This window comes from Streptomyces sp. NPDC052236, assembly GCF_044548015.1.
Classification (GTDB): domain Bacteria; phylum Actinomycetota; class Actinomycetes; order Streptomycetales; family Streptomycetaceae; genus Streptomyces.
Genome location: NZ_JBIUBL010000001.1, coordinates 57,672 through 115,342 on the forward strand (window position 1 = coordinate 57,672; position 57,671 = coordinate 115,342).

At 69.5% G+C, this 57,671-nt stretch carries 47 protein-coding genes and 3 pseudogenes (2 of these 50 cut by a window edge); 18 read left to right on the forward strand and 32 right to left on the reverse strand.

All coding sequences use genetic code 11. The annotated features are described in order from the left end of the window. From ACIHCQ_RS00245 to ACIHCQ_RS00270, 6 genes are all read right to left on the reverse strand, one after another. Positions 1-296: the beginning of a pentapeptide repeat-containing protein gene (locus ACIHCQ_RS00245; RefSeq protein WP_399656216.1), read on the reverse strand. 565 nt of this gene lie to the left of the window's left edge; 296 of the gene's 861 nt are visible here — the first part of the coding sequence; it begins with the start codon at positions 294-296; its stop codon lies beyond the left edge, outside the window. Continuing rightward, complete coding sequence (locus ACIHCQ_RS00250) at positions 220-924, reverse strand: VCBS repeat-containing protein (protein ID WP_399656218.1); 705 nt, start codon at positions 922-924, stop codon at positions 220-222. Before ACIHCQ_RS00250 ends, ACIHCQ_RS00245 begins: the two co-directional genes overlap by 77 nt. A gap of 264 nt (positions 925-1,188) precedes the next feature. Next, on the reverse strand, positions 1,189-2,223 hold the full coding sequence (locus tag ACIHCQ_RS00255) for a ParA family protein (RefSeq protein ID WP_399656220.1): 1,035 nt from the start codon (positions 2,221-2,223) through the stop codon (positions 1,189-1,191). After that, a complete protein-coding gene (locus ACIHCQ_RS00260; RefSeq protein ID WP_399656222.1) occupies positions 2,220-2,963 on the reverse strand; it encodes an ATP-binding protein in 744 nt (247 codons plus the stop codon). Before ACIHCQ_RS00260 ends, ACIHCQ_RS00255 begins: the two co-directional genes overlap by 4 nt. Before the next feature lie 131 nt (positions 2,964-3,094). Further along, positions 3,095-3,208: a hypothetical protein gene (locus ACIHCQ_RS00265; protein WP_399656224.1), complete on the reverse strand. Its 114-nt coding sequence runs from the start codon at positions 3,206-3,208 to the stop codon at positions 3,095-3,097. A 188-nt stretch (positions 3,209-3,396) separates the two neighbouring features. Further along, a complete protein-coding gene (locus ACIHCQ_RS00270) occupies positions 3,397-3,786 on the reverse strand; it encodes an ATP-binding protein (protein ID WP_399656226.1) in 390 nt (129 codons plus the stop codon). A gap of 519 nt (positions 3,787-4,305) precedes the next feature. Here ACIHCQ_RS00270 and ACIHCQ_RS00275 point away from each other — a divergent pair. Next, complete coding sequence (locus ACIHCQ_RS00275; RefSeq protein WP_399656228.1) at positions 4,306-5,157, forward strand: helix-turn-helix domain-containing protein; 852 nt, start codon at positions 4,306-4,308, stop codon at positions 5,155-5,157. 10 nt (positions 5,158-5,167) lie between these two features. Further along, the gene (locus tag ACIHCQ_RS00280) at positions 5,168-5,359 is read left to right on the forward strand and encodes a hypothetical protein (RefSeq protein WP_399656230.1); all 192 of its coding nucleotides are present in this window, start codon (positions 5,168-5,170) and stop codon (positions 5,357-5,359) included. A 112-nt stretch (positions 5,360-5,471) separates the two neighbouring features. Here the strand turns inward: ACIHCQ_RS00280 and ACIHCQ_RS00285 are convergent, their stop codons facing one another. The 7 genes from ACIHCQ_RS00285 to ACIHCQ_RS00315 all read right to left on the reverse strand — a co-directional run bounded on the left by ACIHCQ_RS00285 (position 5,472) and on the right by ACIHCQ_RS00315 (position 14,747). Next, positions 5,472-6,530, reverse strand: coding sequence for a hypothetical protein (locus tag ACIHCQ_RS00285; protein ID WP_399656232.1), 1,059 nt, complete (start codon positions 6,528-6,530; stop codon positions 5,472-5,474). A gap of 215 nt (positions 6,531-6,745) precedes the next feature. Continuing rightward, complete coding sequence (locus tag ACIHCQ_RS00290) at positions 6,746-7,006, reverse strand: hypothetical protein (protein ID WP_399656234.1); 261 nt, start codon at positions 7,004-7,006, stop codon at positions 6,746-6,748. Next, positions 7,003-7,827 (reverse strand): formylglycine-generating enzyme family protein, encoded by an 825-nt coding sequence (locus ACIHCQ_RS00295; protein WP_399656236.1) that lies wholly within the window; start codon positions 7,825-7,827, stop codon positions 7,003-7,005. Before ACIHCQ_RS00295 ends, ACIHCQ_RS00290 begins: the two co-directional genes overlap by 4 nt. Then, a complete protein-coding gene (locus tag ACIHCQ_RS00300) occupies positions 7,794-9,653 on the reverse strand; it encodes a hypothetical protein (RefSeq protein WP_399656238.1) in 1,860 nt (619 codons plus the stop codon). The genes ACIHCQ_RS00295 and ACIHCQ_RS00300 overlap by 34 nt, the downstream gene beginning before the upstream one ends. After that, the gene (locus ACIHCQ_RS00305) at positions 9,650-10,426 is read right to left on the reverse strand and encodes a class I SAM-dependent methyltransferase (RefSeq protein ID WP_399656240.1); all 777 of its coding nucleotides are present in this window, start codon (positions 10,424-10,426) and stop codon (positions 9,650-9,652) included. Before ACIHCQ_RS00305 ends, ACIHCQ_RS00300 begins: the two co-directional genes overlap by 4 nt. Before the next feature lie 155 nt (positions 10,427-10,581). Beyond that, a complete protein-coding gene (locus ACIHCQ_RS00310) occupies positions 10,582-11,853 on the reverse strand; it encodes an SWIM zinc finger family protein (RefSeq protein ID WP_399656242.1) in 1,272 nt (423 codons plus the stop codon). Continuing rightward, entirely contained in the window at positions 11,853-14,747 is a 2,895-nt protein-coding gene (locus tag ACIHCQ_RS00315) for an SNF2-related protein (protein WP_399656245.1), read from the reverse strand. The genes ACIHCQ_RS00310 and ACIHCQ_RS00315 overlap by 1 nt, the downstream gene beginning before the upstream one ends. Before the next feature lie 685 nt (positions 14,748-15,432). Between ACIHCQ_RS00315 and ACIHCQ_RS00320 the strand changes: the two genes are divergently transcribed. The 4 genes from ACIHCQ_RS00320 to ACIHCQ_RS00335 are packed head-to-tail and all read left to right on the forward strand — an operon-like array spanning position 15,433 to position 23,925. Continuing rightward, positions 15,433-17,031: a TIGR02677 family protein gene (locus ACIHCQ_RS00320; RefSeq protein WP_399656247.1), complete on the forward strand. Its 1,599-nt coding sequence runs from the start codon at positions 15,433-15,435 to the stop codon at positions 17,029-17,031. Beyond that, entirely contained in the window at positions 17,028-18,380 is a 1,353-nt protein-coding gene (locus tag ACIHCQ_RS00325) for a TIGR02678 family protein (protein ID WP_399656249.1), read from the forward strand. Before ACIHCQ_RS00320 ends, ACIHCQ_RS00325 begins: the two co-directional genes overlap by 4 nt. Next, positions 18,377-22,609 (forward strand): TIGR02680 family protein, encoded by a 4,233-nt coding sequence (locus ACIHCQ_RS00330; protein ID WP_399656251.1) that lies wholly within the window; start codon positions 18,377-18,379, stop codon positions 22,607-22,609. The genes ACIHCQ_RS00325 and ACIHCQ_RS00330 overlap by 4 nt, the downstream gene beginning before the upstream one ends. After that, entirely contained in the window at positions 22,606-23,925 is a 1,320-nt protein-coding gene (locus tag ACIHCQ_RS00335; RefSeq protein WP_399656253.1) for a TIGR02679 family protein, read from the forward strand. The genes ACIHCQ_RS00330 and ACIHCQ_RS00335 overlap by 4 nt, the downstream gene beginning before the upstream one ends. Positions 23,926-24,009: 84 nt before the next feature. Here ACIHCQ_RS00335 and ACIHCQ_RS00340 read toward each other — a convergent pair whose 3' ends face one another. The 6 genes and pseudogenes from ACIHCQ_RS00340 to ACIHCQ_RS00365 all read right to left on the reverse strand — a co-directional run bounded on the left by ACIHCQ_RS00340 (position 24,010) and on the right by ACIHCQ_RS00365 (position 30,193). Further along, positions 24,010-25,800: a flavin-containing monooxygenase gene (locus ACIHCQ_RS00340; RefSeq protein WP_399656255.1), complete on the reverse strand. Its 1,791-nt coding sequence runs from the start codon at positions 25,798-25,800 to the stop codon at positions 24,010-24,012. Between the two features lie 65 nt (positions 25,801-25,865). Then, positions 25,866-26,705: an SDR family oxidoreductase gene (locus tag ACIHCQ_RS00345; protein WP_399656257.1), complete on the reverse strand. Its 840-nt coding sequence runs from the start codon at positions 26,703-26,705 to the stop codon at positions 25,866-25,868. A gap of 78 nt (positions 26,706-26,783) precedes the next feature. Further along, a pseudogene (locus ACIHCQ_RS00350) lies at positions 26,784-27,948 on the reverse strand (NAD(P)/FAD-dependent oxidoreductase). Beyond that, positions 27,945-28,142, reverse strand: coding sequence for a ferredoxin (locus tag ACIHCQ_RS00355; protein ID WP_399656259.1), 198 nt, complete (start codon positions 28,140-28,142; stop codon positions 27,945-27,947). The pseudogene ACIHCQ_RS00350 and the gene ACIHCQ_RS00355 overlap by 4 nt, the downstream one beginning before the upstream one ends. Positions 28,143-28,178: 36 nt before the next feature. After that, positions 28,179-29,422: pseudogene (locus tag ACIHCQ_RS00360) on the reverse strand (cytochrome P450). Positions 29,423-29,683: 261 nt separating this feature from the next. Then, the gene (locus ACIHCQ_RS00365; protein WP_399656261.1) at positions 29,684-30,193 is read right to left on the reverse strand and encodes a MarR family winged helix-turn-helix transcriptional regulator; all 510 of its coding nucleotides are present in this window, start codon (positions 30,191-30,193) and stop codon (positions 29,684-29,686) included. A 133-nt stretch (positions 30,194-30,326) separates the two neighbouring features. Between ACIHCQ_RS00365 and ACIHCQ_RS00370 the strand changes: the two are divergent. The 3 genes and pseudogenes from ACIHCQ_RS00370 (at position 30,327) to ACIHCQ_RS00380 (ending at position 32,905) form a co-directional block, all read left to right on the forward strand. Further along, positions 30,327-31,123, forward strand: a pseudogene (locus tag ACIHCQ_RS00370) (SDR family NAD(P)-dependent oxidoreductase). A 104-nt stretch (positions 31,124-31,227) separates the two neighbouring features. Continuing rightward, positions 31,228-31,713, forward strand: a complete 486-nt coding sequence (locus ACIHCQ_RS00375) for a protein kinase (RefSeq protein WP_399656263.1) — start codon at positions 31,228-31,230, stop codon at positions 31,711-31,713. 25 nt (positions 31,714-31,738) lie between these two features. Continuing rightward, on the forward strand, positions 31,739-32,905 hold the full coding sequence (locus tag ACIHCQ_RS00380) for a protein kinase (protein ID WP_399656265.1): 1,167 nt from the start codon (positions 31,739-31,741) through the stop codon (positions 32,903-32,905). Between the two features lie 39 nt (positions 32,906-32,944). Here the strand turns inward: ACIHCQ_RS00380 and ACIHCQ_RS00385 are convergent, their stop codons facing one another. Both ACIHCQ_RS00385 and ACIHCQ_RS00390 read right to left on the reverse strand, forming a co-directional pair. After that, the gene (locus tag ACIHCQ_RS00385) at positions 32,945-33,439 is read right to left on the reverse strand and encodes a hypothetical protein (RefSeq protein ID WP_399656267.1); all 495 of its coding nucleotides are present in this window, start codon (positions 33,437-33,439) and stop codon (positions 32,945-32,947) included. Between the two features lie 149 nt (positions 33,440-33,588). Beyond that, positions 33,589-34,041, reverse strand: a complete 453-nt coding sequence (locus tag ACIHCQ_RS00390) for a phospholipase (protein WP_399656269.1) — start codon at positions 34,039-34,041, stop codon at positions 33,589-33,591. 598 nt (positions 34,042-34,639) lie between these two features. Between ACIHCQ_RS00390 and ACIHCQ_RS00395 the strand changes: the two genes are divergently transcribed. The 3 genes from ACIHCQ_RS00395 to ACIHCQ_RS00405 all read left to right on the forward strand — a co-directional run bounded on the left by ACIHCQ_RS00395 (position 34,640) and on the right by ACIHCQ_RS00405 (position 38,034). Further along, positions 34,640-35,215: a TerD family protein gene (locus tag ACIHCQ_RS00395; RefSeq protein WP_399656271.1), complete on the forward strand. Its 576-nt coding sequence runs from the start codon at positions 34,640-34,642 to the stop codon at positions 35,213-35,215. Positions 35,216-35,374: 159 nt separating this feature from the next. Beyond that, positions 35,375-37,162, forward strand: a complete 1,788-nt coding sequence (locus ACIHCQ_RS00400; RefSeq protein WP_399656273.1) for a S9 family peptidase — start codon at positions 35,375-35,377, stop codon at positions 37,160-37,162. Between the two features lie 116 nt (positions 37,163-37,278). Continuing rightward, on the forward strand, positions 37,279-38,034 hold the full coding sequence (locus ACIHCQ_RS00405; protein WP_399656275.1) for an SURF1 family protein: 756 nt from the start codon (positions 37,279-37,281) through the stop codon (positions 38,032-38,034). A gap of 160 nt (positions 38,035-38,194) precedes the next feature. On the opposite strand, the gene ACIHCQ_RS00410 is transcribed toward ACIHCQ_RS00405, so the two are convergent. The 7 genes from ACIHCQ_RS00410 to ACIHCQ_RS00440 all read right to left on the reverse strand — a co-directional run bounded on the left by ACIHCQ_RS00410 (position 38,195) and on the right by ACIHCQ_RS00440 (position 44,810). Further along, positions 38,195-39,283 (reverse strand): hypothetical protein, encoded by a 1,089-nt coding sequence (locus ACIHCQ_RS00410; protein WP_399656277.1) that lies wholly within the window; start codon positions 39,281-39,283, stop codon positions 38,195-38,197. Positions 39,284-39,507: 224 nt separating this feature from the next. Next, a complete protein-coding gene (locus tag ACIHCQ_RS00415) occupies positions 39,508-40,083 on the reverse strand; it encodes a SigE family RNA polymerase sigma factor (RefSeq protein WP_399656279.1) in 576 nt (191 codons plus the stop codon). A 430-nt stretch (positions 40,084-40,513) separates the two neighbouring features. Then, positions 40,514-41,620 (reverse strand): aspartate-semialdehyde dehydrogenase, encoded by a 1,107-nt coding sequence (locus ACIHCQ_RS00420; protein ID WP_399656281.1) that lies wholly within the window; start codon positions 41,618-41,620, stop codon positions 40,514-40,516. Continuing rightward, positions 41,617-42,888, reverse strand: a complete 1,272-nt coding sequence (locus ACIHCQ_RS00425) for an aspartate kinase (protein ID WP_399656283.1) — start codon at positions 42,886-42,888, stop codon at positions 41,617-41,619. The genes ACIHCQ_RS00420 and ACIHCQ_RS00425 overlap by 4 nt, the downstream gene beginning before the upstream one ends. A gap of 264 nt (positions 42,889-43,152) precedes the next feature. Further along, entirely contained in the window at positions 43,153-43,812 is a 660-nt protein-coding gene (locus tag ACIHCQ_RS00430; protein ID WP_399656285.1) for a DUF5063 domain-containing protein, read from the reverse strand. Beyond that, complete coding sequence (gene recR, locus ACIHCQ_RS00435; RefSeq protein WP_399656287.1) at positions 43,805-44,404, reverse strand: recombination mediator RecR; 600 nt, start codon at positions 44,402-44,404, stop codon at positions 43,805-43,807. Before recR ends, ACIHCQ_RS00430 begins: the two co-directional genes overlap by 8 nt. A 70-nt stretch (positions 44,405-44,474) precedes the next feature. Continuing rightward, positions 44,475-44,810, reverse strand: a complete 336-nt coding sequence (locus tag ACIHCQ_RS00440) for a YbaB/EbfC family nucleoid-associated protein (RefSeq protein WP_399657521.1) — start codon at positions 44,808-44,810, stop codon at positions 44,475-44,477. A 338-nt stretch (positions 44,811-45,148) separates the two neighbouring features. Here ACIHCQ_RS00440 and ACIHCQ_RS00445 point away from each other — a divergent pair, with 338 nt between their 5' ends. Beyond that, the gene (locus tag ACIHCQ_RS00445) at positions 45,149-45,922 is read left to right on the forward strand and encodes an SLATT domain-containing protein (RefSeq protein WP_399656289.1); all 774 of its coding nucleotides are present in this window, start codon (positions 45,149-45,151) and stop codon (positions 45,920-45,922) included. A gap of 26 nt (positions 45,923-45,948) precedes the next feature. Here ACIHCQ_RS00445 and ACIHCQ_RS00450 read toward each other — a convergent pair whose 3' ends face one another. The 3 genes from ACIHCQ_RS00450 to ACIHCQ_RS00460 form a co-directional block, all read right to left on the reverse strand. Continuing rightward, positions 45,949-46,599: a hypothetical protein gene (locus ACIHCQ_RS00450; RefSeq protein WP_399656291.1), complete on the reverse strand. Its 651-nt coding sequence runs from the start codon at positions 46,597-46,599 to the stop codon at positions 45,949-45,951. 165 nt (positions 46,600-46,764) lie between these two features. Further along, positions 46,765-49,227 (reverse strand): dolichyl-phosphate beta-glucosyltransferase, encoded by a 2,463-nt coding sequence (locus ACIHCQ_RS00455; RefSeq protein ID WP_399656293.1) that lies wholly within the window; start codon positions 49,225-49,227, stop codon positions 46,765-46,767. Between the two features lie 20 nt (positions 49,228-49,247). Then, the gene (locus ACIHCQ_RS00460) at positions 49,248-49,928 is read right to left on the reverse strand and encodes a GntR family transcriptional regulator (protein WP_399656295.1); all 681 of its coding nucleotides are present in this window, start codon (positions 49,926-49,928) and stop codon (positions 49,248-49,250) included. A gap of 110 nt (positions 49,929-50,038) precedes the next feature. Here ACIHCQ_RS00460 and ACIHCQ_RS00465 point away from each other — a divergent pair, with 110 nt between their 5' ends. Next, positions 50,039-50,485, forward strand: a complete 447-nt coding sequence (locus ACIHCQ_RS00465) for a hypothetical protein (RefSeq protein ID WP_399656297.1) — start codon at positions 50,039-50,041, stop codon at positions 50,483-50,485. 15 nt (positions 50,486-50,500) lie between these two features. Here ACIHCQ_RS00465 and ACIHCQ_RS00470 read toward each other — a convergent pair whose 3' ends face one another. Further along, positions 50,501-51,949, reverse strand: coding sequence for a hypothetical protein (locus ACIHCQ_RS00470; protein ID WP_399656299.1), 1,449 nt, complete (start codon positions 51,947-51,949; stop codon positions 50,501-50,503). Positions 51,950-52,041: 92 nt separating this feature from the next. Here ACIHCQ_RS00470 and ACIHCQ_RS00475 point away from each other — a divergent pair, with 92 nt between their 5' ends. The 4 genes from ACIHCQ_RS00475 to ACIHCQ_RS00490 form a co-directional block, all read left to right on the forward strand. Continuing rightward, complete coding sequence (locus tag ACIHCQ_RS00475) at positions 52,042-55,752, forward strand: hypothetical protein (RefSeq protein ID WP_399656301.1); 3,711 nt, start codon at positions 52,042-52,044, stop codon at positions 55,750-55,752. A gap of 63 nt (positions 55,753-55,815) precedes the next feature. Then, positions 55,816-56,409, forward strand: coding sequence for a type 1 glutamine amidotransferase family protein (locus tag ACIHCQ_RS00480; RefSeq protein ID WP_399656303.1), 594 nt, complete (start codon positions 55,816-55,818; stop codon positions 56,407-56,409). Further along, complete coding sequence (locus ACIHCQ_RS00485; protein ID WP_399656305.1) at positions 56,406-56,915, forward strand: MarR family winged helix-turn-helix transcriptional regulator; 510 nt, start codon at positions 56,406-56,408, stop codon at positions 56,913-56,915. Before ACIHCQ_RS00480 ends, ACIHCQ_RS00485 begins: the two co-directional genes overlap by 4 nt. Before the next feature lie 236 nt (positions 56,916-57,151). Next, positions 57,152-57,671, forward strand: the 5' portion of a protein-coding gene (locus ACIHCQ_RS00490) for a protein kinase (protein ID WP_399657524.1). It continues 1,190 nt past the right edge of the window; 520 of the gene's 1,710 nt are visible here — the first part of the coding sequence; the start codon lies at positions 57,152-57,154; its stop codon lies beyond the right edge, outside the window.

Here is a 57,671-nt window from a genome sequence, read left to right on the forward strand (position 1 = left end):
TTAGGGAGGCGGTTGGCCAACACGTTCATCACCGCCTGGACATCGGCGGGCAGCGCGGTCTGTGCCTTCCTGGTGCCACTGGCCGGAAGGCGGGCATGCTGACGTACGTACGCGGACAGAACCGCGACGACCGTGGGATGGTCGCGGGAGGAGTCCTGCATGATGCGCTGCAGGGCGTAGATTCCCCCCAGACGCACATCCATTGACTGCGATCCCAGATTAGTGATCGCGGCGTTGAAGCGGTTGGTGATCTGCCCCTGCTCGCTGATCCGCAGTTCCTTGCTGGTCTGCCCCACCTGCATCCAGGTGAACAGCAGCGCGGCCAGCGCAGCCAGCCCAGGCAAGCTGACTGCTGCCCTGGCCGGCGAGCTGGGTGTATTGGCCCCAGCCTGCGCCGATGCGCGTGCGCGAGGTGAGCGTGCCGTCCGGGTGGGCGAGATACCCCCACAGAACACCGGCTTTGTCGAGGCCGATGAGGTCGGCCTCCTTGGCCCCGCCGAGGTTTCCGGGGGAGAGGACCGTGGTGTAGATGTTCCAGCCCTTGCCGACCTGCTTGCTGTGGTACTCGAAACTGCTGTCGAACCAGCTGTAGTCCAGCTTCCCGTTCTTGTGCAAGTACCAGGTGCCGTCGCTCCACCCGTCCTTGTCGTTGTCTACGTTGATGGAGTCGGCGAAGGCGTCGAAGCTGACCGCCAAGTGGTCCGCAGGCTGGAAGCCACCCTTGCGGTCCGTGACGTACAGGTACAGCTCGGTGGTCTGCTTGTGAACGCCCTTCATCGCGAAGCTGGGTGTTTCCACCGGAGTGGCCGCGCGGGCGCGGGGTCCCGCGCTCTGGGCGGCCTGGGCCTGCTGCTCGCCCCCGGCCGCGGCACGCATTTGGTCGGCCCCGGCCGGGTCGCCGGAGGCTAAGGCCGTACCGGCCATGGCGGCCATCGCGGCCGTGACGGCAGTGGCGGCGAGCGCGCCCCGAAGCGCACGCCGACACCGGGTGATGATCACGAAGGTTCCCCCTGCGATTTACTCAACGGCACATGTCGAGTGCCACAGTTGATCAGAAGCTTCTCACGAGGGCCTCACACAACTCATCAGAGTTCATCGTCTCTTCAACAACCACCATGGCAATACACGCCCGCGCTATACAGACCCTGATGAGACCGCGTGGGGCAGGTGGGTCGCCTCGCCGTCCGCCTACCGGTCCGACGCGCGCTGGAGGATGTTCTGCGCCAGCCCCCTGAACTCCCTGTAGCAGATCTGCACGTACTTCTGTGTGCTGCCGAGCGCGCCGTCGGCGGTCTTGAGTTCGAACATCGGCTTACGGGCGTCATGCGCGAGCTGCATCAGGCTGCGGTAATCGCGCAGGGTCGCGATGTGATGGCGGTCGTCGTCCGGCGCGGGGCTCTGTTCACCGAGTACGGCGGCGGAGTAGACCCACGGGATGCGCTCCAGCCAGCGCTCGTACGCCTCGACGGGCCGGTCGAGGCGCATCTCCGGCTGCATGATGACATAACCCATCGGCGTCATCTCGGCAGGTGGAGCCGAAATCCCGTGCGGCACCTGGGGCAGGACGACCTGTTGCCAGTTGTGCTGCCATTCCCGGAGCGTCGGGCCGAGGTTGCTGAGTCCCTTGAGCGAGAACAGATCTGCGGCGAGCGGCATCAGCACACTGTCGGCGGCGAGCAGCGCGGACCGGTTGATGGCTCCGAGGTTGGGGCCGACATCAATGAGGACAATGTCGGCGTCGACGGATGCGGCGGCGTGTTCGACCATACGGTGGAATGCGGTGGTGGTACGGATCCCGGCTTCGTCCCCCGCGAGCGACTTGAGCCAGTCGTTCGAGAGCTTGTCCTCGAAGCGGCTGAGATCGAGGCTTCCCGGAAGCAGCCACAGCCCTGGTTTCAGCGATACGGGCTCCACGAGCGCTACATCGCCCGTCCCCTCCAGGATGGGCCGTACGGCGTCGGCGACGGTACGGTCGTCACGGACCCGTCCCGCGCCCGGCGTCACCGCGAACTCCCCTTGGGCAATCAACTCGGAGGGGTTGAGCCACAGGTCCTCGATCTCGCTCTCGTCCAGGCACATCGACGTGAGGCTGGCCTGGGGATCCAGGTCCACCGCGAGGACGTTGTGATCGAGGCGGACCATCATGTGCGCCAAGTGGTAGACGAGGGTGGTGTTACCCGCCCTGTCGTTGTTGTTGAAGAGTGCGATCGATGGCGCGGTCATGTGGCTCTCCGGAGGGTTACGGCCCAGGACGAGTGGTCCACCTTGAACTCGGCGGGCGGATTGCCGTTACGTTCCAGCGCTGCCCGCACCCGACCGATTCCCCGGCCGAAGCGGTTGACGTAGCCGAGCCCTTTCAGCGCCGCAGCGAGAGACGGGTTGCGGTAGTCCGTGACCAGGTCGAAATTGTCGTCCCGCACCTGGCCGAAGGGCCCGCCAGGATTCGTCACCTCGATGCGGTCGTCGAACCAAACGATACGGGTGGGCGCATACGAGGTCTCGTAATTCCGGTGCATCAGGGCGTTCATGCAGATCTCGCGGAGGGCCTCCAGCGGATAATCCGGGCGCGAGGTCTCGCGGAAACCGTCACCGACGATCCGGGTCCGCACATTGCTCCGCAGCAAGGGCTCCAGCCGGGCCGCGGTGCCGATGAGGTTCTGCCGCAGCTCCTGTTCGTCAGCGATGGGAGCGTCGAGATCGACCCCTCCGTACCGCACGAACTGAACATACGCCCCGGGGATACAACGGGCGGGGGCGAGTCCGACGGCCAGCAGGCCGAGCGCGGTGGGGACACCGTCCGGCGTGGCCAGATGGCAGGAGGACAGCTGCACGTCGAGCGGGCGGCCGTTCTCCTCAATCACTTCCGGGTCGACCATGGCCGGCAGGTACGAACGCTGGAACAGAACGCGTTCGTCCTCGCGGCCCGCCCGTCGCGTGGTGGGGCCGGGCCTGACCCAGATCACACCGTCGCACCGCACGGGCGGAGCGGCGGACGCCTCGACCCGCAAATGTACGACAGGCTTCCCCTTGTAGAGGGCCGCGCGCACGGTGGGCGACGGCCGGTCAAGAACGCGGCCATCGTCGCGGAGATCCGTCAAGGGCCAGCAGAGCTGCGATCGCTCGTGTCGACCCCATCCACAGGTTCGCCCTGGTCATCCACCCCAACGAGAATGTCCCCGCCTCCTCTGCCGCAGAGATCATTAGCCATGGCGCACACGGCACTGGCGATGGCGTCCCCGCGCTCTATCAGTTCGTGGTTGGCCGAACAGCCGGAGCCCGCGCGATACCCACCGGCTGGGCGAGGTCCCCGCGCTCGGACCGGGTACGGCCGGATTCGTCACGGTCAGCAGGGCCGCCGCTCCCGGTTCGGTACGGCGGCCCCGACTCAGTTATCCGTCAGGTGGCCCGGCTTCCCGGGCTGTGCGGGAGGGTGGCCCAGGTGCACGTTCCGGTGCTGGGCGGGTACGCGGCGCCGAAGCCCCAGGTCCCGAGATGCGCCTGCACCAGGTCGAGGACCCCTGCGAGCGCGGTCTCGCGGCGTTCGTCGCACGCGGCGGCGAGGCCGGCGTGGGTATGGGCGGCATGGGTGTCGAACACCGTGACCTGAAGGGCGTCCTCCGCCTGGCACAGCCCGAGATGGATCCGCTCCCCCGAACCGGTGAACCGGCACGCGTAGACGACGAGTTCATCGACGAGGACAAGGGCCGGGTCGATCATCTTCTCCTCCCAGCAGTGAGCATCCAGGACGATCCAGGCGGCCTCCTGGGCGATGGCCGGCGTCGCCACGGCCGAGGGGCAGCGTCAGCCCGTACGAGAGGTTCCGCGGGCCCGGCTCGCCCAGGTCCTGGGATGGAGGCGGGCACTGCGTGATCCTCGGGACCGCGTGCAACGCGAACGGTGCGGCGGCAACCGGCGGTACGGGGCCGAGACAGCTGCCACGGGCGGGCACGGTCCTGTCGGGGATTGAACCGGTGAGGCCGCTCTTAGCCGGTACGGGTGTGGATTCGTTCTCGGGCATGTCAACTCCGCTCGCTGGTGGGGTGATGGTCGGCGTGTACGTGGACGCCTGCGGCTCACAACGGGCAGTGGCTCGTCTCCCTGACGCGGGCACGCCCCTCCCAGGGCAGGAGGACGTGGGCAGGCTCGCGTGATGCTCTTCGTTCTCGCTATGCGTGAGCGTCGCGTCACTTAAGGTAGAGCAGCCGCCGCATCGTGCGCCACCTTTAAGGTGGGAAATTAACCACCTTTGGTCTGGTGTCGCGATGTCCGGCAGACTGAGCGACAGATCGGACAGGAAGGCATTCGATGCCCCCACGCGCCACACCCACACAGCGTCAGAGGCGACTCGGTACCGAGATCCGCAAGATGCGGACCGAAGCGGGTCTGTCCGCCGAGTACGTGGCAGGCCTGCTCGGTGTCGACCGGGGCAAGGTGTCGAACATCGAGTCGGGGATCCGTAACATCAGCGCCGATCGCCTGCGCACCCTGGCCACCCACTGCGAGTGCACCGACGAGCAATACCTGTCCGCGCTCGCAGAACTCACCGAGGCTCCACAACGCAACTGGTGGGACGAGTACCGGGGAAGGCTGTCATCGGGCCTCTTGGACATCGTCGAGCTGGAGTGGCACGCGGCTCGGATTCAGACCATCCAGACAATCCACGTGCCGGGTCTTCTGCAGACCGAGGACTACGCCCGCAGCGTCTTCACGGCGGTCCTCCCCTCACTCCCCCGCCTCGAAGTCGAACTACGCGTGGCCCACCGGATGGACCGGCAGCGTGTGCTGAACCGCGAACGCCCGGTCGCCTACGTGGGATACGTGCACGAGGCCGCCCTACGCATGCTCTTCGGCGGTCGCGACGCAACGAAGAACCAGCTCAACGCGTTGATCAAGGCGAGCGAACGGGACAACGTCACCATTCGCGTAGTGCCCGTCGAACGAGGCAGCTTTCCCGGCGCCGGACACGCCCTGCTTTACGCGGAAGGACCCGTGCCGCAGCTGGACACAGTGCAACTCGATTCCGCACATGGCCCGGAGTTCATGCATGCCGAGCTGCAACTCGCCAAATACCGAGCCCACCTGCAATGGATGGACACGTCATGTCTGTCACCCCGAGCCTCACGCGACTTCATCCACAGCGTCATTCGCGAACTATGAGGAGCTGACCGTGGCCGAGATCAACTGGGAAGAACCCTTTTGCGGAGAAGGCAACAACTGCTTCCGCATCGGAACCGACGCGTACGGCAAGGCGTACATAGCGCTCGCAGGCCAAGAGGAGACGTACCTCACCGACTCCCGTGAAGCTCTCAGCACCCTCATCCGGGACATCAAGGCCGGTAAGGCTGACCACCTGCTGTAGCTCCGGTTCGAAGGCGCTCAGAAGCGGCATACACATCCGGGTCGGGGCTGCGGGGACTCCGCCGTCCCATCCGGACGACGCCTGCCAGGCCCCCTGCCCCCACGCGAATTGTTCAGGCAGGCGGGTCGTGCCTGGTGCCGCCGCGCAGAGACGAGAGCACCAAGCGGCCGTACCGGGTGGTCAGCACAGCGGCGGTTGCGGCAACGGAGAGGCCCAAAGCAACGAGGAGATGGGCCACCGATTCGTCACCCAGGACTTGCAGGATGCCGAGCGCGGAGCCCAGAGGAAGTCCGAGGATGGTGAGGACTCCGAGGGCTCCGCTGATTTGCTGGCTCTCTTGCGTCTGGACAAGTCGGCTGTTGTCTGCGGCTTCTGCCAGGATCTCGGCGAAGCGGACAGGCAATCGGTGCTGTGCCTGAAAGGCGAGGAGCAGTTCGTTGGCCGGACCATGAGCGGTCAGGTGCTGGCGCCAGTAAGTGCTGCGGAAGCGGGCGATGTTCCGCTCCAAAGCAGCTACCTTGCGGGCCAGCCGCGCTCCGTCGAACACCTCGGACAGTTCCTCGGTGAGTTCGTCGATGTGATCGCGCTGGAGCGAACCGAGCAGCAAGGCATCGAGGTAGACGGTACGGGCGTGCAAGGCCCCGAAGTCGTAGAAGTCGCCGTCGCCGCTGTCGGCGCGATGCCCGAGGAAGGCGGCACCGTGTCGCAGTACCAGGGCGCTCCAGTCAGCTGAAATGCGTACGGCCTGACCGAACTGGTCCGCTGCGATCTCAGGGGCGAGGGGAAAATCTGCCGCCGTCGATCGAGAGGCCAGGTGCCACAGCCATTGGTCGGCCGACGGCGGAAGAACGGCTGTGGGCTCGGACCGGAGTGCCGGGGTGTGCTGAGCCTTGGGAGTCAGGAAGGCGATGGTGTACGGGCGGGCAATCGCGAACGTACCGGTGCCGTCCCTGACTTCGGCGATGTCGGCCAGGAGCGACTCCGGCGCAAACGGACCCGTGAAAGGATCCGGTTCGGCATCGGGACGGCGGCCGATGGCTCGCAGCAGGGGAAGCAGCGGCCTGGTGGCAGTGAAGTGCAGGACCGCAAGGGCGTGGTCCTGATAGCGGGCGGTAGCTGTCCGCAGCAGTTCCATACCGTGCAGATGCAGTCCGTCGTGGTCGACTGACATGGGCCGGTACCAGCGGCGGGGGCGCCCGGGTGCACCGTAGAGAACGCGTGCCGAAGCAGGTGCGAAGTACGTCGCACGGGTGGCCGCGTCGGTTCGCCTGCTGCCGAGTTCGAAAGGGAAGGGGCCCTCTGCCCAGCCCGGAGTACATACCAGCCGCACGGGAAGTACGACGGTGAGGGCCTGGCGCGCTCCCGTGACGGTCTCCAGGTCACCAGTCACCGGTAGTACTCGGACGGGTCGGGTTGATCGAGCCGGATAACGAACTCCGCACGACCGGGACGGTCGGCGGCTACGTTGAAGCGGACGCGTTCACCGGTCCGGATCGTGCGGAAACCCTCAGTCACGATGTGAGTGTAGTCAAAGGTGTAGTAGCCGCCATCCGCCTCGTCCTGGACGATGAACGCGCCGACCGCGCCCGTCAGTCCACCGCCAGTGGGCCTGCGGTCGACGATGATGCCGTGTCGTGCATCGTTCATGAGGCTTCTACCTCCGATTGGTCGATGTCCTGCACGCACCGGAAGCCAACGGCGTTACTGCCGCCGCGTTTACGGTAGATCCCCTTGCTGCTCGTCTGCACGGCGCGCATCGGATTGTCGTAGCTGCCTCCGCAGAGAACCGCCTCACCGGGATCGTCGAGGCTGGTGGAGGTCCACTCCCAGATATTGCCGGCCATGTCCTCAACGCCGTACGGGGAACGGTTTGCCGGTCGCTCGTCCACTGGTGTCACCCATGCTGTGCGGAGTGCTTGCTGGGCGAATTCCTGCTGCCAGGCATGGAAAGTGACCACCGGGCGACCGACCCACGTGTCCGCGCAGTTGATCGGCGCGCCATCAGAGTCGTCTCCCCAGGGGAAGAGACGGCCGTCCGTCCCACGGGCAGCGGCTTCCCACTCCAGCGCGCTGGGCAGCCGCTTGCCCTCGAAAGCGGCGAAGGCGTAGGCACTCCACCAGCTGACGCAGGTGGCCGGAAAGGCACCGTACCGCTGGTTGACGTAGTAATCCGCTTCGCGCAGCCGGTCCGTCCAGGGCAGGTGCGTCACGTTGGCCGGCTGATCGGGGTGATCCCAGCGGGAGGTACCGTCGGGCAGGATTGCGTCGAGGAAGCGGCGATAGCGGCTGACCGTAACGGCGTGGCGGTCGAACCGGACCGGGCGTTGTACGCGGCGCAGCAAAAGCCGTTCCGCGGGCCCTACGAGGTAGACACCGGCGGGTACCACGCAGTCGTCGGTGGAGGCGTCCATTGGTAGGTGCGCGAGGAAGGCTCTCACCTGTTCGGTGATGAAGGCACCACCGGGCATGTCCGCCGCCTCTTCGAGTCCCCTCCGCGTGGCAAGGTGCCGGGCGGCAAGCAATCTTGGTATGCCGTGTGCGCGAATGCCGCCCGGTCCGGCCCTGCGGGTCTCAGCAGCGGCGCGAGTACTGACGCGGTGAGGTCCAGGCGACCGTCCGTGAAAGCGCTGGTGCCCAGATACCGGTGCAGGTCCAGAACGGAGAAAGTAGTCCGATCGGTGAGGAAATCCCGTCCGAAGGTTTCGGAGAGACGACCTTCGATGGCCGTCTGGCCCTGGTCCGCGAGAGTTTTCGTGATGTGTGCCGCCAGCAAGGCGTCGAGGGACTGCGCGGACGGCAGCTGGAGGGATGCAGTCAGCCGTTTCTCCAGCAGAGTCGCGTCGGGCTCTGTGAGCCGTACGAGGTGAAAGTGCGGCACTCGGGTCGGGTCGACGCCATTGGCGTACATCTGCTCGACCAGTTGTTCAGAGCGTGCCGCGCCACTGTCCAAAAGCTGACGGATTTGGGGCGAGTCGGCAAGGAACGACACCCGGGAACTCATCACCACAGCGGACTCGGCTGAGAGCACCGGCGCCAGGTCGGCGAAGAGCCGCAAGAAACCGTGAGGGCTGGCCTCATCCACGCCCTCGTCGATCGCGTCCAGGACACACAGTGCGGTGCCGGACCGAATCAAGTAGAGGAACAGGTCGTATGCGCGGGAGCGATCCGCCACCATGCAGGGCGACAATAGGCGCGCCACGTATTCCGAGAAGAGCTCTTCCTTCGGTTTCAGGCCCAGGTCGAAGTAGAAGCGGAACCGTCGGGTGTCAGGGTCTGCAGCAAGCTTGCGCAGAAGAGTGCTTTTTCCACTGCCCACTCGGCCGGTGACAAGGACATTGGCGTGGCCACGCGTCACGCGGGCGAGTAGGGAGGCGGCATCCTCGGCGGCTTCGATACGGGCTTCCCCGGTACGGGGATCGATCGAGAGAACGCTCGCCGTGATGGATGCCCGGGCATCGAGAGTGTCCGTGAAGGCGCTGGCGTCGAGGTGGGCGCTGAGGTCGATGAGGGTGTCGATGAACCGCTCATAGCGGACCGTTCGGCAGTCCTGACCGAGCAGCTGACGGAGAAGGTCCGGCAGCTGGTTACCGTTGCGGTCCTCTTCCAGGATGACGAACCTGGTCAGTTTCGGCAGGCGCGTGCGGAGCAGTTCACCATCGCTGGAAGTGAGAACGGTACGCAAGTCATCGGCGGCCCGGGAGAGCATCAACTCGACGTACTCCAGACGCATGCCCGACTCGCGGCAGAAGAGCAGATAACCCGTGTCCGGGGTGAGCACGAAGCGTTTCGCCTGGCGGTAACCGAGGGTCACATACAACCCCGAGAGGAATTCGCAACGGCCCGCGACTTCTGGGGCCATATGGGGCTCTCCGCCGAGAAGAGCTGAACTGCCGGTGTCGGTGAACCAGACCAGTACATCCACGAGACGGCGTACCGCCAGCAGGCCGTCTTCGTCGGAGATGTCGTAACCGTCGTGCGTGGATCGGTTACGCAGGCGTCGGATATCGTCCAGCGCGTTCAGCACTGTGCTGCTCCGGATGTGCGGACGGCAGCCTTTGACCAGGTCGTTGAGGGCTTTGCTCGACGGATCACCGTCGACGCTGTGATGCCGCCACAGCTCCTTGAGCAGCTTTTCCGTCAGCTTGCCGACGAGAGCGACTGCGTTCTCCGGGTAGCCGTCATTGAGGCTACGTAAGGGACGTTCGAGATCCAGGCCAAGACGGTCGGCGATGCGCGAGTGATCGTCGAGTTCGCTGCGAAGCCGCTGCAACCGTGCGTCCACTACCATGCTCAACGCTTCTCTCCGTGTTTCACGCCGAGCACGAAGGCAAAGCGGTCAGGGAATAGCAGGAGCGGCTCGGGGTGAGCGGCGCGCATCTCGTCGATTCCCTTCTCTATCTCGCTGTCGCTGAAAGTGGAGAGCAACGACATATAGCGGGCCCGCACCATTGAGATGTACTTGTCGCGGTCAAGACGCAGCTCGTGCTCCACGTGGAAGAGTCGAGCTTCGAGACCCGCGCGTTCCATGTGTCCGGCGATGCCTGCGGGATCGGGCTGCAGCTCTTCGAAGCGCTCAAGCGCTGCCCGGAACAATGGGTACTGGATGGTGGCCGGCAGCATCACCACAAGCAAACGCCCAGCGGGGGCGAGTCTTTGAGTCAGGCCCCGCAGAGTGGCACCAGGGTCCGCCACGTGGTGAACGGACTCCTTGAGCCACACGGCATCCAGCTCGTCGTATGGCAACGTCGTACGCGCGTCGGCGATGTCTTCAGCGGAAGCCAGAATCGGTGTCAGGCCCGGCAACGACTGCCTGTCGATCTGTCGCAGCATCGCTTCCGACGGGTCCACACAGAGGATGGGCTGCTCCGGGTGGACGATGCGCGACACCTCCCGCGCGAACAACCCGGTGCCGCTCCCGATGTCGGCGATGCGGTCCGCGGAAGAGATGGACAGCGCCTCGGTAATGCAGGCGGACATCCAGGGGATGTAGTTCGGCCCGTACACCCAATGCTCGTCATACTCGGAGGCGATCTCCTCGTAATGCCCCGCAACGTCCCGCTGGTCCACGGTCCCCCCGCCCCCGAGCTGACAGTCTCCTTCGGCCCGACAGCAGACTACCGTCCGCCAGTCCTGCATGACATGGCGTGATCCCTGATCGGCGGTACAGCCACCACGCGCGACAGGCTGCGGGGGCAGACCGGTGGCGCCCACGGACGGACCGATCACGCGATGGGCGAGCGTTTCTCCCACGCTGCGGCGAGCGCGGCGACCGGATCGGAGTCGGCGGGGGCGCAGGGCCACCACTCGCCGTCCTCCCGTGCGTACGGGTACCAGCGGCTGTCCGGACCGTAACGCAGTTGGAGGCCGGTGTCGCCCAGAGTGAGACGGCCTCGCCACGCTTTGAGGGTCACGATGTCCCCGGTCATGTCGGCGAGGGCCCCGGTCAGGGCCGTGCGGGCGGAGGCCAGCGCGGCCGGGGCGGGGACCACGGTCTCCTCGGCGACGGTGACCCCTATCGCGCCGCCGTGCCGCCAGGCGCGGGTGAGCCTGGCGAGTTCCAGAGGGCGAAGGCCCGTACCGGACTGCAGTCCGTGGAACCATTCGAGGTTGTTGTGGGAGGCCGCGAGGCGCACCGCGTCCTGGCGCTGAGTGAGGGTGAGCGAGGTGTGGTCCCCGGCGAGCAGCTGCTGGGCGCGGGTGGCGGCGTCCCCGGCGAGGCGCTGAAGCCCGTCGAGATCGAGGCCGGAGGAGGCCGGCGGCTCCACGGGCAGGGTGGAGGCCCGTGTTCCGGCGGGTTGAGGCGGGTCGGGAAGCGGGAGCGGCAGTGAGGCGTCCCTCCAGCGGGAGTACGCGGCCGTGGCCGGGACGCCGGCCGGGGCCTGTACGGCGGCCGGGCGGTCCGCGGTGCGCCGCTCGCGCAGGGCGGCGAAGACCTGCTCGCGGGTGCGACCACGCAGGGCGAAGAGGAGGAAGGGATTGTCGTCGACGCGAGTGGCGATCGCGTAACACAGGGCAGCCGCGTGCTTGCAGGGGTACCCCCAGTCCGGGCAGGAGCATTCGGGGTCGAGCTCGGAGGGCCTCGGAAGCAGCGGTACGTCGGCGACTCGGGCGTCGTCGACGAGGTTCTCGGGCATCTCGCCGTCGAGGAGGGCCGCGACATGGCCCGAGCGAGCGGCGACCGCGTCCAGGAGCGTGTCCCATTGACGGTCCGTCAGTACGGGTATCCGGACGCCGGCACGGTAGGGGCTGGGGCGGCTGCCCTGGACCGGGGCCTTGATCCGGCCCGGCGCGACGGCGATGTCGCCGACCATTCCCTTGCGGGCGTACGTGCGCCCGCGCGAGAGCCGCCCGGCATCGAGGGTGGAGTCCTCCAGCGCGGCCACCCATGCCTGGCCCCACCAGGTGGCGGCAAAGGCGCGCTTGCCGCGGACGGCGGCGGGGCGTTGTCCGGAACCGGCGGAACGGGCGGAACGGGCGGAACCGGCGGGGCTCATCACTGCCTCCTCAGGGCGACCAGCTCAGCCAGATCGTCGTCGCCGAGCTCGGTAAGGGCTGCCTCTCCGGAGCCGACCACCGACTCGGCCAGCGCGCGTTTGGACTCCAGCAGGTGTGCCACCTTGTCCTCCACGGTGCCCTCGGTGACGAGTTTGTGGACCTGGACGGGGTGGTCCTGGCCGATGCGGTACGCCCGGTCGGTGGCCTGGTCCTCGACGGCCGGGTTCCACCAGCGGTCGTAGTGCACGACATGCGTGGCGCGAGTGAGGTTGAGTCCGGTACCGGCCGCCTTCAGGGACAGCAGGAAGACCGGGACGTCACCGTTCTGGAAGGCGGCGACCATCTCCTCGCGGCGGGGCACGGGCGTACCGCCGTGCAGGTACAGCGATGTCACCCCGCGCTCGGTCAGATGGCGTTCGATCAGCTTGGCCATCTGCGTGTACTGGGTGAAGACCAGGGCCGATTCGCCTTCGGCGGTGATGGTGTCCAGGAGTTCGTCGAGGACTTCGAGCTTCCCGGAGCGGCCGGTCAACGGGCCCCCCTGACGCAGATACTGGGCGGGGTGGTTGCAGATCTGCTTCAGCGCGGTCAGCAGCTTCAGGACGAGGCCGCGGCGGGCGATGCCGTCGCTCTCTCGGATGCGGTCCATGGTCTCGCGCACGACCGCCTCGTACAGGGAGGCCTGTTCCGTGCTGAGCGACACGATCCGGTCGGTCTCGGTCTTCGGCGGCAACTCGGGAGCGATGCCCGGGTCGGACTTCTTGCGGCGCAGCAGAAACGGTCGTACGAGACGGGACAGCCGCTGCGCGGCCTCGGGATCCTCGCCGGACTCGACCACGCGCGCGTGCCGCTCGCGGAAGGCGGTGAGGGTGCCCAGCAGGCCGGGGGTGGTCCAGTCGAGCAGGGCCCACAGTTCGGAGAGGTTGTTCTCGACGGGGGTGCCGGTGAGTGCGACGCGGGCCCGCGCGGGCAGGGAGCGCAGCTGACGGGCGGTGGTGCTGTGGGGGTTCTTGACGTGCTGGGCCTCGTCGGCGGCGATCAGCGACCACTTGACGCCGGCGAGTTCGTCCCGGTCGCGGCGCAGCACCCCGTAGGTGACCAGGACCAGTTCGTCGCCGGCGAGGTCGTCGAGGTGGCGCTCGCCGCCGTGGTAGCGGCGCACCGGGACCGCGGGGGCAAACCGTGCTGCCTCACGTTGCCAGTTGCCCAGCAGTGACGCGGGGCAGACGACCAGGGTGGGCCCGGCGCTCGCCGGGTCGGTCTGCCGGTGCAGGTGGAGGGCGAGCAGGGTGATCGTCTTGCCCAGGCCCATGTCGTCGGCGAGGCAGCCGCCGAGGCCGAGGTCGCACATCTCGGCGAGCCAGGCCAGGCCTCGCTTCTGATAGTCGCGCAGGGTGGCGGCGAGTGCGGCGGGCTGCTCGACGGGGGTGCGCGATTCGGGTTCCCGTATGCGGGCGACGAGCTCGGCCAGCGCCCCGACCGCCTCGCAGGCGACCGCTTCCCCGTCGATCTCGGCCTCGCCGGTGAGGGCCGCGGTGAGCGCCTCCATGGGCGTGAGCGGTTGCATGCGGCGGCGCTTGGCGCGAGCCACCAGCTTCGGGTCGGCGATCACCCACTGGTCGCGCAGCCGGATGAGCGGGCGGCGGGTCTCGGCGAGAGCGTCCATCTCGGCTTCGGTGAGGGGCTCGCCGCCCATGGACAGCTGCCAGCGGAAGTCCAGTAGCCGGTCGGTGTCCAGCAGTCCGCCGACGGTGGAGCCGGGCGCGGAGGACTGCTCGATGACGGCCTGGGCGCTGAGGGCTTTGACGAGTTCACGTGGCCAGTGCACGGCGATTCCCGTGGCAGTCAGCGCGTCGGTGGCGTCGCCGAGCAGGTCGAGCGCCTCGTCGTCGGTGAGCCGCAGCTCGTCGGGGGCGGAGTCCTGGAGGAAGCGGCTGAACGGCGGCCAAGCGCGCGCTCCACGGCGCAGGGCCAGGAGCATCTCGGTCTCGGCGCGCGGGCCGAGGAGACGTTCGACGGCGGCCGGTTCGGACCAGACCTGGGCGGCCTCGACGACCAGGGCCGGGTCCTGGGCGGTGTGCAACTGCAGCACGGCGCGGAACTGCGAGCGCCGCCCCGTCGGCGGATCGACCCGCACGGAGACAGTGACATCCGCGGCGAGCGTCGCGTCGGTCTCCTCCGCCCACTCACGCAGGACCGGGACTGGCCGCACCTCTCGCCAGGCGTACGGCAGTTCACCGGCAGCCAGCGGGGCGGCCGGGGTGCGGGTCAGGGTGTCGGCGACGGCGTCGCAGAACCGGCGTATCAGCGCGGCGGGTTCGGTGATCCTGACCGGGGCGGGGCCGGGCTCGGGCAGGCAGTGGGCGTACGGCGGGAAGGCAGCGGCGAGCGCGTCGAGCGCCTGACGGTGGGAGGCTGCGTAGGGCCCCGCGCGCCAGGTGTCGTACGCCTCGGGGGTGAGCGCGGGATACAGGCGGCCGTCGGCGAGCAGCCGCAGGGCGAGCCGGACGGCCGCTGCCCATGCCGCGGCGGACGGGTGCACCGCGGACGAGGGATACGCCGGGGAGGCGGTCAGCAGGGCGGGCACGGCCACTCCGGCCGGCACCGCCCATCCCTCGACCGTACGGCGGCGCGTACCGCGGCCGTACGGGAGCACCAGCTCGGCCGGGCCGGCCTCCACACCGGCCGGTGGCTCGCCCCTCGGCGCGGCGCGCACTTCCGCGGGGCGCCACAGCAGCAGCCGACCGTGCCGCGCGGGTTCCTGGGGTAGGAACACCGCCGCCCAGCCGTCCGCGAGCAGCCCTGCCGTCCACCGCACGGCCTCGGGGGTGGCGAGCGGCTGCGATTGCCCGACTCGCCCCGGTCCCGGTTGCCTGATCGTCACGCGGGCCATCGTGGGCGTGCCCCTTCCTGGGCGGCCGTTCACCGCTCCGGCTCTGTTGATACCGGTCCCTGCAGCACGGTCCGCTCGGACGCGACACCTTTCGGCCAGTTTCTCAGTGGTGGGAGCGGGCCTTCAACCTGGATCCCACGGCCTCCGAATGAAGCCCGGCATCCGGTCCAGACGGCCGGTCAGGTCGTACATCGTCGCGCGCTCCTTGAGCGGGCGCCCGTACCGCAGCACCTCCCACTGAGTTGCCCCACCACGGCCTTCGCCGGCGCGTGCAGGGCGGGCGCGACCGCGCCGCCGAGCCGTCCGGCGATCGCGGCTGCCTCCGCGTCGTGTGAGCCGGGTCGCAGAGCCCGTTGAACAGCATCTTGCCCACCACATGGCCTGCCCGATGGACGGTTGACTTACTGGACCTCATCAATGCGCTGGCCCTTCTGATCGCGCTCGAACCCGACCAGGCCCGGCTCCTGGACGCTGTGAGCGCAGGCCCACTGATCACCACGGACGATCTCCGGGACCACGGCGTCCTGCCGGTCCCGCCCTACGCGGCGAAGGAGCCGAAGGCGCCGCGAGCGCCCGCCCCACTCCGGGGACCGTCCAAGGCACCTTCGATTTTCCCCAGCTGAGCCGACGCGTACTCAGCGCGAAACACAGGTCGCTGTCAGTCCCGCTGCGTAGCCTCGTACTCATGGAGGCAAATCCCGACGAAGCGTGGCAACGGCTGTCCGCTTACACGTACCTCAGTGCGCCTGAGCGCCTGGAGCATGTCGCGATCATGCGGGTGTTCTGCGGGACATTGCTGGCAGATCTGGCGGTGCCCGATGTACTGGCGAAGCTCGCCGACTCCGGTGGACCGGCAGCGGGGCTCGATGCCGAGACGCTGGCCGTTCGGCTGGAGCAGCTGGTGCGGTGGGGCAACTTGTTGCGCAGCAGTCACTCGGTGAAGGCATCGAGCATCACTGAATACCAGCGGGCCCGGTCCCGCTACCAGCTGTCCAAGCTGGGCGAACGGATCCAGCGAGAGGCGGACGAAGTCCTGGCGGGGGCGGACACCGCGCGCGAGGTCAGCAGCGAGTTGCTGGCACTGGTCGAGCGTGGGCTTCGCGAGCTGGCCGACCTGGCCCGGGGGCCGGGCGGAGTGGGGGCACAGGACGCGCTGGAGCGAGTCAGTACGATCTTCGTCCAGTTCACCGAATTCGCCGATTCTGTCCGGGATTTCTACGCCTACCTGGGCCAAGTGCTGGCGCGGTACGACCTGGACAGCGCGGAGTACCAGGGCTTCAAGGAGCTGTTGCTCGATTACGTCGAGGCCATCACGGAGGATGTGTCCTTCCGAGCCCCCCGGATCGCCACAGTTCTCAACGTCCTCTGGCCGCGGCTTCCTGATCTCCTGGATCGTCTCGACGCACATGCCCGTGGCCTTGCTGGGGTCTCGCTCAGCCCGGAGGGAGAGTCGGGGATCCGAGTGCAGCGCAGCCGAGGCCGCGAGATGGCCGACTGGGAGGGGTTGCGCGGCTGGTTCGCCGATGTCGAAGGACAGGGCAGCCAGGTCGATCAACTTCGTGATGCCACCTTGCGCGCACTGCAGTCGCTGCTCGCCAATGCCAAGCGGATGCTCCGCTCGGCTTCCGGCGAGATGTCGCGGCGCAAGGACCTGTTGCGCCTCGCCCGGTGGTTCGACGAGGCGGCCCCGGAGGAAGCGCATGACATCGCGGTCGCGGCCTTCGGTCTGTACAGCGCCCGGCATCTGGGCGTCCCGCCGGCCATGGACGAGGTGGTGCCCGCGTACACGAGCTGGTGGACCGGTCCAGTGGTCGAGGTCCCGGTCGCGCTCCGCGAGCGGGGCAGCCGCGCCCAGCGTGGCCGAGCATCGGCCGTGGAGGATCATTCCCAGCAGAAGCGACGGCTCCAGCAGGCCGCACGCGATCGGGCGGCGGCCAGACAGGCAGCCGCCGACGAACTGCGCAGCGCTTCCGGGCATTTCGCGCGGGTTCGGCTCACCTCGGCCGCCCTTGCCTTGTTGCTGGAGCTGTTGGCGACGGCGTTGGGTAACGCCCAGTTGCGACGGGTCGAGGGCCCGGGTATGGGGCAGACCGATGGCTTCGCCCTGGACGCCGCACAGAGCGAGGACGCGGAACTTGGCATCCGTCTCACAGTTCGGCGCATAGCCGGCGCGCACACGGTGCTGGACTCGGTCGACGGAGAACTGCTGCTGGATGATCTGGAGCTGATCGTCGAGAGCTCTGCTGTCCCGGAAGGACGAGAGATTGGAGCAAGCGCGTCGTGACACTTCCCTCCGCCCACGATGTCGCCCTCGCGGCAGAGCGCCGAAGCGCCGGCCGACTGCTGCTTGTGCACCCGCTGGTGACGGCGAACGGACCGCACTCCGATCTGTTTCCCTTGATCCGCAGGCATGCCGAATGGCTGGGGAAGCGATTCCAGCAGGTGCTTGGCTACCGACTCCTTGTCGACACCTCCTACGCCCGGCTGTTCAAGGCCGGACTGGGCGCCGGCGCGGGGCATCGGCTGGAGCGCTCCACCGGCACACCTTTCACTCCACGCACCTACGCCTGCCTGGCCTTGGCCCTTTCCGTCCTGGTGACAGCTCCCGAGCAGTTGCTGCTGTCGCGGCTGGTCGCCGACATCAAAGCCGCGGCAGCCGACGCCGGCATTGAGCTGGAGGGCACAGGCCGGGCGGCGGAGAAGCGGACTCTGGCCGCGGCACTGCGCCAGCTGGTCGACTGGGGGGTGCTCACGGAAACCGAAGGCAGTGTGGGCGCGGTCATGCAGGAGGACGGCGGCGAAGCGTTGGTCACGATCGACCGGGAGATCGCCCGTGCTGTCGTCGCCGGGCCCCTCGCGCCGAGCCGGGACGGTGCTGACCTGGTGCGGCGGGCCGCGGACCCCGGCTTCGGCGGTCCTCGTACGTACGTCCGTCGGATGCTGGTGGAGACACCCGCCGTCTACCTCGACGACCTGACCGATGCCGAGCGGGACTGGCTGCGTACCCGGCAGCGCCGGGAAGCCCAGGCGTTCTCCGAGCTTCTGGGTCTGGAGGCCGAGATCCGGGCCGAGGGCGTGGTGCTGGTGGACGCCGAAGAAGAAGTGACCGATCTGCACCTGCCCGGTACAGGAACCGTCGCGCAGGCCGCCCTCCTCCTGGTGGAACAGTTGGTGGAGCGGCTGCGGCCTGCCGGTCCGGGGCACCCGGCGACCGGCGGCCGGCTGCTGATCGGTGTCGCCGTTCCGGACGGGCTGGTGGAGGAGCTGCTGGCTGAACTCGTTGGGGAGTACGGACGGCGGAGCAACTGGCAGCGCGGATATCTGGAGGACCTGCCCGCACTGCGGGAGGCGGTGCTGGACGTGCTCTTCCGCATGCGGCTGGTGGCCCGCGCCGGCCCACTCCGTTCCCAGGGAAAGGGCCTGCCCGAGGGATACGACGAGGCAGTCCCGGAAGACCGTCCTGTCACCGACGTCACGGGGGCGCGCCCGCAGGTGAGCGGCCTCGTGCTGCTCGCCGCTGCCGCCCGCTACGCCACTCGTGTCACCGTCCGCAAGGCTGCTGCCGGGGCGCTACCCGACGCCGACGTACAGCACGACGTACAACCCGACGTACAGCAGGAGCTGCCGCTATGAGCCCCGGTACGAGTGTCCCCATCCCCTTGCAGCGTTCCGCGCCACCCTCCCGTCACCGCTTTCGGTTGCACCGCGCGGGCATTCGCAATGTCTGGCAGTACGACGAGCAGGAGTTCTCGTTCGGCGACGGGCGGCTACTCCTGCGCGGCAAGAACGGCGCGGGCAAGTCCAAGGCCCTGGAGATGCTGCTGCCGTATCTGCTGGATGGCGATTCCCGGGCCTTGGACGCCACCGGTACCGGTCGGACCACACTCGTCTGGCTGATGCTGGACGGCTTCGAGCAGACGAACCGCCTGGGGTACCTCTGGGTCGAGTTCCGCATGACAACGGACGACGGTGGCGACCGCTACCTCACCCTTGGTGCCGCGATCCGTGCATCGAAGTCGACCAAGAAGGCTGTCCCGGCCTTCTTCGTCACCCCACTCCGCATCGGTGAGGACCTTCACCTCGTAGAGGGAGGGAAGCCCTTGCCGGTCGAGAAACTCAAAGAGAAGATCGGTGCCGGAAATGTGATGGAAAGGGCCGTCCAGTACCGGTCCCGTGTCGCCCGCGAGCTTTTCGGTATCACCGACACCACGCGTTACCGCAATCTGACTCAGCTCCTCCACCGGCTGCGACGCCCCACTGTCGGCGACCGCATCGAGTCCGGCGGACTCGTCTCTCTCCTCAGTGAGACCCTGCCAGGGCTGGACGAAGAGGTCGTGGAGAAGGTGGCGCGCAACCTCCACGATCTGGATGCCGTACGGGATGAGCTCGGCCGGCTGGAACGAACCGACGCCGCGCTTCGCACCTTCCTCACCAGTTATCGCGGCTACCTGGTGGGCGTTCTGCGCCGGGCATCCGACGGGGTCAGTCAGGAACTGGACACGCTTGCCCGGCGGCGCCGGGAAGCCGGTGACGCCGCGAAGGCAACGCACGACCTGAGAATCCAGGAGGAAGAGGCTGACACCCGACTACGGACCCTGCGAGAGGAGCGTGAGACCGCGCAGACCGAGCTCGACGCTCTTCAGGCGAGTGACGGATACCGCAGCCTGGCCGAACTGTCCGAGCGGCGCAACACAGTGGCCGCGTTGGGTACTGCCGCCGACACGGCTTTCGCCTCGGTACTGAGCGCACATCGTGCGGAGGAGGGCGCGGCAGACCGGCTGGCCGAAGGCACCCAGCGGCTGGGAAACCGGATTCAGGAGCTCGCCGCAGAACACCGGGAACTGCTGACCGCGGCGGAGAAGGCAGGGTTGCCCCCGGGCCACCTCGGCGACGCGGTCCCCCTGCACCACACACATCTCGGCGGGCCGACCGAGCTGGAAGTCTTCAGTCCTGCCGGTGAGACACAGATCGTGCGGCACCGACGCGTGACAGTTCCGGACACGACAGCCACCCAGGCGGCGTTGGACGCATGGCATGAGCAACTGGAGGGTTCACAGTCGGTGGTGAAGCATCGGCTGCGGATGGTCCAGGAAGTGGACAGCCTCGCCTCCCAAGCCCGCAAAGCTCAAGCAGACGCGGCCACGGCGGATGCCGAACGGGAGCGGCTGGAGGCGGATGGCGAACAGGCGGCCGACCGCCTCGCAAGGAACCGTGCGGGGGCTGTCGAAGAGAGCGGCGCATACGCCCGGGAGGTGGCCGAGTGGGCAGAGCGCATGACCGGCGCGATCGGGCCGGACTGCCCCTCGTTGGCTCCTGTCGGGGTAACCGTCGACCATGAGGCGTCACCGGAAGCGCCGTTCGCCGAGCGAGTGCTCCACGCGGGGATCGATATCGAAGCGCAGCAGGTCGCTCATGCCGTGCTGGACCCGTACGGCGAGGATCTGGCCGGGCGACGGGACACCCTCGCCCTGACCGTGAGCCGGCTCACCGAGGAGCGTGATCGGCTTGTCGGGCAGCGAAAGGTATGGGAACAGCGCACGGACCCGGAACCGCCCGTTCCGTACCACCGTGTCGCGGAACGAACACCCCATACAGGTGAGCCCTTTTTCCGGCTGGTCGACTTCGCCGAAGGACTCTCCTCAGCCCAGCGAGCGGGCTTGGAAGCGGCCCTGGAAGCGAGCGGCATCCTGGACGCCTGGGTCACCGCGGACGGCGCCGTTCTCGACGCGCTCACCCGCGACACTCTGTTGGTCCCCAGGGCAGCGGCCCTGGACGGGCCGACGCTGGCCGACGCGCTACGACCCGTGGCACATCCCGGGAGTGGCGTCACAGCTGAGCAGGTCGAGCACATTCTGCACGCCATCGCGCTCTCGCCCGCCGCGGAAGCAGCGGGAGTCAGCGCTGTGCACTACGACGGAAGCTGGCGCCTCGGTGCTGTCCGCGGCCGGCATATGAAGGACGGTGCCGAGTACGTGGGTGCCGCTGTGCGTGCCGAGACTCGGCGCCGGAAGCTGGCTGAGCTGGAGCAGGCGCTGGTCGAGGTGAAGCGGCGACTCACCATCGAGGGCGACAGACTGAGCGGGATCGACGCTTGGCGCCGGGGCCTCGCCGTCGGGATGCGGGCATTTCCACGGGCCAGCCGGCTGGCCCGTGCGTGGTCCCAGATCGAGGACGCCGAGTCCGCCGTACAGACTCTTACCGGTAAGGCGGTCCGCGCCACGCGCGCGGCCGAAGAGGCCCGCAGCCTGGCGGTCGCGGCCCGCGGCGAGGCGGAGGCCACCGCGACGGCCAACGATCTGCCGACCGAGCCTGACGCTCTGTCGAGAGTGCGGACGGCGCTGACCACCCTGCAGGGCGGCGTGGGGCATCTGCACAGGGCCATCCGTAGCACAGCCAGAGATCTCAGCGGCAGTTCGGCGGAGCGCGGAGGGTACGAGCGCGCTCATGGTGATCGCCGGGGAGCTGAGCGGGACTACCGGCTCCGTCTCGATGAGCTTCGGCCGGCTCGTCACGCCCTCCGTACGCTTGAGGAGGCTGTCGGGGCGGCCGAGGACGAGATTCTGGCGCGCGAAGCGGAGACCAAGCGGCACATTGCGGCAGCGGTTCGCGCGCTACCGGAAGCTCAAAGCGCACTGGCCGGTCTCCACGACCAGAGGGTCCGCGCGGAGGAGAAGGAAGGAAGTCACCGCGAGCAGTTGCTGACGCAGGAGGCCGCGGTGATCGAGGCCGGGAACGCGCTTCGCGGGGCGCTCGCCAGGCCGGAGGTGCTCCGTGGCGCAGGGCTGGACCGATCGACGTTGCCGGATCGCCATGGGGACGCGCCCATGGCGGATGCCCGTAGCCGCATTCGAGCGCTGCGCGGACTCGCCGACGCCGTGACGGGCCGACTGGACCGGCCGAGGAACGACGTATCGGACGGTGCGCTGCTCAACCGCCACACAGAACTACGCGATCAACTCGCCGGCGGTTACGACGCGCAGCTCGATGAGCGGGACGGGATCAAGGTCTGCCGACTGCTCGACGACCACGGTCCCCATGATGTCGCCCTGGTCGGGGAACGCATCGCCGATCAGGCCGCTGAGGCCCGAGGTCGTCTCACCGAGCGTGAGCGCGAGGTCTTTCAGCGCTTCCTCGCCGGTGAACTCGGCGACCATCTGTCGACGCAGGTCATCACTGCCGCCAATCTGGTCGCTGCTCTCAACGACACGCTGAGGACGGTGCGTACGTCTCACGGTCTCGGCGTTGAGCTGCAGTGGAAGCTGGACGAGGACGTCGATGCCGACGTACGAGCCGCTGTCGATTTGCTCCGCAGCCCCTCCGGACTGCGGACAAGGGAACAGACCGAGCAACTCCGTGAGGTGCTGCAACGCCGTATCGAAGACGCGCGCAGGGCCGATCCCTCGGCTGGCTACGCCGCCCACCTGCGCACCGCCCTGGACTACCGGGACTGGTTTCGCTTCCACACTTTCGTTGTCGAGGACGCCGCTCCGAACCGCAAGCGCAGGCTCACCGGTCGCACCGGGCTCAGCCAGGGCGAGCAGCGCGTGCTCTCCTACCTGGTGCTGTTCGCCGCAGCAGCCGCCCACTTCACCACCCTCGGCGAATCGGCACCCCACGCACCACGCCTGATCCTCCTCGATGACGCCTTCGCCAAGGTGGACGAACCCACCCATGGGCGGCTGGGGCGGATCCTCGTCGACCTCGATCTGGACTTCGTCCTCACCAGCGAACGGCTCATGGGCAACTGGCCGGAAGTCCCGTCCCTGCACATCTACGAGTGCCTTCGCGATCCGCACGTACGCGGCGTGGCCACCCTGCACTACACCTGGAACGGCCGCCATCGGCGCCTGGTTTCCGTATGAGCACCCTCCCGGCCGAGACGCGGGACTGGCTCACCGGGCCGGGCCTCGACCGCCTGTGGCAGGCGACCCGTAAACGCCTGGAAGGCAACGGCCTGCGAGCCACAGGCGCGCTGAGAATCACCGGGCTCGACGCTCAGGAGAAGACTGCCCTGTCCCAGCTATTGGGCAGGGCCCTCACGAGTGCCACCGCGACGATACGACTCGACGCGCTGGATTCAAGACTGCGGGATTCAGCGGCCGGACTCGGGCTGGTCGAGACTCTGCGTGCACTCGGAGGACCGCCTCTCACCGACCGCCGGGCCGTCCGGGCAGACGCCGAGGCCCGGCGCGAGCAGGTGTGGGCGACGGTCGCCGAATGCCTGGAGGTGTCTCCCCTGCGAGGGGAAGCGTGGGCGCGTCAGTGGTACGACGGGGTACGTCGGGTGGGTGTGCCGAGAGGAGTCACGCCGGAGGCCGCGGTCCGGACCCTCCAGCAGGCCGTTCAGGTGCTGACGCTGCTCCTCGGGCCAGAGCGGTCAGGCGTACGCGGCGGGGGTGGTGGCCGGGGCCGGGGCCGGGGCCGGGGCCGGGGCCGGGGCCGGGGCCGGGGCGAGCTTGCCGCCGAAGTGACCGGGTCCGCGCACGGTCTGGACGACGGGACCTGGCTCGCCCGGCTCGTCCAACGAGGCATCGCTCTCGCCCACGGCTCCGAACTCCCCGACAGCGCGTCCGGACGGCGCGCTCTGTGGCGACTGGCGGCAGTCACTCCGGACGAAGTCTCCAGCACTGTGCTCGCCTACGGTCTACGGCCGCTCGGTGACGGTTGGCGAGAACGGGCACTGCGCGAGAGAGCGCTGCATCACGCGGAGACCCACCTCACCTTGCGTGATTTGCACGTCGTGCAGCTGATGTTGCCGTCCGGCACCCTGGTCCACATCTGTGAAAACCCGCGCGTAGTGGAAGCCGCCGCTGACGCCGCCTGCTCTCAGCCAGTCGTCTGCACGTCCGGCAGCGCTGCCACGGCGGTTCTCACTCTGCTTGATGCCCTCGCTGCCGCTGGTTGTCGTTTCGCCTATCACGGTGACTTCGACTGGCCCGGCCTCACGTTGGCCAACCGGATCATCCGCCGCTATGACGCACGCCCCTGGCGGCTGAACGCCGAGGACTACGAGCGACTCGCCGCCGGCACCCAGGCTCAGGGCTTCCCCCAGCTGCCACTCACCGGCGAGCCCGTCGTCGCGGACTGGGATCCGGGTCTGGCCCCTGCCATGACAGCACTGGGCATCGCCCTTCACGAGGAAGCCACCCTCGGCCTTCTGGTGGAGGACCTGAGCTGAACGAAGCCAAGGGCCAATCACCGCCCGGCCTGGTGCCGCCCGGGCTCGTGCCGCCCGCGCCCCCGTTGCCCGTCACTCCGCGATTCACTCCGCGATGACGTCGCTCATGCCTCCGTCCGCGCGCCACCGCCTGAGCAGTTCGTGGAACGCGATCGGCCCGTCGCCGTACGACTCGCTGCGTTCTCTCGGCATGCCCTCGTTGTTGTAGTACCCAGGGGTGCATTCGGCCTGGAACTTGTACAGGCTCGCGGCCTTCTCCCGGATCGTGGCGACCCAGGCGCTCTCCGCCTCGGCGGTCGGCTCGACGTACCGGGCCCGGCGCTTGCGGGCTTCGGCGAGGACCGCGGCGACGTGGGTGGCCTGCTCGTCGAGGATGTGGACGAAGTTGACGGCGCTGGCGTTCTGCAGCGGGCCGAGCTGGAAGAGGTTGGGGAAGCCGTGGCTGTAGAAGCCGTGGAGCGACTTCGGGCCGCCGGCCCGCCAAGTCTCGGCCACGGTGACGCCGCCCCGGCCGTGCACCGGGAGGAGTCCCGACACGGCCGCAGGGATGCCGACCTCGAACCCGGTCGCGAAGATGACGCAGTCGACCTCGTACGCGGTGCCGCCGACCACGACGGCGTCCTCGGTGATGCGCTCGACGCCCCCTTGGTCGGCCGTGTCCACCAGCGTGACGTTTGGCCGGTTGAACGTGTCCAGGTAGGTGTCGCTGAACGCGGGCCGCTTGCACATATAGCGGTACCAGGGCTTGAGGGTCTCGGCCGTCTCCGGGTCCTCGACGACGGTGTCCACCCGTGCGCGGATCTCGTTCATCTTCTGGAAGTCGGCAAGCTCGTACAGGCGCTCCCGCTCCTCGGGCGGGAGGTCCGCATAACTGTTGCTCGGGATGAGGTTCTGCAGCAGCCGGGCGCTGGTCGTCCAGCCGTCGGACACCAGGTCCTCGTCCACCCGGCCGCCGGTGACCAGTGTGAGGAAGTTGTCCTTACGGCGCCGCTGCCAGCCCGGGGTCAGTGACGCGGCCCACTGCGGATCCGTGGGGCGGTTGCCGCGTACGTCGACCGTGGACGGCGTGCGCTGGAATACGTACAGGTGCTGGGCGTCGCGCCCCAGATGCGGCACGACCTGGATGGCGGTCGCGCCGGTGCCGATGAGGGCCACGCGCTTGTCGGCGAGCTTGTGGAGGCTGCCGTTCGCGTCGCCGCCGGTGTAGTCGTAGTCCCAGCGGCTGGAGTGGAACGTGTGGCCCTTGAAGGTCTCGATCCCGGGAATGCCGGGGAGTTTCGCCTGGCTGAGCGTTCCGTCGGCGGTCACCACATAGCGCGCCTTCATGCGGTCGCCGCGGTCGGTGCTGATGCTCCACTCCGACTCCGCCTCGTCCCAGCGGAGTTCGGTCACCCTGGTCTGGAAGCAGGCGTCGCGGTAGAGGTCGAAGTGCCGCCCGATCGCGCGCGTGTGCTGCCGGATCTCCTCGCCGGGCGCGTACTTCCACTTCGGGACGTAGCCGATTTCTTCGAGCAGGGGCATATAGACGTACGACTCGATGTCGCACTGGATCCCGGGATACCGGTTCCAGTACCAGGTTCCGCCGAAGTCCCCGGCCTTCTCGATGAACCGGATGTCCCGCACGCCCGCCTGGCGCAGGCGCGCGCCCGCGAGCAGGCCGCCGAAGCCACCACCGATGATCGCCACCTCGACCCGGTCGTACAGCGGCTCGCGGGTGAATCCCGGGTCTTCCAGGTACGGGTCGTCGGCGTACGAACCGAACTCGCCGGCGGCGCGGTGGTACTGCCGGTTGCCGTCGGGGCGTAACCGGCGGTCGCGCTCGGCGCGGTACCGCGCGCGCAGCGCGTCCGGGTCGGGACTGCTGGGGGTGGGCATGCGTGGTCCTCTCTGCTGTCCTCTGCGGTTCTGCTGTCCTCTACGGTCCTTGGATGTCCGCCGTTTCAGGCCGGGCGGTGCCTGTGGATCCACGCGGCCTGCCCGCCGTCGATCAGCAGGTCGGTGCCGGTGATGTACAGCGATTGCGGGCCGGTGAGGAACGCCACCGCGTCGGCGACCTCCCCGGGTGTCCCGGGGAGGCCCGCACCGCACGCCTCCAGCATCTTCAGCATGTGCTCGCCGGTCGCCGACTCGGCCTCCGCCTTCGACATCGCGGTGGAGATGACGCCCGGACTGACGGTGTTCACCCGGGCACCGCGGAGGTTCCAGGCGAGAGCGGCGGCCTGCACCCGTACGTGGTCGGCGCGCTTGGACACGATGTACGCGGCTGTCGCGTCGTCCCCGATGGCGGCGACGGCGTCGAGCGCGAGGAGTTCCGCCGCGGGAACCGTCGCGAGCGCGGCCTCGTCCGCCCGGCTCAGTGAGGCGCAGTGACCGGCCATGCTGGAGACGCACACCAGGGACGTGCCGCGGGTCGCCACGGTCTCGAAGGCGTCGATCACATGAGCCGTACCAACCAGGTCGACTTCGAGGATCCGCCGCGCGGACGCGGTCGCGGCGGAGACTCCCGCGGTGTGCACGACGGCGGTCAGCCGGCCCTCGGCGGCGGCCGTTTCCACGAGTTTCCCGACCGACGTACGGTCGGACACGTCGGTGACCACGCCCCGCGCCGTATAGCCCTCCGCGCGCAGCGCGTCGATCAGCGTGTCGAGTTGGCTGGTCGAGGCGTCGGCGACGATCAGGGAGCGTCCGCTGCCCAGTCGGCGCGCGACCGCCGAGCCCATGCCTCCTGCTCCGGTGACCACGACCACGTCACGGCGGTCTTCCGGTGGACCTTGATCCATGATGAACAACCTCCTTGTTGTTCCACGGGTTGTTGTTCCACGGGTTGTTGTTCCACGGGCTTCGGAGCCGTGGGATCGCTAAGCCGCAACCGCCTCGCGCCAGGCGGCGCGCGCCGCGATGGCCTGCCGCCAGGGGCGGATCGCCTTGGGCTGCATGCCGATCGCGAGGACCCCGGTCAGGCGGTCGCCGGTCCGGTACGCGACCACGAACCGGCGTTCGTCCAGGTCCCCGTCCACCACGGCGACTTCGTCGTGGCCGCGCAGACAGCCGTACGCCTGGATCTTCATGTCGTACTGGTCGGACCAGAAGTACGGCACCGGGGCGAACGCCTTGCGCGCCTCGGGGTGGAGGAGGTTGCGGGCGGCGGCCATGCCGTGTTCGGCCGCGTTGGTGCGGTGCTCGATGCGCATGGACACGCCGAACAGCGGGTTGTGCCAGCGGGCGACGTCCCCCGCGCCGTACACGCCGGGGGCGGCGGCGCTGTACTCGTCCGCACACCAGGCCGTCGCGCACCGTCAGGCCGCTGCCCTCCAGCCATTCGGTGTTCGGCAGGGAGCCGATGGCGACCAGGATCTCCTCGGCCTCCACCAGTTCGCCGTCCGCGAGCCGTACGCCGTCGTCGGTCACCTCGGCCACGGTGACACCGGTGCGCAGATCCACGCCATGGTCCAGGTGGGCCCTCGACAGCACCCGTCCGACCTCCTCGCCGACCGCGTGGGTCAGCGGCACCGGCGCCGGTTCGAGGAGGGTGACTTCACAGCCGAGACCTCGGGCCACCGCGGCGGCCTCCGCCCCGAGGAAACCGGCGCCGACCACTACCAGCCGTCGTCCAGGAACCAGGCAGTCCCGCAGCGTGAGGGCGTCGTCCAGGGTGCGCAGCACATGCGCGCCCTCGCCGGGCAGGCGGCGCGGGCGCACACCGGTGGCGACGATCAGTCCGTCGTACGGCACTCGGGTCCCGTCGGCCAGCAGCACCGTACGGCCGGCCGGTTCGAGGCCGGTCGCGGCGGTGCCGAGGCGCAGGTCGAGGTCAAGCGCGGCCAGGTCGGACGGTGTACGCAGGGGCAGCCGGCCGGGCTGCCACTCCGCTGCCAGGATCTGTTTGGACAGCGGCGGGCGATCGTAGGGGGTGTGCCGCTCATCGCCGACGAGGGTGACCGTGCCGTCGTAGCCCTCCCGGCGCAGCGTCTCGGCGGCCGTGAGCCCGGCGGCCGAGGCGCCGACGATCAGGATCCGCCTCACTCCTCCACCAGGCGGATCGCCACCGCCGGGCAGACCGCCGCGGCTTCGCGGACGCCGTCGAGAAGCTGTACGGCGGGGTTCTGATCCAGCACGATCGCCACCCCGTCCTCGTCGCGCTGGTCGAACACCTCGGGGGCGGCCACGACGCACTGCCCCGACGCCACGCACTTCGGTTCGTCCAGTTCCACACGCATGGTTCTGTCCTCAGTTCGCCGGTACGGGGAGGTGGGTCACCAGGTGACGGGCAGGGAACGGACGCCGTAGGTGGTCCCCGTGTGGTTGAACTCCAGCTCGTCGACGGAGGCGGCCAGCGCCAGGGTGGGGATACGGCGGTAGAGCGTGCCGTAGACCACCTGGAGCTCCAGGCGGGCGAGCGACTGGCCCAGGCACTGGTGGGGTCCGTAGCCGAACGCGTTGTGCACGCGGGCGGCCCGGCTCAGGTCCAGCCGCTCGGCCTCGGGGAACACCTCCGAGTCCCAGTTCGCGGCGTGCAGATCGAAGAGGAGGCCGTCCCCGGCGCGGATGGTCAGACCGCCGATCTCGATGTCCTCCTTGGCTACCCGGCGCAGGCCGGAGTGCACGATGGAGAGGTAGCGCAGCAGCTCCTCCACCGCGTTCGCGATCACCTTCGGGTCGTCGGTGTCGCGCAGCACGGCCAGTTGGTCCGGGTTTTCCAGCAGGGCCAGGGTCGCGAGGCTGATCATCGTCGTAGTGGTCTCGTGTCCGGCGATGAGCATCGCGACGCCCATGTGTACGGCCTCGCTGTGGGTCATCTCGCCGGCTGTGACCCGGGCGCCCATCTCGGACAGCACGTCCGCGCCGGGGCGGTGAGCTTCTCGGTGAGCAGGCTGCCCAGATACGCGGCCAGCGCGCCGCTCGCCGCCATTGCCTCCTGCGGCGGGACGGAACTGTCGAGGACGATGTTGCTGTTGTCCTGGAAGAAGTCGTGGTCCTTGTACGGGACACCGAGCAGGTCGGCGATGACGAGCGAGGGAACGGGCAGCGCCAGCACCGTGAGCAGGTCGGCCGGTTTCGGCCTGGCGAGCATGGTGTCGATCAGGTCGTCGACGAGCTTCTGGATGCCGGGCCGCATGGCCTCGATCCGCTTGATGAGGAACGGCGCGTTGACCATCCGGCGCAACCAGGTGTGGACCGGCGCGTCCGTGTTGGTGATCATCGTCGGGGTGAGGGGCGCGATCTCGGCGCGGTGCGCGTTCACATACGGGAAGCCGGACTCATGGTCGTCGTTGCTGACGCGGGGATCGGTCAGGAGGGCCCGCTGGTCGGCGTGGCGGGTGATCAGCCAGGGTGTGGTGCCGTTCCAGATCCGGACCTTGGTGATCGGTTTCTCCGCCCGCAGCGGCTCCAGGGCCGGAGGCGGGGCGAGGGGGCATTCCGCCGCCCGGGGCATCGGATACTCGGGAACCGGCGCGGCCCCATCGTGCGCGGGACAGCCGGTCAACGTGTCCGCCATGTCACTCCTCGGTGGGGTCTCCGCCACGGCGGGGACCCGGGGGGAAGCGTGGAGAGAGGCCTCTTAAACACATGCAACCGGAGGGGACTGACACCATTCGGTCAGCTACCTGACGGAAGGCTGACGTGACGAAGCTCACATGGAGAAGGTCGCATGAGGAAGGTGGGTACTTGACCGTCTTTGGCGGGACATGGAGCCGCCGGGTCATGGCGAGGGTGCCCGTCAGACACCGTCAGATGCCGTCAGATGCCGTCAGGCGGATCACTGCGGCTGGGCGCCCTCTCCCACGGGGGTCTCGGTGTGGGAGAGGAAGTCGTCGACCACCCGGTGCAGCAGGGTGGCGAGCTGCTGCAGGTCCTGTGGCGACCACTCGACCAGCGCCAGCTGCATCCCCCGGATGCTGGCCTCGCGGATGCGGTCCATGGTCTCCCGTCCGGCCGGGGTGATCTGGATGCGCTGCGCACGGCGGTCATCCGGGTCCGGGACGCGGGTCACGTAGCCCGCCTTCTGGAGCTGCTGCACCTGCCGGGTGACGTGCGACGCCTCCACGGCCAGCCGGGCCGCCAGTTCGCTGGGGCGCAGGGGGTCGGAGTCGGCGATCTGCCGCAGAAGGGCCACGGCCGCACGGTCCAGGGGCGCTCCGGCCAGGGCCATGAGGCGCTCATGCTGGCGGACCCGGCTGTTCAGATACGAGAGCCGGGTGAGGGCGCGCTCGATCTCGACCACGTCGGTCGAGGCGGGGGCGTCGGTGGACGGTGACGAAGGGGACATGCAATCACTTTACCATCTGATTGCTTGACTTAAGTAATTTATACGTGCTTGCCTGACTCACGTAATGCAGCTCCATCGTGCCATCGCCGTCCGCCCACCGAGAAGCCGCCCACAACGGGCAAGGGAGCACCCCATGAGCAGCCCCGGCCATCAGGGACGCAGTGTTGTCGTCACCGGAGCGGGATCCGGAATCGGCCGGGCCACGGCCCTGAAGTTCGCGCAGGAAGGCGCGAAGGTCCTGGTCGCGGACCTGAACCGGGAAGGCGCCGAGGAAACCGTCAAAGCGATCGAGAGCGCGGGAGGCACCGCCCGCGCGGTCGTCGGTGATCTCAGCGATCAGCAGGTGGTCGACGAGGTCGTCGACACCGCCGTACAGGCCTTCGGCGGTCTGGACGTCCTGGTGAACAACGCCGGGATCATGGACCGCATGTCGGCCCTGGGGGCACCTCCCAGGGCGAAGCCTCTGGGGGAGAGACCGACGACGCCGAATGGGAACGCGTCATACGGGTCAACCTGACGGCGCCCTTCCTGCTGACCCGTGCGGTCCTGCCGCACATGCTGGCCGCGGGTGGCGGCGCGATCGTCTTCACCGCGTCCGAGGCCGGGCTGCGCGGCAGCGCGGCCGGTGCCGCGTACACCGCCTCCAAGCACGGCATCGTCGGACTGGTCAAGAACCTCGCCGTCATGTACCGCAAGCAGGGCATCCGCGCCAACGCCATCGCCCCCGGTCCTACCGCGACCAGCATCCAGGTCGACGCCCGCGCGGAGGCCCACGGCCCCGCCCTGCTCGGCCACTTCATCGGCAGCAACATCGGGCGGATAGGCACCGCGGAGGAGCAGGCCGCCGCCATCGTCTTCCTCGCCTCGGACGCCGCCGGCTTCATCAACGGCGCCATCCTGCCGGTCGATGACGGCTGGTCCGCCGTCTGACCGGTGGCGCCATGTCGTGGCGTGCGGAGGGCGTTTGTGCGTCAGTACGGTCCAGTTACGGTCCTCCGGTCCGACGCGCGAGCGGATATGGCACAGTCGTGCCGGTGGATGAGCTGCGACCGCAGGAACCCGCACGCATAGGCGCGTGGCGGATTCTCGCCCGGCTCGGTGCGGGCGGCATGGGACAGGTGTATCTCGGCCGGTCGCCCGGCGGACGGCTGGTGGCCGTGAAGGTGATCCGCGACGAGATCAGCGATCACCCCGAGGCGCTGGCCCGGTTCCGGCGGGAGGCCGCGACCGTGGAGACCGTACGGAGCGCCTACACCGCCCAGTTGATCGAGGCATCGCTCGACACGTCCCCGTACTGGCTGGCCACCGAGTACGTGCCGGGGCCCACGCTGCGCGGTGCCGTAGGCGCGAGCGGCCCGTTCCCGCCGGACAGCGCCCTGCGCCTGTTGGCCGCGCTCGCCGAGGGGCTGGCCGCGGTCCATGTCCACGGGGTCACGCACCGGGACCTGAAGCCGCAGAACGTCATCCTCCGCGCCGCAGGGACCGCAACTGATCGACTTCGGCATCGCCCGGGGACTTGAGCAGACGATTCTCACCCGGGACAGCATGGCACCGGGGACACCCGGGTTCACGGCGCCCGAGGTCCTCCTGCGTAACGAAGTCGGACCGGCGGCGGACGTCTTCGCGCTGGGAGCGACGATCGCCTACACGGCGACCGGCCGGCCCCCGTACGGCACGGGCGAGGCGGCAGCGGTGAGCTACCGGACCGTGCACGAGGACATCGACCTGGCGGGGGTACAGCCCGAGCTGGCCACGCTGATCAGGCAGTGCGTCGCCAAGGACCCGGCGGAACGGCCCGAGCCGGCCGCCGTGATCGCCCGCTGCGCGGTGGACTCGGCGCTGGCCACGGACGCCCACTACCGCTCGGTGGCCCGCGATGCCGAACCCGAACCCGAACCCGTACCCGAACTCGTGCCCGACCCCGTACCCGTACCCGTACCCGGGCGGGAACCGGAGACTGTACCCACGGGTCCGTCCGACACCACACCGTACGGCGGTCCGGATGATCAGCGGCGTCCCGCCCGCACCGGACGTCGTACGGGCTGGCTCGCGGCATGTGCGGTGGCGCTCGCCGTGCCGACGACGGTCTGGCTGCTCGGCGAACAGGACGACCAAAACTCCGGAACAGCGCCCACGACCGATGCCACCGTGTCCAGACCGGCCACCACCGGCCCGGCGGGTGGGCCACCGGACCACATCGTGAACGACCGTGTCTCACAGGACCGCTGGACCCTGTCGGACGATTCGGCACAGGCCGCCCAGGGCATCGGCTCCTGCGACCTGGCCAGTTACGCCAACTCCTCGCCGCCGATGGACCTGCAGTCCTCCGTTTCGCACACCACAGGCTCGGACACCGCCTCGGTGTCGCTGCGCCCCAAGACCGCCGGACAGGGAAAGCGGCCTGCGCCGTACTACGTGTCTGTGGGGCTGCGGCCCCCGCACGAGACCGACCGCACCACCGGTCGGCCCCTTGCGTCCGTCAGCAAGGGCATCGGCTTCACCAGCAAGCCCTTCGACATGTACTCCCAGTGGTCCTCGGGCGGAACCATCAAGCTCAAGTATCCCGACGACTTCCGGGCCCACTTCGGCAACCGGACCATCGACGCGATCCCGGTCAGCGACGACAGGGGCGACTGGACCGTGGTGTTCTACCACGTCGAGGGCGGGCCCACGAAGTACACGTCCGTCGTGTGCAACGGCTTCCACGCCTAGGAGGTCGGCCTGGCGGTCGGCCCCGCCGCCGGGCGGTACTCAGCCCAGGGTCTTGCCGCGGAGCAGCGTCGTACGCAGCACCAGCCCGGGTTCTCCGCAGCGGCTCGCCGCCGCCTCCGCCTCGGCGGCCAGGGCGTCGATGTCGGGGCCGCCCGCCGGGCGGTGCCTGCCTCGCCAGCGCACCTCGGTCAGTGACAGCAGCAGCTCCACGGCCTGTACGAACCGCCGGTCCCCGCCCTCCGCGTGGGCGGGCAGCTCCCGGACCGCCTTGATCACTTCTTCGCAGTGGCCCTCGGCCTCGGCGAAGGATAGCCCTTCCATGGCGGCCTCGCGGGCCAGCGCGTAGTGCGCGTCGGCCGACGCGGCGAGGCAGCCGGGGCCGCCGAGCCGCAGATGGTGGGCGATCTCCAGGCGGCGTTCCAACGGGGCGGTCAGCGCTGTCAGCAGCGAGCGCAGCTCGTCCATGTGCTCAACGCGGTCGACGAACTCGGTCGGCAGCATCACGCGTGCCCCGGTCCCTGCCCGCACGGGCATGTGCCGCCCACGGTAGACGATGCGAAGTCCATGCCCCAGGCGGCTCATTGAGCCCCACGCACACCGGGTCCGGGCGCGCACCCGCCGCCCGGACCCGGTGAAACTGCGTCAGTCGTCAGTCGTCAGCCGCTACTGCCACCCGTTCACCATCATCCGAAGATGTCGACAGCGTGGTAGTACGTCCACGCCGTGGAGTTGCACGCCGTCTTGGACGCGCCCGAGTAGCCGTTGCAGACGCGCTTGAGGTCCTCGTAGAACGCGGAGTCGAGACGCGCCTTGTTGGCCGAGAAGGAGCCGGCCGCCTTGTAGTTCCGGTAACCGAAGTCGTGGCGGGCGCAGGCGGTCTTGAAGGGGAAGCCGAAGGGGTTGTCCGGCGAGGAGCTGCAGTAGTCCGTACCCCAGTCGAAGGCGTACGTCGCCCAGGCACCCTGATTGAGACGGGCGGCGTTCCACGCGTTGTAGCTGGAGGCGCTCGTCTGGGTCCAGGAGCTGAGCACCTGGGGCTTGTCCGCCGGGGCAGCCGACGCGGATGCGGCCGGGAGCAGGGTGAGTGGCACCGACAGGGCGGCGGCAGCGAGGGGTAGGGCGAAACGACGGCGCATGCGGGACCTCCGTGAGTGGGGCGGCCGAGCGCCCCGTGGGATCTCACGAGGCGGGCCAAGCGTCCCGTCATGCCCCTGTCATGGATAGGACGCGCACGAAAGGCATAGGGGTATCCCTAAAGCTTTGCTGCGTCCGCTCGTTGGGTTTGCCGAAGGGCCCGCGGACGTTCAGGGAAGGGAGGTTTCAGGGGCGGGTGATGGCACGTCACTGACGCCGCCGCCACCTGCCGTCGGTCCCGCGGTCGCGGACACGCCGCGGACCGCGGACAGGTACCCCCGCTGGAGGGAGCAGCGCCGTATCGCGTGCCGGAGACCTGGCCGTCGCAGCTTGTACTACGTGAAGCGGCCACACGGCTGGGAGGGGCCACGCGCGGGGTCGGCATCGACATCACCGCCGAGACCCCAAGACCCCGAAGATCGCCGAGACCCCGAAGATCGCCGAAATCGCCCCGGCGGACGCCCGCCGACAGGTCCCCGAAACATCGTCGTAGTCCCAATGGGTCAGTGGGGGAACCAGAGCGCGCGGTCGCTCGTTGGCCTCGTGGGCAAAGGAACCGTCAAGAGGCGCGGCCCGCGCCGGATTGCGCAGGGGATTTCCATGGGTGTCAGCCTTTCCAAGGGCGGCAACGTCTCGCTCAGCAAGGAGGCCCCGGGCCTGACCGCGGTCATCGTGGGTCTGGGCTGGGACGTTCGCAGCACCACCGGTACCGACTTCGACCTCGACGCCAGCGCCCTGCTGCTGGACGCGAACGCCAAGGTCGTTTCGGATCAGCACTTCGTGTTCTTCAACAACCTCAAGAGCCCGGACGGCTCGGTCGAGCACACCGGCGACAACCTCACGGGTGAGGGCGAGGGCGACGACGAGCAGATCAAGGTCAACCTCGCGGGAGTGCCTGCCGAGGTCGACAAGATTGTCTTCCCGGTCTCCATCCACGAGGGTGAGAGCCGCCAGCAGTCCTTCGGCCAGGTGCGCAACGCGTTCATCCGCGTCATCAACCAGGCAGGCGGCGCCGAGCTCGCGCGCTACGACCTGAGCGAGGACGCCTCGACCGAGACCGCGATGGTCTTCGGCGAGCTGTACCGCAATGGCGCGGAGTGGAAGTTCCGCGCTGTCGGCCAGGGGTACGCCTCGGGGCTGCGCGGCATCGCGCAGGACTTCGGCGTCAACATCTGATCTCGTCCGCAGGTCGGTTCAGTTCAGTTCAGTCCAAAGGGCCTGATCCTCGCTGGTCGAGGATCGGGCCCTTTGCTGTCCGCTGTAGTCCACTGTTATCCACAGGCAGTTATCCACAGGCCGAACGGGATGTCCGCGGCCCGGCGCAGAATAGGGGTCATGACTGAGATCACTGACTCCATGCCCGACTGGGAAAAGCGCTTCCGGGCACCGCGTGTCTCCCTGCCCGACTGGGCCGAGGACGCGCCCGACCGCTCGCTCTTCGTGTCGAACGCGACAGGGACATACGAGCTGTACGCGTGGGACCGGGCGACCGGGTCGCAGCGGCAGGCGACGGACCGGCCGAACGGCACGACGGACGGGGTGCTTGCCCCCGACGGATCATCGATCTGGTGGTTCTCGGACACGGACGGGGACGAGTTCGGGGTCTGGATGCGGCAGCCGTTCGGCGGCGGTGCCGACGAGCCCGCGGTGCCCGGACTGGAGCCCTCGTACCCGGCGGGCCTGGCGATCGGCCGGGACGGCACCTCGGTCGTCGGCCGGTCGACCGACGAGGACGGCACGACCATCCATGTCGTCCGGGCGGGCTCCGCGCCGGTGGAGATCTACCGGCACCGCCAGTCGGCCGGAGTCGGCGATCTCTCGCACGACGGAACGCTGATCGCGATAGAGCACACAGAGCACGGGGACGCGATGCACTCGGCGCTGCGGGTGATGCGCCCCGACGGCGAGCCGGTCGCCGAGCTGGACGATTCCAAGGGCGGCACCGAGGAGCTGGGCCTTGAGGTCCTCGGTTTCGCCCCGGTGGACGGAGACACCCGGCTGCTCATCGGGCACCAGCGGCGCGGGCGCTGGGAGCCGATGATCTGGGACGTCGCTTCGGGCACGGAAGCCGGTCTCGCGATCGACCTGCCGGGCGATGTGAACGCCGAGTGGTATCCGGACGGCTCCGCGCTGCTGGTCGCGCACAGCTTTGAGGCGCGCGGGGAGCTGTTCCGGTACGACCTCGCGTCGCGCGAGCTGGTACGGATCGAGACGCTGACCGGTTCGGTCTCGGGCGCGATGGCCCGGCCGGACGGAGCGGTGGAGTATCTGTGGTCGTCGGCCGCGCTCCCGCCGCGGGTGCGCTCGACGGCGGGCGGGGTCGTGCTCGATCCCCCGGGGCTGAAGGCGCCGGAGTCGGTGGTCGTGGAGGACGCGTGGGTGGAGGGGCCCGGGGGCCGTATCCACGCCCTGGTGCAGCGGCCCGCGGGCGCGAGTGGTCCGCTGCCGACCGTCTTCGAGATACACGGCGGCCCGACCTGGCACGACAGCGACGCTTTCGCGGCCGGTCCGGCGGCCTGGGTCGACCATGGATACGCGGTCGTACGGGTCAACTACCGGGGCTCGACGGGGTACGGACGGGAGTGGACGGACGCCCTCAAGCACCGCATCGGGCTGATCGAGCTGGAGGACATCGCGGCGGTCCGGGAGTGGGCGGTGTCCTCGGGGCTCGCGGACCCGGCGAAGCTGGTCCTGGCGGGCGGGTCCTGGGGCGGGTATCTGACCCTGCTCGGCCTCGGCACCCAGCCCGAGGCGTGGGCGCTGGGCCTGGCCGCGGTGCCGGTCGCGGACTATGTCACGGCGTACCACGACGAGATGGAGGCCCTGAAGTCGATAGACCGCACACTGCTCGGCGGCACCCCGGAGGAGGTCCCGGAGCGGTTCGAGGCCTCGTCCCCGCTGACATACGTGGACGCGGTGCGGGCCCCGGTCTACATATCGGCGGGTGTCAACGACCCGCGCTGCCCGATCCGCCAGGTCGAGAACTATGTGGACCGACTGGCCGCGCGCGGCGCGCCGCACGAGGTGTACCGGTACGACGCGGGGCACGGCTCGCTGGTGGTGGAGGAGCGGATCAAGCAGGTGCGGCTGGAGCTCGCCTTCGCCGCGGAGCATCTGGGTTAGGCAGCAGCGTCTGAGAGGAGACATCTGAGAGCGGGTGTCTGGGATCGGGCCTCTGGGAGGGGTGTCTGGGAGGGGGTGGGACAAGGGGCTCGGGGCGCGTTCCGTACCGTAGGGGTGTGTACCGGATCCTGCTGACGCCCCGCTGGTGGGGAATCAACCTCTTCGTCGTGCTGGCGATCCCCTTCTGCGTCTTCATGGGCTCCTGGCAGCTCGGCAAGTTCGAGGACCGCGTCGACACGCACACGGAGGCCCAGCGGAAGCCCGGCCCGGGCGAGCAGCAGGCGGTCCCGCTCGATGAGCTGCTGCCCGTCGACAAGGAGACCTCAGGGGAGCTGGCGACGGCGACCGGGCGGTACGGGCAGCAGTTCCTCGTGCCCGAGCGGGAACTGGACGACAGGCGTGGCTCGTATGTGCTGACCCTGCTGAAGACCGACGGCGGGCGGACGCTGCCCGTGGTCCGTGGCTGGCTGGCCGACGGCGGGCGGCCCCCCGCCGTCCCGGCCGGCGAGGTCACCGTGACGGGCGCGCTCCAGGCGTCCGAGACCATGGGCACCGACGGGGTGCACGCGACAAGCGGGCTGCCGAGCGGGCAGCTGGGAATGATCAGCGCGGCGTCGCTGGTGAACCTGGTGCCGGACGACATGTACGACGCGTGGGTCACCCTGGCCGAGGCGGACAACGGGCTGAAGGCGGTGCCCGCGGCCGCCCCGGAGGGCAGCGGGCTCGACCTCAAGGCGTTCCAGAACCTGGGCTACACCGGAGAGTGGTTCGTCTTCGCCGGTTTCGTGCTCTTCATGTGGTTCCGGCTGCTGCGGCGCGAGGTCGAGGCGGCCAGGGACCGGGAACTGGGCCTGGAGCCCGAGCCGGTATGACGCGGCGGACCCGGACCCCGGCGTCCCTGGCGACTCGGGCGTCTCGGGCGGTGTGCCCCCGCGGCGAGGCGATGCCGGCCGGGATGTCCCACCCACATCACCGCGCGTAGCTGCGTCCCACGTCTCAGGTTGGCAGGCCGGCAGGCCGGGCCGGCTGGTGCTACGACTCGCCCAGGACACCCGTCCGGTAGATCGTGCCCGCGCAGGCGTTGGGGATTGTGGTCTCCGCGGTCGGCGCGCCCGGTTCCGCGGTGTGCGTTACCGCGACGCTGCCGTCCGCCGTCCTGCCGTCCTCGACGCCCAACTGCGTCTGGGTGTTGTCCCCGCCCGCACCCGCGCCCGCGCCCGTGGTGCCGCTGGACGCGCCCGTGCCGCCGTCCGAGGGCGTGGGGCTGGGTGAGGTGCCGGTCGTCGGGCAGCTGTCCGTCGGCACCCAGGCGAACTTCACCGCGTACGCCATTTCCGGCTTCAGCAGCAGCGTCCCGACCTCCTGTGAGGGATCGGGCAGTCCGCTGGCGGCGTCGCCCGCCGTGTGGTCGACCACGGTGATCGCGACGGAATCGGCGGCGCCCTGCGCCTGGAACCCGACCGTGCCCGAACCCGTGACCTCGCACGCCCTCCCGGAGACATTGGAGATGCGGAAAGTCCCGTACACCTTGCCCTCGGCGTCCGGCTGGTCCGCGTCCGCCGAGCTGATGCCCAGCTGGTTCCCGCTACAGGGCGGCGGGGTCGGGTCCTTGACGCTCGCCCCGCCGGCCGCGTCGCCCGAGCCGGTGTTCGCGCCGCCGGTGACGGCCGCCGAGTCCGGTGTGCTGGTCGCCTTGCCCTTGTCCGGCTTGTAGTCCGGGTCATTGGAGACGGGGTCACCCGCCCCCTTGCTGCCGCCCGCGTCGCCCGGTTTCGCGTCGGTGCCGCCCTGCGCCTCTTCGCCGTGTCCGGCGTTGATGGAGCGGGAGCCGTCGCCACCGTTGGAGTTCGCCACATGAACGAAGGCGGGGACGGCGGTTCCGATCAGCAGCGCCGCGGCCGCCATACCGACGAGTGCCTGCCGTTTGCGTGCGCGCCGCGCGGGGACCGCCTTTCGCAGGTGCTCGAGGGCGGCTTCGGAGGGCATGAGATCGTCCACCGCGCCTCGCAGCAGTCGGCGCAGGGCCTCTTCGTCCCCTTCGTCTCCGCCGAGACCCGGCACCGGGTCGTCACCGGGCCCCGGGCCGTCGCCCGACCCCGAAGCCGGTTCCGGTCCCGCCACCGGTTCCGGTCCCGATGCCGGTTCTGGTTCCGGCTCTGACGCCGAGCCCGACTCCGGGTGGTCCACCGACCCGCCTACCGGCTCGTCTTCTTCCGGTCCCTGTGCGAGGCCGCCCAGCTCGTTTTCCGGCCCGTTCTTCACAATTCCGTTTCCAGTTCCAGTTCCAGTCCGGTCGCCAAACGGCCCGTCCGTCCCGTACCGCTCAAATCTATGCCTGTGGCCCCTCATACCGTGGCCTCCATGGCGATGCGCAGCGCCGCGATGCCCCGCGAGCCGTACGCCTTCACCGAGCCCAGCGAGATACCCAGTGTCTGAGCGACCTGAGCCTCGGTCATATCGGCGAAGTACCGCAGGACCAGCACCTCGCGCTGGCGGCGCTGCAAACCGCGCATCGCCTTGATCAGCGCGTCCCGCTCCAACTGGTCATAGGCCCCCTCCTCCGCGCTCGCCATGTCCGGCATCGGCTTGGAGAGCAGCTTCAGTCCGAGGATGCGTCGGCGCAGCGCCGAACGCGAGAGGTTGACCACGGTCTGACGCAGATACGCCAGGGTCTTCTCCGGGTCCCGTACCCGGCTGCGCGCCGAGTGGACCCGAATGAACGCTTCTTGGACCACGTCCTCGCAGGACGCCGTGTCGTCCAGCAGGAGCGCCGCGAGCCCCAGCAACGAGCGGTAGTGCGCCCGGTAGGTCTCCGTGAGGTGGTCGACGGTGGTGCCCGCGGCAATCGTCCCGTCAGCGCCCTCGCGCGAGGACGGTATTCGGGTGGTGCGCGGCGCGGGCATGGGGGCGATCACCGGCATGCCGCCGGGCGGACGGGGTCTGCGGAGTGGGCGCACCGCGGCGCCGCGTACCGAGACCAAACCTGAGATATCGAGAACCTCTGCTGCCACGCCTGTTGGACACGCTTCCCCCCGTCAGGGTTGTACGCGTACGCCACCGTTCTTGACGGCGAACCAAATGCCCTCATGCGTAACCGCTCTTCCCCAATGCCCCATTTTTTCGCGGCCCCCCACGAAGAGGTGACCGCAAAGACGCTTCCCACCTGTCTGCCGGTTGCAGAGAGATGGGAAGCGATTTCATCGAACATCCTTGCGCACCACCACTGAAGTGATGCAGACCTCAACTTACTCACAAGGCGTTCACAGATCTTAAGGGAGCACGCTGCTCCCCCGTCTCGAATTGGGAGCGGATCAGGGGGATCGGCGCAGATCGGGGGGTATCAGGGGCGAATCAGGAGGAGGCGGGCGACAGCCCGAGCCCGGGGTCGAGCCGGGGGCCGAGCCGGGGGCCGATCTCGGCGGCCAGCGCCTCCGCTATCTGCGCGGAGTTCAGCGCGCCGCCCTTGCGGAGGTTGTCGCCGCAGACGAACAGCTCCAGCGCACAGGGGTCGTCCGGCGCCCGCCGCACCCGCCCCACCCACGTCGGGTCCGTCCCCACCACATCCGCCGGCGTCGGGAAGTCGCCCGCGGCCGGGTCGTCGTACAGCACCACCGCCGGCGAGGTCGCCAGGATCTCGTGCGCCCGCTCCACCGAGACCTCGCTCTCGAAGCGCGCGTGCACCGCCAGCGAGTCCGTGGTGATCACCGGTACGCGCACACAGGTCGCCGCCACCCGCAGCCCCGGCAGACCCAGGATCTTGCGCGTCTCGGCCCGCAGCGCCAGCTCCTCCGAGGACCAGCCGTCGTCCTGGAGCGTCCCGGTCCACGGCACCACATTGAGCGCGAGCGGCGCGGGGAAGGGCCCGAGCTCGTCGCCCACCGCACGGCGTACGTCTCCGGGGCCCGTGCCCAGTTCCGTACCGGCGACCAGCGACAGCTGAGCGCGCAGCACGGCGGCGGCGTCCCGGCCCGCGCCGCTGGCGGCCTGATAGGAGGAGAGGATCAGTTCGCTGAGCCCGAATTCGGCGTGCAGCGCGCCCACCGCCGGGATCATGGCCAGCGTGGTGCAGTGCGGGCTCGCGACAATGCCGCGCGGACGGACCCGTATGGCATGGGGGTTGACCTCGGGAACGACCAGCGGCACCTCCGGGTCCATCCGGAAGGCGGCCGAACTGTCCACGACCACCGCGCCCTTGGCCGCGGCGATCGGCGCCCACCGCGCGGACACCTCGTCCGGTACGAGGAAGAGGGCGACGTCGACGCCGTCCAGAACGTCCTCGCCCAGCGCCAGGACCTCGGTCTGCTCGCCGCGCACGGCCAGCTTGCGCCCGGCCGAACGCGGCGAGGAGACGAGTCGTATCTCGCCCCAGACGTCGGCGTGCTGCGAGAGAATCTCCAGCATCACCGCTCCGACGGCTCCGGTCGCCCCGACGACCGCGAGCGTCGGCTTACGACTCATCGCCCGGTGCCCCCGTAGACAACGGCCTCGTCGGCGTCGCTGTCGAGTCCGAAGGCGCTGTGTACGGCGCGTACGGCCTCGTTCACGTCATCCGCGCGGGTGACAACCGAGATGCGGATCTCGGAGGTCGAGATCAGCTCGATGTTCACGCCCGCGTCCGAGAGCGCCTCGAAGAAGGCGGCGGTGACGCCGGGGTTCGTCTTCATGCCGGCGCCGACGAGCGAGATCTTGCCGATCTGGTCGTCGTAGCGCAGCGCCTCGAAACCGATTCCGGCCTTCGCCCGCTCCAGGGCCTCGATGGCCTTGCGGCCGTCGGTCTTGGGGAGCGTGAAGGAGATGTCGGTAAGCGCGGTGGTGGCCGCCGACACATTCTGGACGATCATGTCGATATTGAGCTCGGCGTCCGCGATCGCGCGGAAGATGGCCGCGGCCTCGCCCGGCTTGTCCGGCACTCCGACAACCGTGACCTTGGCCTCGGAGACGTCGTGCGCGACTCCGGAAATGATGGCGTGCTCCACCGGCTGGTCCCCTTGCGGTTCGTTGCTGACCCAGGTGCCGCGCAGCCCGGAGAAGGACGAGCGGACGTGGATCGGAATGTTGTATCGGCGTGCGTACTCGACACAGCGGTGCAGCAGCACCTTGGAGCCGGAGGCAGCGAGCTCCAGCATGTCCTCGGAGGAGATCCATTCGATCTTCCGGGCCTTCTTGACGACCCGGGGGTCGGCGGTGAAGACACCGTCCACATCGGTGTAGATCTCACAGACCTCGGCGTCCAGCGCGGCGGCAAGGGCGACGGCGGTGGTGTCGGAGCCGCCGCGGCCCAGCGTGGTGATGTCCTTCTTGTCCTGGGACACACCCTGGAAGCCCGCGACGATGGCGATGTTGCCCTCGTCGAGAGCCGTACGGATGCGGCCTGGCGTCACATCGATGATGCGCGCTTTGTTGTGGACGGAGTCGGTGATGACACCGGCCTGGCTGCCGGTGAACGACTGGGCTTCATGGCCCAGGCTTTTGATCGCCATGGCCAGCAGCGCCATGGAGATCCGCTCTCCGGCGGTCAGTAGCATGTCGAACTCGCGGCCGGCAGGGATCGGGGATACCTGCTCGGCGAGATCGATCAGCTCGTCCGTTGTGTCGCCCATCGCGGATACCACGACGACCACCTGGTGGCCGTTCTTCTTGGCATCGACGACTCGCATGGCGACACGCTTGATGCCTTCGGCATCAGCAACGGAGGAACCTCCGTACTTCTGCACGACAAGGCCCACGTGCGCTCCTCGCTCGGTTCTTACCGCAGCAGGCAGTACTGCGGTCGGCTCAGTCTAACGAGCGGCCGGGCTCCGACCCGTAGATGTCACATGGTGAGATGTCCCGCTCACGTAGTGATCATGGGGTGGGATCCCGGCCGCTCGGTGGTGAAGCCTGCCCAGGGCGATGCGCGGTACGCGGGGTGTGGGGTGGGTCACAAGATCCCCACACAATCCAGCCCAGCCCAGCCCTGCCCAGCTCAGATCAGCCCGGCTCAGCTCAGCTCAGGTGGCGGTGCGCAGGCCGAGCGGCACCGCGATCTCCTCGGCCATCACCTTGCCCGCCTCCTCCGCCAGCGCCTCTTCCGCCAGGTCCTCGTCCGTGTCCAGGCCGTCCAGCTCCTGCAGCGGCTGGTCCAGGCGGACATGCGAGACCAGCGACTGGAGGGCGCGCAGCGTCGCCGAAGCGGTCGGCCCCCAGTTGGAGAAGTACGAGAACTGCCACCACCACAGCGCCTCGCTGACGCGGCCTGCCCGGTAGTGGGCCAGGCCGTGGCGCAGGTCGGTGACGATATCCGCGAGGTTGTCCGAGATACGGCAGGCGACCGGGAGCTTGCGCGGCTCGTACGGGTCGAAGACCTCGGAGAAGATGTCCACCGGGTCGAGCAGCACGGCGAACCGCTCGCGCAGGTCGTCGACGTCCAGGTCCGGACCCGTGTCCGGTTCGTACCGTTCGTCCGGGACGATGTCCTCGTGCGCGCCCAGCCTGCCGCCCGTCAGCAGCAGTTGGGAGACCTCAAGGAGCAGGAAGGGCACCGCGCTGTCGGGCTCGTCACCCTTGGCCACTTCCGTGGTCGCCACAATGAAGGATTCGATGGAGTCGGAGATCTGGACCGCGAAGCTGTCCGGGTCCTGATTCACGGCGTGCAGGTTGGCGTCAGACATCAAGAAGTCGTCTCCCCTCGAAGGCACGCCCCAGCGTGACCTCGTCGGCGTATTCCAAGTCTCCCCCCACGGGCAGACCGCTGGCCAGCCTCGTGACTCTGAGGCCCATCGGCTTGACCATGCGTGCCAGATACGTGGCGGTGGCCTCGCCCTCCAGATTCGGGTCGGTGGCCAGGATCAGTTCCGTGATCGTCCCGTCCGCGAGGCGGGCGAGCAGCTCACGGATCCGCAGGTCGTCGGGGCCGACGCCCTCGATGGGGCTGATGGCCCCGCCCAGTACGTGGTAGCGGCCCCGGAACTCGCGGGTCCGCTCGACCGCGACGACGTCCTTCGGCTCTTCCACGACGCAGATGACCGAAAGGTCGCGGCGCACGTCACGGCAGATGCCGCACTGCTCCTGCTGCGAGACGTTTCCGCAGACCGCGCAGAAGCGGACCTTGTCCTTGACCTCCAGGAGGGCGTGGGCGAGGCGGCGGACATCGGTCGGCTCGGACTGGAGGATGTGGAAGGCGATCCGTTGCGCGCTCTTGGGACCGACGCCGGGCAGCCTGCCCAGTTCGTCGATGAGGTCCTGGACCACGCCTTCGTACAACGGAATGCCTTTCCTTTTTCCTGCGGGATTAGGTTGATACGTAGGTACGGTAGTTGGCGGGAGGGCGCCCTCAGAAGGGCAGGCCCGGCATACCGCCAAGACCCTGCGCGAGCGGCCCGAGCTTCTGCTGTTGCAGCTGCTGCGCGTTCTCCGTCGCGGCCTGGACGGCGGCGACGACGAGATCCGCGAGGGTCTCCGTGTCTTCCGGGTCGACCGCCTTGGGGTCGATGACGAGGGCGCGCAGCTCACCGGAGCCGGTCACGGTGGCCTTCACAAGACCGCCGCCCGCCTGGCCGTCGACCTCGGTCTGCGCCAGTTCCTCCTGGGCCTTCGCGAGGTCCTGCTGCATCTTCTGGGCCTGCTGGAGGAGCTGCTGCATATTGGGCTGGCCACCACCGGGAATCACGGTCACTCCTGGCATTTCGACGACGATTGTTCGGTACGCCGAGCCTACGTGGTCACTGGGCGCTGCGCCCCACCCTCCGGCGGCCAACTCTTCCGAGACTCTTTCGAGTGAGTGGACCGGAACGCCTTTACCTGATCAAGGGCCTCGTACGGGCGGAAATACCAGGATTTCGGGCACATGGCCCGCCATTCGGCAGTAGGAAGGGCATGCGCACCGGGATGGACACGCGCGCCGCAGGTTACGCAGTGTTACGTCAGTCTCCACACCAGTCATCACGCCAGTCATCACGTCGTAGGTCGTACGCAGTCGTAGATACGTAGTCGTAGAGGAGTGCACCGGTGAGCCAGCCGGAGATGCAGCCCGGGGGGCCGGCCCGGGAGGAGCGCGGCGCCGCGCCGCGCGGTGACCTGACCGGAGGGCCGTTTCCACTGGGCGACTGGGGAGAGCCGGCGGAGCGCCTCGACGAGCTCTACCGGTGGGTGGAGGCGAGCGGGCTGCGCGCGGCGGAGTGGTACTTGGCGGACCGCCTCTGGAAGCGTCGGGCCGCGCGGGCGCTGCGGGTGGGTACGGCCCTGGGGGTGACCGCCGGGGCCGCGCTCCCGCTGGGGGATGCGACGGGGGTACTGGACGGAGCGGCGGGGTGGGGGTATCTGTCGCTGCTGCTGGGAGCGGCCTGCGCGGTCTGCGACCGGTACTTCGGGCTGTCGTCGGGCTGGACGAGGAGCGTGGCGACGGCGCAGGCGGTACAGCGGCGGCTCCAGGCGTTGCAGTTCGACTGGGCGTCGGAGTGCGTACGGGAGGTGCTGGGCCCGCAGGAGGGCACGGCGAGCGAGGCGACGGAGCGGTGCCTCGGCGTGCTGCGGAGGTGCGCGGAGGACATTACGGAGCTGGTGCGGGCGGAGACGGCGGACTGGATGCTGGAATTCCGGGTCGGCGGGTCCGCGCCGCTGATGCCGCAGTCGATGCACGGAGGCGGCGGCACGGGCACGGGCACGGGTGCCGCCGGAGGGCGCGCGGAGCTGGGCCCGGCGCCCGGCGGCGGCCGGGCGCCGCTGCCGCCGGGGGCGCGGCCCAACATGCCGAGGCAGCGCCCCCCGGAGCCGCCGCGCTGAGACGGGCGGGGTGTGATCAGCTGCGCTCAACTGAAGATGATCATGGAGCCTTGGGCGAGGCTTCGCGTCGCAGCCGCGTGCAGGCCCAGCCAGACGTGCCGCTCCCGTGCGAACGGGCTGTCGTCGTGCAGGATCGGGCCCGCCGGTTCCTCCAGGGAGGTCGGGCGGTCCGGGGGCTGCGGCGGTGACGGCGGGTTCGCCGCGTCGATGCCGATCGACGGGGCCACGAACTCCAGCTCCCGCAGCAGTCCCTGCGTAGAGCCCAGCGGGCCGCCGCCCGCGAGCAGTTCGTCGTTCGACAGGGGCGACGCGAAGTCCACCGGCACATACGCGCCCGCGTGGTCGTAGTGCCAGACCAGGTTCGACTGCTGGGCCGTCGCGTCGAACATCTCCAGCAACTGCTCGTAGTCACCGCCCAGTTCGTCCACCGGCGTCACCGCAAGGCCGCACAGCTGGAGCAGATACGCCCGGCGCAGGAAGTGCAGCGCGTCGTAGTCAAAACCGGCCACCGGAGCCACATCGCCCGACAGGCCCGGCATATACGCGAAGACGGGGACCGTGGGCAGGCCCGCCTCCGTCAGGGCCTTGTCGTAGGCCGCGATCTCTTCGGCGAAGGGGTTGTCGGGGCTATGGCACAGCACGTCGACGAGGGGTACCAGCCACAGGTCACAGGCCAAGGGAAGGCTCGCTCTCCAACGGGTCGGGCAGAAAGGACGGGAAGAAGGACGAGAAGGGAGAGGAAGGACGGGAAAGGACGGGACACGCCGGGAAAATGGGGATGATCGTGCGATCGTCGGGCCAGCGTAATGCCACCGATACGTTCGGCGAAGGGGGCCGTCTCGTCAACCGGCCGTACCCACATCCCATACCCAGACCCCGCCCACCCGCTTCCCCGGCCGCCCCAGCAGCTTCTCCACGGTGGCATACAACGGCCCGTCGTTGTACTGCGGCGGCAGCACCACTACCCCCGCCCGCCACGCGTCCAGATCCGCCCGCGCCTGTGCCTGCCAGTTCTCGCCGATCTCCGGCACCTTCCCGCTGTCGCGGACCTCGTCGAACAGATTCGACGTGTGCCGGGGCGTCGCCCCGTAGATGCCGATCCGGTCCGGGCCCCACGGCCCGTTGAAGTAGCCGCCGGCGACCGAGAATCCCAGCCCTGTGGCCGACTGCCAGTGCAGGGGCTCCGCGCTCCCCGGATGCGGCAGCGGCACCGTAACCACCGATTCACCCTCCGAGACGTACGAGCGGTACATGTCCTGCGTGAAGAACGCCGGGATCTCCGCCCGCTCCCGCACCGGGTACGGCGTCGGCAGCACCGGCAGCAACGCCGTCGCCACCGCCGCGAAGCACAACGCCCGCCACCCCACGACCACCCGGTCCGCCGCCAGCGCCAGCAGCAGGCCCAGCACCGGCGCGCAGATCATCGCCACCCGCCCCTCGATGACCGACTCGAAGAGCGGCTGATGGGCCAGCGCCCGCCACGGACCCGTCAGCACGATGTCGGTGTACGGGATACGGAACTTCGGCCCCAGCGACAGGAACGCCGCCGCCACCGCCGTAAAGGCCAGCGCCTTGACCAGCGCTTCCCGCCACAGCCCCACCACAATCGCCACCGCCACCGCGATCAGCGGCCAGCCGTAGAACGCGTTCTGCTCGGTGCGGTTCAGCGCCAGCGGATCGGCACCCGCGTCGGAGCCCAGCAGCGCACGCCCCGAGAACTGCAGGAAGGCCAGCGGGCTGTTGCCCGCGTTGTCGCCGTGCAGCACGCTCGTATAGCTCTGCGGGCCGAAGAACTGCCAGCCCAGCGGGAACGCCACTAGCGGCAGACAGACCAGCACCGCGAACCCCAGCCCGCGCAGCAGCGGTCGCCACGCGGCCCGTGCCACGTCCCGCCGCACCACCGCGTACGAGAGCGCGAAGAACAGCGTGCCCATGACCGCGAGCAGCAGCGATTCCTCGCCGAGGAAGATCTGATACGTCGCGAACAGGCCGAGCAGCACCCCGTCGCGCAGGACATTCCGGCCTTCGCACAGCCGCAGCGCCCGGTCGATGATCACCGGGATTATGAACAGCACAAGGAAGTTGGGGTGTGCGTTGCCGTGCGAGATCATCGGCGGCGCGAACGCGGCGACCGCGCCGCCCAGCGCCGCGGCCCACCGGTTCTTCACCAGCCACCGCGCGATCAGCCAGTACCAGGCAGTGGCCGTCGCCGCGAGCCCGAGCGTCAGCACCAGCGCCCACGTGACCGTCGGCCCCAGCAGCAGCGTCACCGGCGTCAGCGGGACGGACAGCCCGAGCATCACGGTGTTCGCCATCAGGTTCACGCCGTCGGGATACCCCTGCAGGGTCGTGAACAGCGGGTTCCGCAGGTGCGTGACATTGTCGGCGGTGACCGCGAAGAACCACTCCCACTGGTTCTGGTCCTGCCCCGCATCCGCGAGATAGCCGTGCTCCAGGTCCGCCCACAGATTCTTGTAGAGCAGTACGGAGGCGAGGAGGAACCCCCCGGCGGCGACGAGGTGCGCCCGGTCCACCTGCCGTACGGCACGCGCCCGCAGCTTGACCAGTTCCAGCAGCACCTTGCCGTAGTCCAGCGGTCGGACCTTGGAGCCCGCCTGGTGCGACCAGCGCACCGGGACCTCGGTCACCGGCCAGCCCGCGCGCCGGAAGAACCGCAGGATCTCGACATCGATGCCCCACCCGTCGAGCCGCGAGTCGGCGAAGGCGGCGCGCGCCTTGTCGCCGTCGAAGAGTTTGAAGCCGCACTGGGTGTCGTGGATGCCGGACACCGCGACAGCGCGTATGAGCCGGTTGCCCATCCGCCCGAGCCATTCGCGCACCCGCAACTGGTGCACCTCGATACGGGAGTCGGGGTGCGCGCGCGAGCCGATCGCCGCCGCGCTGTCCTCCGCCGCGAGCTGCTTGTCGAGGCGGTCGAGCTCCTCGATGGGCGTCGCGAGGTCCGCGTCCGTGATCAGGACGCGCCGGCCGTACGAGGCAAGCACCCCGAGGCGCAGGGCGCTGCCCTTGCCACGGTTGCCGTCGCTCGACACCAGGTGGATGCGCGGCTCTTCGGCCGCCGCTTCCCGGGCGATCCTGGCGGTGTCGTCGGTGGAGCCGTCGTCGACGACGATCAGCTCCCAGCGGCCCCAGCGGCCCGGTTCCGCGCGCAGATGCGCGCGGATGGCGTCCAGGGTGGGGCGCAGCCGCCCCTCCTCGTTGTACGCGGGGACGACGACCGACAGATCCACGTCCACGTCCACGCTCAAGTCCGCGTTCAAGTCCGCGGGCAGGTCATCGCTCAAGTCCGTACTCAAGTCCTTGCTCACCGCTCCAGCCGATCCGCCCAGGCCAGCGAATGGTCGTTGTACGCGCTGACCACGGCGCGCGCCGCCTCGACGTCACCGGCGCCGACGGCCTCCACCAGCTCCCCGTGCCCGCTCCACAACGAGTCCGACAGATTCTCGTCCCCGCGCAGATACGGCACGGCGAACACCCAGGTCTGGACGCGCAGTCGGTGCAGGAAATCGGAGATGTAGCGGTTGGCGACGACCGAGGCGAGTTCGCGCCAGAAGCGGAGGTCGTAGCCGATGAGGATGTCCACGTCCCCGCAGCGGGCCGCACGGCCGGCCTCCTCGCCCCGGCGGCGTATGGACACCAGCGCCTGGCCCTGCACCGAGGCGGGGCCGTGCAGGATGGTGTGCCGGAAGATGCCGTCCGTGATCATGGCACGCGCCTCGATCATGCAACGGTAGTCCGGGACCGAGAACTGGTGGACCTTGAAGCCCCGGTGCTGGTCGGAGTCGAGCAGCCCCTGTGCGGAGAGATCGACGAGGGCCTCGCGGACGGGGGTCGCGGAAACGCCGTACTGCTCGGCGATCTGCTTGACCGTGAATTCCTGTCCGGGCTGCAAACGCCCTGCCAGCACCTCGTCACGCAACGCGTCGGCGATCTGCTGGCGCAGGGTGTTGCGGGTGACAGCGGTACTGCTGCCGGTACCGCGCATCGTGGCCTTCTCCTTTTCCCCGGGGTCCCGGACACGATAGGCCAGCGGTGGAGTGTCAGACGCGGGGCGTACGGTCCTGAGGCGGAAAGGGAGCTGAGAGGGAGGCGCGTATGACCGACGTCTTCGAGGCGGCCACCGGCGACGGACCGCCGTCTGCCCGGCCCCACCGGGAACGTACCGGCGAAGTGCGGACGGCCTTCGAGGGCCTTCTCCAGATTCGCCGTGTGACGAAGTCCGCGCCCGCGGCCTGGGAGCTCAACCAGATGGTGCGCGCGATCTCCATCGTGCTGGAGGCGTCGGGGTTCCCGCCGTCCGCGCTCGATGCCTCGGGTGCGAGGACGGCGACGGGGTACCGCGTACGCCCCAGTGAGGACAGCCCTCGGATGGTCCGCGTGGACTGGCTGGGCCCGCCGGGCGGCGGGGCGGCGCAGGAGGAGGAGGCCAGGCTGACCGAGTGCGCGGCGGCGCTGGCGCGGCTCGGCTGGGAGGCGCTGCTGTACCGGGGGCCGCGGCGTCGCCGCTTCCTGGAGGTCGAACCGGCGATGCGGAACCCCTGAGGCGACTGGACTCCACTAGGAAGCCTGGGAAACCTGGGAAATACGCACGTAGACGGTGACGCGCGCCCGCCCGACCGTCCTGTCGGCACGCTCCTCGAAGTACGTCCGCAGTACCTCTCGCTTCGCCTCCTCCCCGGCCACCGCGTCCAGCGGCCTGCCCGCCAGGTCCCGCACCACCACGATCCGAGGGCTCGCCAGCATCCGGGAGCGGATCACCGCGGGGTCGGCCTCGGTGCCGAAGAGCGTGTCCGAGGCGCGGGGCGAGCGGTCCAGCGACAGGTCGGTCAGACCGTGAAAGGCGTGAGGGTGAACCAGCGTGTACTCGCGCCGCCTCGCGGGCGTGAAGAGCAGGCCGTCGCCGGTCCTGCCCGCATCCCGCACGGCGAGGGCGACCGCGCCGACATCGGACGTACGGCTCTCGGGCGAGCGCAGATCCGGGCCGTACACGGCGAGGCCGGCCAGCGCCGCCGCGACGGACGACAGCGCGAGCAGCCTCGTCCAGTAGCGGTCGAGCAGCGCGCCCAGCAGCAGCGCGAGCCCGATGACGTACGGCAGGACATACCGGTCGAGGAAGAGCGGGCGCAGATACGAGACCGCCAGCAGCAGGCCCATCGGCAGCACCAGGAGCGGCAGCGCGACCGTGCGAACGGACGCGGCGGCCCGGGTGCACGCGCAGGCCCAGCCCAGCAGAGCCAGCACGGCGAAGGGCACGAGCTCGTGCGTGCCGGGAGCGCCGATCCAGTCGACCTGCGCGGATTGGGTGGTGCTGAAGAGGGCGAGGGGCGTGAGCCCCGCGACCACGCAGCCGGCCGCCACCATCCACCCGCGTGCCGGACCGCCGGCCCGGAAACGGGACCACCACACGGTGACGCCGTGCGCGAGCAGCGCGAGCACCGCGAACTCGTGCAGCAGGCAGGCCAGCAGCATCACCACCCCGTACGCCACCCACCACCGCTTCAGCAGCAGCCACGTCCCCCACGTGACCAGCGCGCACACCAGCGCGTACGAACGGCCCTCCTGCGCGTACTGCTGCGCTATCGGCAGCAGCGCGAGAACAAGCCCGGCCAGCAGCCCGGCCCGTGGTCCCGCCAGCCGCCGGCCGATCAGCGCGACCCCTGCGGCCACCGCGCACATCGCCAGTACGGACGGCAGGCGCAGGGCCACAAGACCGCCGTCCCAGACGGCGAACACCGCGTGCATGAAGAGGTAGTACAGGCCGTGCACAGCGTCGACAGAGCCGAGCGTGCGCCAGATCTCGGGCACGGTCCGGTGCGCGAGCTCGTACGTGACCGCCTCGTCGCCCCACAACGTCCCCTCGCGGCGGATCCCCCACATCCCGAGAAACAGAGTCAGGGCCGCCGGAGCCAGGACAACCGCATGCGCGGAACGCCTGGCTTCGGTACGTAGTACGCGACGCGGTGCGGGACGTAGTACGGGACGTAGTACGGCTGCGGTCTCGATCATGCACCGAGTCCAACGACCGCCGCATTGATGGGCAGCCCCCTCCCGCCACACCAATCAATTCCATGTCGCGTACGTCAATTACGCTCCGGGGCATGGGGCGTCGCGAGAAGCCGTTGGACCCGGCCGCCGGTCCGGTCCAGCGTTTCGCGTACGAGCTGCGCAAGCTCCGCGAAGAGGCGGGCGGCCCGACCTACCGGGCGATGGCACAGCGGACGGACTACTCCGCCCCCACCCTGTCCGCCGCCGCTGCCGGTGAAAGGCTGCCTTCGCAGGCCGTCGCCCTCGCCTACGCCGCCGCGTGCGGCGGGGAGCCGGCGGACTGGGAGAGGCGCTGGAGACAAGCCTCGGCAGAGGAGGCGGCGGACCAGGCAGCCGGGGCGGACCACGACCGTGCCTCCTCTCCGTACCCCGGACTCGGGCGGTTCGGGACCGACGACCGCGAACGCTTCTTCGGCCGGGACGACCTCATCGCCGATCTGGTGGAGCTGACCGGGCGGCGCAGATTCGCGGCCCTGGTGGGGGCTTCGGGCAGCGGCAAGTCATCGCTGCTGCGGGCCGGACTCGTACCGGCCTTGCGAACGGGGCAGGAGCCGCTGCCTGCCGCGATACGTGTCCTCACGCCCGGCGAACACCCCGCCCGCACGCACAAGGCGCTGCTGACCGACGACGCGGTGGTCTTGGTCGACCAGTTCGAGGAGGTCTTCACCCTCTGCCACGATCCGGCCGAACGCGCCGAGTTCATCGAACTGCTGCTGGGCTCCGGAGCGCGTGTCGTCATCGCCGTACGGGCGGATTTCTACGGGCGGTGCGCCGAGCACCACGGGCTGGCCGACGCCCTGCGGGACGCCACGCTCCTGGTCGGGCCGATGGCCCCGGCGCGCCTGCGGGAGGCGATCGTCGGGCCCGCCACGGTCGAGCGGCTGATCGTGGAGCGCGCCCTGACCGCTCGTATCGTCGCCGATGTGGCGGACGAGCCCGGCGGGCTCCCGCTGATGTCCCACGCGCTGCTCGAAACCTGGCGGAGGCGGCGGGGCAGGACGCTGACGGTGGCCGCGTACGAGTCGATCGGCGGCGTACAGGGCGCCATCGCGCACACCGCCGAGGAGATCTTCACCGGCTTCAGCGAGGCGCAGGCGCGCACCGCGCGTGCGCTGCTGCTGCGCCTGGTCTCCCCGGGCGACGGCACCCAGGACACGCGCCGTCCGGCCCATCAGGATGAGCTGGCCCGGCTGGACGGACCAGTCGACTCCGCGGCGGTGCTGGAACGTCTCGTACGGGCACGGCTGCTGACCACCGACGCCGCCACCGTGAACCTCGCCCACGAGGCGCTGATCACCGCCTGGCCGCGGCTGCGCGGCTGGATCGAGGCGGACCGCGAGCGGCTGCGGCTGCACCGGCGGCTGACGGAGTCGGCACGGATGTGGGAGGTGCTGGGACGGGACGCGGGGGCGCTGTACCGGGGCACCCAACTGGCCGCGGCGAGCGAGGCCTTCGCCGCTCAAGGGACCCGGCACGCCGAACTGACCGTTCCGGAAGGAGACTTCCTCACCGCCTCCCTCGAAGCGCACGACCGCGAACAGCGGGCGGCGGCCCGCACCACCCACCGGCTGCGCGGCCTGACCGTCACCCTGTCCGTGCTGCTCTGCCTCGCCGTCGTCGCTGGGCTGGTCGCGTGGCAGCAGAGCCGTACGAGTGCGCGGCAGGCGGAGCAGGCGGAAGCCCGGCGGGTGGCCGCCGTGGCGGGCACGCTGCGCCAATCGGACCCGGTGAACGCGATGCGGCTGAGCCTGGCGGCGTGGCGCGTCGCCGATCTGCCGGAGACGCGGGAGGCGCTGTTCGGGGCGGCTGCGCAACGTGATCTGGACCTGTTCACCGTCGCCGACGCTTCGCAGTTCCCGTTGGACGACAACACGGCCGACAACAGCGTCTGGGCACGGCTCAGCCAGGACGGCCGTATCCGTACGGTGGTCGGCCCGGACCGTACGGACCGCTGGGACATGGTCACGCGGCAGCGGCTCCCCTCCTTCAAGGGGCTGGGTCCGCACGCCGGACGAATCGATGACGTCAGCCGCGACACCCGGACCGTCGCCGTCCGTACACCGCAGGGCGTACGGATCTGGGATCTGGCCGCGGGCCGCCTGACCGGCCCCGCGTTCGGGCCCTCGGGCGACGCGCATGAAGACGCGTATGAAGGCGGATTCGCGCCGACCGGCCGTACTTTCGTCGTCCAGAGCCACTCCCGTGCCAAGGGCGGGCCCACGGTTGAGCTGTGGGACGCGCGCAACGGTCGGCTGCTGCTCATGCTGGAGCAGCGGGCACGCCGTACGGAGGTCAGCCCCGACGACCGCTTGCTGGCGTCCTGCGGGGACGACGGCCGGATGCAGATCTGGGACGTACGGGAGCGCCGCAGGCTGCACACGCCCTGGGCCGACAAGGACAGGGCCGGGCAGAAGCTCTGCGACCTCCAGGACTTCGAGTTCACGCCCGACAGCCGGGGTCTGGGCGTGACCACGGACACGGGGCTGCTCACCTGGGACGTACGGTCGGGGCGCGAACGCCCCCGGATAACCGTCGCGGGCCTGTCGGAAGCGGAGTTCAGCGAGAGCGGCGACTACGCGGCGACGATCGCGGCGCAGGAGATCCAGCTCTGGCGGACCGCCGATCCGTCCGCGCCCGTCCTGCGCCACCGGCTGACCGGTGGCAACGTCAGCGGGCTCGCCCTCGATCTGAAGGGCGGGGTCCTGCGGTACGTGGAGGGCGACAACGTCGCCGGCGCCATACGTACTGTCGCGCTCGACGGAGCGGTGGAGGGGGTGTGGGAGCAACAGCCGTTCACCAGCGCCCGTTTCAGTCCGGACGGCAGCGCCCTCGCCACCACCACCGTGGAGCGCGGGAAGAACCACGAGGTCCAGCTGCGGGACGGCGGGACCGGCCGCCTGCGGGCCGCCTTTCCCAGTGCGGTCTGCGATACCTGCGCGCGGATCCCCGTGACGGCTTTCAGCCCGGACGGCCGCGCCTTCGCCCATGTCAATGCCTCGGCCACCGTCACCGTACGCTCGACCGACGACGTCACAGGCACAACAGGCACAACAGGCACAACAGGTGTCACGGGCTTTGTGTTCGGCGGCCGGTCGTCGCTGTTCGTCTCGCATTCCCCGGACGACATCGAGGAACGGAATCTCACAGAGCACACATCGGCCAAGCTCCCCCGCAAGCGGTACGGCACCCTGCTGGCCCAGTCTCCCGATGGGCACCTCCTCACCGACGAACACCAGTTGATCGGCCCCGGGACTGGCCGGACCCAACGCGTCCTGCCCGGTGAGAGCGCCGTCAAGGCAGTGGCGTTCAGCCCCGACGGGCGTTACCTCGCCATGGCCGACCACTACGGCCGCGTCACCCTCTGGGACGGCCACGGCGAGAACCGCCTTGCCCTGCTCAGGCCCGCCGTGGCGGACCCCGGCGCACGGCCCGACTGGCGCATCCCCGCGCTCGCGTTCTCGCCCGACAGCCGCACCGTCGCCGTGGGCGACGCGGACGGTGCGGTGCGCCTGTGGGACACCGCGTCCCCGCGCGCCGAGGGCTCACCCCTCCCGCCCGCGAACGGCGCGGTCCTGGCCCTGGCCTTCGACGCCGACTCCTCGCACGTACGGGTCACCACTCCGCATGTGGCGGTCCGCTCGTACCCGCTGGCGCCGGAGCGTACGGCGGAGGCGGTCTGCGCGCGGGCGGGCGGTGGCCTGTCGCGGGACGCGTGGAAGACGTACCTCCCGACCGTGGCGTACCGGGACACCTGCCATCATTGACAGCACACTGTCGATATGACAGCCTTCTGTCATGTCCGATCGCGCACGTCGATGGAGGGCACCATGACCCGCAGGACCGTTCACCTCGCCGTCTACGACACGTTCGCCGACTGGGAGACGGGCCACACCACCGCCCACCTCACCCAGCACGGCTTCACCGTGCGGACGGTCGGGCCGACCACCGACCCCGTCACCACCATGGGCGGCGTCCGCGCCCAGCCGGATCTCGCGCTCGACGCGCTGAACCCCGAGGACAGTGCCCTCCTCATCCTCACCGGCGCGCACCTCTGGGACGCATGCGACGACCTCGCCCCCTTCGCTGCCAAGGCCCGCGCGTTCCTCGACGCGGGTGTGCCGGTCGCCGCGATCTGCGGGGCCACCGCCGGGCTCGCCCGCGAGGGCCTGCTCAACGACCGCGCGCACACCAGCGCCGTCTCCTTCTACCTCGACGCCACCGGCTACCGGGGCGGCGACCACTACCGCGACGCCGACGCCGTCACCGACCGGAACCTGATCACCGCGGGGCCGACCGAGCCGGTCGCGTTCGCCCGCGAGGTCTTCGCCCTGCTCGGTGTGTACGAGGGCGAGAAGCTGGACGCCTGGTACCGGCTCTTCCACGACTCCGACGCGTCCGCGTACGAGATCCTCAGCTCATGACCCGCCGCCCCGAGACTCACCCACAGGACCTGCTCAGCCGGACAGCGCTCGGCGTCTTCCGGCTGAACGGCCAGTTCCTCGCCGTATCCGAGGTGCTCGCGAAACCGGGCGGGCTGACGGCCGCCTGGTGGCAGGTCCTCGGAGCCGTACTGCGCGAGCCGCTGCCCGTCGCCGGGATCGCCCGCGACATGGGGATCACCCGCCAGAGCGTGCAGCGCATCGCCGATCTGCTCGTCGCGCGCGGCCTGGCGGCGTACGAGCCCAACCCCGCCCACCGCCGGGCCAAGCTGCTCCGCCCGACCGAGGAGGGCCGGGCCGCGATCCAGAAGATCAACCCGGGTCACGCGGCGCTGGCGGCCCGCCTCGCCGAAGCCCTGGGCCCCGACCAATTCGCCGAGACGGCACGGGTGCTGGAGCAGCTCTCCCAGGCCCTCGACACGATCGACCCGGGCACGCTCAACGAGCTCAACGAGCTCAACGAGCTCAACGAGGCGACGCAGGAATGAACGGCGATCCGCCCGTTCTCGCCGGTCGTCCGGCCGAGCTCCACTGCCCCGAAGGCGGCCTTCAGATAGTCGATGAGGCCTGCCGTGTCCTGCGAAGTGAATCCACGGCTTGACGGCCATGGCAGTCTTCTCCTCGCATATGGGTACGGGGTTGCGAGGCCGAGAGCAGGAGCGAACGAAGCCAGATCCTGACCTACATGCCCCAAGAGTCCGGTACGGGGAAGGGCCGCGCGGCAATGGAGCAGTTGGCACCAGGAGATCCACCACAGATCGGCGAATACCGGCTGCTGGCACGCCTCGGCGCCGGCGGCATGGGGCAGGTCTATCTCGCCCGTTCCGACCGTGGCCGCACGGTAGCCGTCAAGCTCGTACGCCAGGAGCTCGCCGCCCAGGAGGAGTTCCGCAGCCGCTTCCGCCAGGAGGTCAGGGCCGCGCTGCGCGTCGGCGGGGAGTGGACCGCGCCCGTCCTGGACGCGGACACCGAGGCCGCCGTCCCCTGGGTCGCCACGGGCTACATCGCGGGCCCGTCCCTCCACAGCGTCGTCTCGGGCGGCGATCACGGGCCACTTCCCGAGCGCTCCGTCCGCATCCTGGCCTCCGGCCTCGCGCACGCGCTGGAGAACATCCACGGCGCGGACCTCATCCACCGTGACCTCAAGCCCTCCAACATCCTGATCACCATCGACGGCCCGCGCGTCATCGACTTCGGCATAGCGCGCGCCCTGGAAACGGTCACGGACGGCGGCCTCACACGCA

Bases quoted from the DNA above. Each gene is read 5' to 3' on its own strand.
- ACIHCQ_RS00250 (WP_399656218.1), bottom strand. From the start codon at position 924: ATGGCCGGTACGGCCTTAGCCTCCGGCGACCCGGCCGGGGCCGACCAA.
- ACIHCQ_RS00255 (WP_399656220.1), bottom strand. From the start codon at position 2,223: ATGACCGCGCCATCGATCGCACTCTTCAACAACAACGACAGGGCGGGT.
- ACIHCQ_RS00265 (WP_399656224.1), bottom strand. From the start codon at position 3,208: ATGGCTAATGATCTCTGCGGCAGAGGAGGCGGGGACATTCTCGTTGGG.
- ACIHCQ_RS00275 (WP_399656228.1), top strand. From the start codon at position 4,306: ATGCCCCCACGCGCCACACCCACACAGCGTCAGAGGCGACTCGGTACC.
- ACIHCQ_RS00285 (WP_399656232.1), bottom strand. From the start codon at position 6,530: ATGTCAGTCGACCACGACGGACTGCATCTGCACGGTATGGAACTGCTG.
- ACIHCQ_RS00290 (WP_399656234.1), bottom strand. From the start codon at position 7,006: ATGAACGATGCACGACACGGCATCATCGTCGACCGCAGGCCCACTGGC.
- ACIHCQ_RS00295 (WP_399656236.1), bottom strand. From the start codon at position 7,827: ATGCCCGGTGGTGCCTTCATCACCGAACAGGTGAGAGCCTTCCTCGCG.
- ACIHCQ_RS00310 (WP_399656242.1), bottom strand. From the start codon at position 11,853: ATGAGCCCCGCCGGTTCCGCCCGTTCCGCCCGTTCCGCCGGTTCCGGA.
- ACIHCQ_RS00315 (WP_399656245.1), bottom strand. From the start codon at position 14,747: ATGGCCCGCGTGACGATCAGGCAACCGGGACCGGGGCGAGTCGGGCAA.
- ACIHCQ_RS00320 (WP_399656247.1), top strand. From the start codon at position 15,433: ATGGAGGCAAATCCCGACGAAGCGTGGCAACGGCTGTCCGCTTACACG.
- ACIHCQ_RS00330 (WP_399656251.1), top strand. From the start codon at position 18,377: ATGAGCCCCGGTACGAGTGTCCCCATCCCCTTGCAGCGTTCCGCGCCA.
- ACIHCQ_RS00335 (WP_399656253.1), top strand. From the start codon at position 22,606: ATGAGCACCCTCCCGGCCGAGACGCGGGACTGGCTCACCGGGCCGGGC.
- ACIHCQ_RS00340 (WP_399656255.1), bottom strand. From the start codon at position 25,800: ATGCCCACCCCCAGCAGTCCCGACCCGGACGCGCTGCGCGCGCGGTAC.
- ACIHCQ_RS00345 (WP_399656257.1), bottom strand. From the start codon at position 26,705: ATGGATCAAGGTCCACCGGAAGACCGCCGTGACGTGGTCGTGGTCACC.
- ACIHCQ_RS00355 (WP_399656259.1), bottom strand. From the start codon at position 28,142: ATGCGTGTGGAACTGGACGAACCGAAGTGCGTGGCGTCGGGGCAGTGC.
- ACIHCQ_RS00365 (WP_399656261.1), bottom strand. From the start codon at position 30,193: ATGTCCCCTTCGTCACCGTCCACCGACGCCCCCGCCTCGACCGACGTG.
- ACIHCQ_RS00380 (WP_399656265.1), top strand. From the start codon at position 31,739: ATGGCACCGGGGACACCCGGGTTCACGGCGCCCGAGGTCCTCCTGCGT.
- ACIHCQ_RS00385 (WP_399656267.1), bottom strand. From the start codon at position 33,439: ATGCCCGTGCGGGCAGGGACCGGGGCACGCGTGATGCTGCCGACCGAG.
- ACIHCQ_RS00390 (WP_399656269.1), bottom strand. From the start codon at position 34,041: ATGCGCCGTCGTTTCGCCCTACCCCTCGCTGCCGCCGCCCTGTCGGTG.
- ACIHCQ_RS00395 (WP_399656271.1), top strand. From the start codon at position 34,640: ATGGGTGTCAGCCTTTCCAAGGGCGGCAACGTCTCGCTCAGCAAGGAG.
- ACIHCQ_RS00400 (WP_399656273.1), top strand. From the start codon at position 35,375: ATGACTGAGATCACTGACTCCATGCCCGACTGGGAAAAGCGCTTCCGG.
- ACIHCQ_RS00415 (WP_399656279.1), bottom strand. From the start codon at position 40,083: ATGCCGGTGATCGCCCCCATGCCCGCGCCGCGCACCACCCGAATACCG.
- ACIHCQ_RS00420 (WP_399656281.1), bottom strand. From the start codon at position 41,620: ATGAGTCGTAAGCCGACGCTCGCGGTCGTCGGGGCGACCGGAGCCGTC.
- ACIHCQ_RS00430 (WP_399656285.1), bottom strand. From the start codon at position 43,812: ATGTCTGACGCCAACCTGCACGCCGTGAATCAGGACCCGGACAGCTTC.
- ACIHCQ_RS00460 (WP_399656295.1), bottom strand. From the start codon at position 49,928: ATGCGCGGTACCGGCAGCAGTACCGCTGTCACCCGCAACACCCTGCGC.
- ACIHCQ_RS00465 (WP_399656297.1), top strand. From the start codon at position 50,039: ATGACCGACGTCTTCGAGGCGGCCACCGGCGACGGACCGCCGTCTGCC.
- ACIHCQ_RS00470 (WP_399656299.1), bottom strand. From the start codon at position 51,949: ATGATCGAGACCGCAGCCGTACTACGTCCCGTACTACGTCCCGCACCG.
- ACIHCQ_RS00475 (WP_399656301.1), top strand. From the start codon at position 52,042: ATGGGGCGTCGCGAGAAGCCGTTGGACCCGGCCGCCGGTCCGGTCCAG.
- ACIHCQ_RS00480 (WP_399656303.1), top strand. From the start codon at position 55,816: ATGACCCGCAGGACCGTTCACCTCGCCGTCTACGACACGTTCGCCGAC.
- ACIHCQ_RS00485 (WP_399656305.1), top strand. From the start codon at position 56,406: ATGACCCGCCGCCCCGAGACTCACCCACAGGACCTGCTCAGCCGGACA.